Below are 57,427 nucleotides of genomic sequence, written 5' to 3' on the forward strand. Positions count from 1 at the left end.
GTGCAGCAAGCCGTGCTCGCCCTGGATGCCGTTACGAGCGCATTGAATGGTCAGGCGCCAAAGAAGATCATCGTCGTTCCACAGAGGATCGTAAACATTGTCGTCTGATAGTCTTTTCAAGTTCGCCCGCATCGCTGGCGTCGCTTCCCTTGTGGCTGTTGCCGGCCTTCTGTCCTCCTGCCAAGTTCGGCCGCTGTATGCCGTCAGCACCGGTGTGACGCAGAAGCTCTCCGAAGTCGCTTTCTCCGACGTCGGTTCGCGCGTCGGACTGCAGGTCCGCAATCAGCTGATCTTCATTGCGGGCCGGGGCGCCGGCGAAACGAAGACGCCGAAATATACCGTTGACCTCAGTGTCACCTCCGGTACGGGAGGCGTTATCTATCTGCCGTCGTCCAGTACGTCGGCCGCCGGCCGCACCACGGTGACGGCGTCCTTTACGTTGAAGGAAGCAGTCACCGGTAAGGTCCTTAAATCCGGCAGCCGCTCGGTGACGTCGCTTGTCGACTTCCCGACACAGGAATTCGCCAAGCAGCGCGCGATCCGGGATTCGGAAGATCGGGCCGCCCGCGAAGTTGCCGAGATGGTGGCTGCCGACATAGCAGCTGCACTCAGCCACTGACAAAGAGCGCGGCATGGCGGAAATCAAGTCTCACGAATTCGACGGATTTCTCCAAAATGCCGCGCGAAACTACCGCATCTTTGTCATTTATGGGCCGGATCGTGGCTTGGTATCCGAACGTGCCGCCCAAATCGCCGGCAAGACCGGCGTAGACCTGAACGACGCCTTCTCTCTCATCAAGCTCGACGTCGCGGATCTGCAGAATGATGCCGGCCGCCTGCTCGATGAAGTAAACGCCATCGGTTTGTTCGGCGGCGAGAAGCTCGTCTGGATTCGCGGTGCCGCCAACGAAAAGGCGCTCATCGATTCGCTGCAGATCCTTGCTGGCAATCCTCCAGATGCGAGCTTCGTCATTATCGAAGCCGGTGATCTCAAGAAAGGATCGGGGCTACGCAAGGTCGCGGAGCCGGCTCGCAGCATCGCCACGATCCCTTGCTATGCTGATGACATTAGGGCTCTCAACAGCCTGATCGATACTGAGCTGGCAAACGAAGGGCTGCGCATCACGCAGGCGGCTCGCCAGACACTGCTGGAGCTTCTTGGCGGCGATCGCATCGCCTCCCGCAATGAGGTTCGCAAGCTTGCCCTTTATTGCCGCGGTCAGGACATGATCGAGGAGCAGCACGTCATCGAAATTATCGGTGACGCCAGCGCGGTTTCCGCAGATGACGCGGTCGACGCCATCCTGAAGGGTGATTCGGAGGCTTTCCTGCGCGCGATGCAGAGAATTGCTTCATCCAAAACTCCGATGTTCCTCGTGCTTCAGGGCTGTTTGAGGCAGTTTCAGATGCTTGATACGATGCGAGCAGAGATGGATGAAAAGCGGATCGCTCCCGCCCAGGTCATGCAGACACATGGCCGTCATCTGCATTTCCGCCGCAAGCCCATCATCGAACAGGCGCTGAGAAGCTGGACCGCGCCGGCCATTGCCCGGGAAATGAATAGATTGCAGACAGCGATTCTCCAGACACGCCAGCGGGCTAGCCTGGAAGATACTATTGCCACTCAGACCCTATTGTCGACCACCTTGCAATCGGCTCGAAAAGGTTGATGCTTCACCGGAAATGACAGGAAAGGTTATGAGCCCATTCCTGATGGACCCGGTTTTGCCTCGGTATGCTGACTGTAATCGCCAGGGCTACCGTTTGCCTTTAGCGCCGCTCCAGCAGCCGGCAAATCTCCTCGAGCTGCTCCAGCGTCTTATAGCTGATCTTCACCTGGCCGCCATTGCCGCGATGGTTGATCGAAACGTCCAGACCGAGCGTATCGGAGAGCGTGCGCTCCAGCGCCAGCGTGTCAGAATCCTTTTCGTCCTTGCGGGCGCCTGCGGGACGGGGATCGTTCTGCGCCTTGATGTCATTCTGCGCCAACCGCTCAGCATCACGCACCGACATGCCTTTGGAGACAATGGTGCGGGCCAGCGAGGCCGGATCGGAGGTCGACACCAGGGCACGCGCATGGCCGGCAGAAAGACTGCCGCTGGCAAGCATATCGCGCACCGTATCGGGCAGCTTCAGCAGCCGTAGTGAATTGGCGACATGGCTGCGGCTTTTACCGATGATTTCGCCAAGGTCGTTTTGCGTATAGCCGTGCTCGGCAATCAGTTGCTCATAACCCAATGCCTCTTCCAGCGGGTTGAGATCGGCGCGCTGGACGTTTTCAACGATCGCAATTTCAAGGGCGGTCTTGTCGTCGACATCCCGGACAATGACCGGAATTTCGATCAGGCCGGCGAGCTGCGCGGCCCGCCATCGCCTTTCGCCGGCTATGATTTCATAGCGGTCCGCCGAAACCGTGCGTACGACAACCGGCTGGACGATGCCGTGTTGGCGGATAGAGCTGGCCAGATCATGCAGCTCGGTCTCATCGAAATAGCGACGCGGGTTTCTCGGATTACGGCTGATGAATTCGATCGGTACAAGGCGATCCGGATTGACAGCCGGCTTACCCGCATCCACCGGCGTCGGCTGGTCCATCTCACCGATGAGAGCCGCCAGTCCGCGCCCGAGACGCCGCTTCGAAAGATCATCATTCATCACCAATACTCACTCTGGAACAATACTATTTCATGCGGCAGCCTTGCGCTGCCGTTCTCTCTGGATCACTTCCGAGGCCAGTTGCAGATAGGCTTGGCTGCCCGCACACTTCAGGTCGTAGAGAATGGCTGGCTTACCGTAAGAAGGCGCCTCGGACACGCGTACGTTGCGCGGGATCAACGTATGGTAGACTTTTTCTCCTAGGTGAGTGCGGACATCGCTGACCACCTGCTGCGCCAGATTGTTGCGGGAATCGAACATCGTCAAAACGATCCCCTGAATATCCAGAGACGGATTGACTGTACGGCGCACCTGATCGACGGTTTCCAGGAGCTGGCTGAGGCCTTCCAGTGCGAAAAATTCGCACTGCAACGGCACGAGCACCGAATGAGCCGCCGCCATGGCATTCATCGTCAGCAAATTGAAAGAAGGCGGGCAATCGACGAGAATATAGGAGAAGGCGAGGGCCTCCGAGGCATTCAACGCCCGACGTAGCTTAAAGACGCGATCCGACTGCTGCGCGATCTCCATCTCGATACCGAGCAAATCCATTGTCGATGGCACAATGAAAAGATTAGGAACAGCGGTTTCCTGAACGGTATCCATGACCGAATGAGTGCCAACCAGGAGATCGTAGGAAGAGAGCTTCCGATCCCGCCGCTCGATACCGAGACCCGTGCTGGCATTGCCCTGCGGATCGAGATCGACGATCAGAACGCGCTCGCCGATCGCGGCAAGCGCAGTCGCCAAGTTGATGGCGGTCGTGGTCTTGCCGACGCCGCCCTTCTGATTTGCGATGGTAATAATCCGGTTTCGTTCGCCGATCATCTGCCGCATATCCAATGATGGTTAATTCAGGCGTCGCAGGCGATTGAGCTCCAAAATAACCGAATCTCGCTCGACGACACTTCGATGTTTTACCAGATCGAATTCCCAACGGCCACGGGCTTTCCCAAGCTCACGCTCGTAATCCCGGCCTTTATGCAGGAAAAGGCGCAGATTTTCATTGCGCTCAACCCAAGGAGCTGCGTAGTCCAGCAGCAAGTCCAGCTCCGCAAGAGCCCGCGCCGAGATCAAGTCGCAATGTCTGACATTGCCCGGCGCCTCCTCGATGCGAACCGCGTGAACCGCGCCCCGGGCTTCGCATTCCCGCAGGCAAACCCGCAGGAAAGCGGCCTTCTTCTGGTTGCTTTCGATTAAATCGACATGGCCGACGCCCGTTTCGGCCAGGAGAATCGCCGTTATCACCCCAGGAAAGCCACCGCCGCTACCGAGATCGACCCAATGGCTCGGCGTGGGATGAAGCTGAAAAATTTGAGCGCTATCGGCAATATGACGGCGCCAGAGATCGTCGATGGTCGAGGGCGCAACAAGGTTTATCGTCTTCGCCCACTTCTGGAAGAGCTCAGCGAAATGCTGAAGTCGCTCCTGTGTTTCACGTGAAACACGTACACCGTTCAATTCCATGCTTTGGACTCTCTAACCTTGTAGTATCAAGATACGAGCTTTTGCGCATCCTGAGTGCTCATCTTTCTAAGATGGGCCAGCAACAGAGAAATGGCCGCTGGCGTCATTCCGTCGATCCGCGACGCTTGAGCAATGTTCTTCGGATTCGCTGCGGCCAGTTTCTGCTTCAACTCGTTGGACAGACCAGAGAGAACGGCGAAGTCGAAGCCAGAAGGGATGGCGCGCTCTTCTTCTTTCCGAGCCTGCGTTATATCCGCAGTCTGCCGATCCATATAGACCGCATAGACCGCTTCGATCTCGACCGCTTCGGCGACGCTCCGTTCCATGGATTGCAGCTCCGGCCAAAGGCGCGACAGCGCTTCGATCGACTGACCCGGATGCGAGAGGAGTTCATACGCCGAACGCCACTGACCATCCTTGTTCAGGTGCATGCCGGCTTTTTCGGCTTCGTTCGGAGTGATCCTCAAATCTTTCAGACGAATGCGTGCTTGTTCAAGCTTCCTCACATACCGGTCGAAACGCGATGCACGATCAGCACCGACGCAACCGATGGACAGGCCAACCGGCGTCAGGCGCACATCCGCATTGTCAGCTCGCAGCGAAAGACGATACTCCGCGCGGGAAGTGAACATGCGATAAGGCTCCGCGACGCCGCGCGACGTCAAGTCGTCGATCATCACGCCAATATAGGAGTCCGTTCGGCTGAATTCGATCGCTTCGCCACCGGAGGCAAGACGCGCCGCATTTAAGCCGGCGACAAGGCCCTGTGCGCCTGCCTCTTCATATCCCGTCGTGCCGTTGATCTGTCCGGCCAGAAAGAGACCGGGAATCTTCTCCACTTCCAGGGAGAGTTTCAGTTCGCGCGGATCCACATGATCATATTCAATGGCATAGGCGTGCTGGAGAATTGTAACTCGTTCCAGGCCCGGAATGGTTTTGATGAAGTCCTCCTGGACATCCTCCGGAAGGGAGGTGGATATGCCGTTCGGATAGACGGTCGTGTCATCGAGGCCTTCCGGCTCCAGGAATATCTGATGGCCATCGCGCTCACCGAACTTCACGATCTTGTCCTCAATAGAGGGACAATAGCGTGGTCCAACGCCTTCGATCTGCCCTGAATACATCGCCGAACGTTTGAGATTCTCGGCGATGATCCTATGCGTATCCGGAGTCGTTCGCGTCACGCCGCATTCGATCTGTGGATTCACGATGGAATCAGTCATGAAGGAAAAGGGCGTGGGATCTTCATCCGCGCCTTGTCTTCCGACTGAGGCCCAGTCGATCGTCGTGCCATCGAGGCGAGCCGGGGTTCCCGTCTTCAAACGGCCGAGGGCGAGCCCATGCCGCAACAACGTGCCTGAAAGGCCTACTGAAGGCTCTTCGCCAACGCGCCCAGCTGGAATTTTCTTGTCGCCAATATGAATAAGGCCGCGAAGAAAGGTTCCTGTTGTCAAAACGACAGCGCCACACCGGATGATCCTGCCATCCTTCAACGTGACTGCAGAAACGCGCCCGTGCTCAAGAACGAGATCAAACGCATCCCCTTCTATGACATCAAGATTGTCGATCGCGCCGATTTCGGCCTGCATGGCCAGACGATAAAGCTTACGATCGGCCTGTGTGCGCGGCCCACGGACAGCGGGGCCCTTCTTGCGATTGAGCATGCGGAATTGAATACCGGCCGCATCGGCAACCCGCCCCATCAGGCCGTCGAGTGCATCGATTTCCCGCACGAGATGGCCTTTGCCAAGACCGCCGATCGCGGGGTTACAGGACATGACGCCGATCGTGTCTCGTCTATGTGTCACCAACGCGGTGCGCGCGCCCAGGCGTGCGGCCGCGGCCGCGGCCTCGCTGCCGGCATGGCCGCCACCTACAACGATCACATCATATGATTCATCGAACATCATCAAGTCCTCGGTCGTGCCGCCTGTTTGGCACACCAATTTCAGGAGTCAAGAAGGTTTCACGTGAAACGTCGGTTCGAATCCACTTCGATATCCGATCGGCATGTTTCACGTGAATCATTTGCCGATGCAGAACTCCGAGAAAATCACATCCAACAGATCTTCGACATCGACGCGTCCTGTGATCCGCCCAAGGCTCGCAGCGGCCCGTCGCAAATACTCCGCCCTGATATCGAGACCTCTGTCCTCGGAGGCGAGTGCCGCAGCGACGGCAGCTAAACTCTCACCCAGCAGCATCCGATGCCGCAAGCGGCTCGGCAATGCCAACGACAGAGATTCCGAGCGATCCTGCAGATCTTGCCGGAGAAATTGATGTAGCGCCGGCAAGCCCGCCCCCGTCTCCGAGGAGATAAGCACATCATACTCGCCGTCGCCCTGACCAGGGTGTAAGTCTGATTTCGTCCCGAGCGTGACGATCTTGCCGGAGAAACCGGGGAAATCGAGCTGCGGACCATGGCCGATTTCCGCTAACGATAGGACAAGATCGGCATCAGCGACGGTGTTAAGGGCGCGGCGTATCCCCTCGCGCTCGACAATCTCATCGGTTTCCCGCAAGCCTGCCGTATCATAAAGCTTGACAGCATATCCCTCTATATTCAGATCGATATGCAGAACGTCCCGCGTCGTTCCGGCAATGTCGGTGACGATCGCCACCTCCCGCTTCGCCAATGCATTCATGAGGCTGGACTTGCCGGCATTCGGCGGCCCGGCAATCACCACTTTCAAACCATCGCGGATAATCTCGCCAAGATCGGCGCCCTTGAGATGGTCGGACAACTCAGAATGCAGACGCTGCATGTCTGCCCATACCATATCCGATACGGAGCCAGGAACGTCATCCTCGTCTGCGAAATCCAGCTCGGCTTCGATCAGCGCCCGCGCGCGGGTCAGCCGGTCAGCCCAGCCATTATAAAGCTCCGATAATCCGCCAGCAGCGTGTTCCAACGCGAGCCGGCGCTGCATTTCCGTCTCGGCACCAATAAGATCCGCCAGGCCCTCCACCTCGACAAGATCCATTTTGCCGTTCTCAAGGGCACGGCGCGAGAATTCTCCATGCTCCGCAAGACGGCACCCATCAAAAGTGGCAAGCTCTGCCAGAAGCGCATTCACCACGGCCTTGCCGCCGTGAACATGAACCTCGACGCAATCCTCTCCGGTAAAAGAGGCTGGCCCCGGAAAAATTAAAACAAGACCACGGTCGATAGTTAAACCGTTACGAGTCCGAATCGTTTTCAGCGCGGCTTGCCGAGGAGCTGGCAGCGTTCCGGCAAGGGACCCAGCGACGGAAAAAGCGGAACGACCGCTGATGCGGATAACGGCGACGCCGGCTGGCAAGCCGCCGCTGGAGAGTGCATAAATGGTTTGGTCTGCCGTCATTGAACTGATCCGTATCCGAATCGATTTTCGTTGATACTTCGCCTAAGAAATTCTGCTCAATAAAACGAAATCGGGGCCGCTAGAAGGCGACCCCGATCATAGCATGTGCACCGTATCTCTAAAGCGATACGCTTACGGAATCCGGCTAAGGATTACGTATTCATCGAATCGAAGAAGTCCGGATTATTCTTCGTCTGCTTGAGCTTGTCGATCAGGAACTCAATCGCGTCGGTCGTACCCATCGGCGCCAGAATGCGGCGCAGGACGAAGATCTTCTGCAGATCCTGGCGCGGCACCAGCAGGTCTTCCTTACGCGTACCGGACTTGAGAATATCCATTGCCGGGAAGATGCGCTTGTCGGCCACCTTGCGGTCGAGCACGATTTCCGAGTTACCGGTACCCTTGAATTCTTCAAAGATAACTTCGTCCATACGGCTGCCGGTATCGATCAGGGCCGTCGCAATGATCGTCAGCGAGCCGCCTTCTTCGATGTTACGCGCAGCACCGAAGAAACGCTTCGGACGCTGCAGGGCGTTGGCGTCGACACCGCCGGTCAGAACCTTACCAGAGGAGGGGACCACGGTGTTATAGGCGCGGCCGAGGCGGGTAATCGAATCGAGCAGGATGACGACGTCGCGGCCATGCTCAACCAGGCGCTTGGCCTTCTCGATGACCATTTCAGCAACCTGGACGTGGCGCACCGCCGGCTCGTCGAAAGTCGACGAGATGACTTCGCCACGCACGGATCGCTGCATATCCGTCACTTCTTCCGGACGTTCGTCGATCAAGAGAACGATCAGGTAGCAGTCCGGATGATTGGCGGTGATGGAATGGGCGATGTTTTGAAGGAGAACGGTTTTACCGGTACGCGGTGGTGCGACGATCAGGCCGCGCTGGCCCTTGCCGAGCGGTGCTACGAGATCGATCACCCGGGGCGAAAGATCCTTCGACGTGGGAACGTCGAGTTCCATACGAAAACGCTCGTTCGGATAAAGCGGCGTTAGGTTATCGAAGTGAACCTTGTGACGGATCTTTTCCGGATCGTCGAAATTGATCGTGTTGACTTTCAGCAGCGCGAAGTAGCGTTCGCCTTCCTTCGGTCCGCGGATCGGTCCCTCGACCGTGTCGCCCGTCTTCAAGGAGAAGCGGCGGATCTGGGAGGGGGAAATATAGATATCGTCCGGACCGGGAAGATAGTTAGCGTTCGCGGAACGCAAGAAACCGAAACCATCTTGTAGAACTTCGACGACGCCCTCGCCGATGATTTCTACGTCTTGGCTCGCCAGCACCTTCAGGATTGCAAACATCAATTCCTGCTTGCGCATCGTGCTGGCGTTTTCCACTTCGAGCGATTCGGCAAAGGCCAGGAGATCGGTCGGGGATTTATTTTTCAGTTCCTGAAGCTTCATTTCAGCCATGAAGGGAGTTACTCATTTTTTTAGGAGGGGAAGGCAATGTTGCTCGTATTCAGAACCGCGATAGGGGCGCTCGCGGGAGACAGAATGGATACATGCCACGAAGAGAAGATGGCGGGAAAATAGCGACTCACTTTCTGAACCGCAAGGGGGGCACGCAAAATGAAAGAAATTTTACGTCGTGTCTAATATAGCCCCGCCTCACGCAAAGGGCTTGACGACCACGAGAATGACGATCGCGATCATCAGAAGCGTCGGCGCCTCGTTCATGACCCGCCAGTATCGGGCAGAATGCTTGTTCTGATCGCGGGCAAAGGCGCGCACCGCAGCGCTGAAATGGCCGTGAACGCCCGAGAGAATCAAGACAAGCCCGATCTTGGCGTGCAGCCATCCGCCTCGGAAATCATAGACGGACCAGGCAAGATAAAGCCCGAAAATCCAGGTCAAAATCATTGCCGGGTTGATGATGTAGCGCAGCAGTCGCTGTTCCATGACCTTGAACGTCTCGGATTGCTGCGAACCGGCTTCGGCGTCGGTGTGATAGACGAACAGCCGCGGCAGATAAAACATGCCGGCCATCCAGGAGATGACGGCGATGATGTGCAGCGCCTTGATCCAGAGATAGAGATCGGCCGGATGCCAGGCGAAAAGTCCGATCGCCAGAACCGCAAAAATGAGAATCATGACATAGGCGCGTCGTCCAGCCCTCTGACCCGGAGCGGCGTCCGTCTGCTTTTCCACCGTCATCAGTTCCTCCATCCCCGCACACGCTCAACAAGCCTGGCAACATTATCGGGATCCGCCTGCGGGGTAATGCCATGTCCGAGATTGAAGATCAGCGGGCCATTCCCGAGCTGCTGCAGGATATCGTCGATCCCGACGTCCAAAGCCTTGCCGCCGGCAACCACGCGCATCGGATCGAGATTGCCCTGCACCGGCCCGTCCTTCTGCAGTTCCCGAGCAAAGGCCAACGGCACCGACCAGTCGAGACCGATCGCATCGGCTCCCGTCTTCTGCCGATAGGTTTTCAGCAGGTATCCGGCCCCTTTGGCAAAAGCGATCACCCGCGCCTTTGGCCGCCGTGCCTTCACCGATGCGATCATTTTCGCAACCGGCTTGACCGCAAAAGCCTCGAATTCCTTCTCGCCGAGCACGCCGGCCCAAGAATCGAAAATCTGCACGGCATCGGCGCCGGCGTCGATCTGCGCTACGAGATAATCGGCCGAGATATCGGCAAGCAGCATCAGCAGATGTTCGAACGCTTTGGGATAGCGATAGGCAAACAGCCGGGCAGGGGCCTGATCGGGCGTACCATGGCCGGCGATCATATAGGTCGCAACGGTCCAGGGTGCGCCACAGAAGCCGAGGAGCGTCGTCTCCACCGGCAACTCCTGACGCAGCCGCCGTACCGTCTCCATGACCGGCGCCAGATGCGCCATGATGCCCTCCGGCTTCAATGCAAGGATGCTGGTCTCATCGATCGGATCCATCTCCGGCCCATGCCCTTCGGTGAAGCGGACATTCCGCTTCAATGCGTCGGGGATGACCAGGATGTCGGAAAAGAGAATGGCGGCATCGAAACCATAACGTCGTATCGGCTGCAGTGTTACCTCGACGGCGTGATCGGGCGTATAACAGAGATCAAGGAAGCTCCCTGCCTTTGCGCGAGTCTCTCGATATTCGGGAAGATAACGGCCCGCCTGCCGCATCAGCCAGAGAGGGGGAGGGGTGAGCGTTTCACCGCTCAGCACTCGCATGATCTTCCGGCGTTCATCGCTCACAGACGTCGTCCTATATAAAACCAAACATATATTGAAAGGTTTCTATTTCTTAGAGTCGGTGACTAGCAAGGATTAAAGTTCATCCAGCGCCTGTCCAATTTGTCGCGCCTTCGGCATGAATCTGCAAAGATTTTGACGCGAGCTGTCGATATGTGGAAAGAAAAGATGATCCTTCAATCTTTTGAAGAGCTTGCAAAGAGATCTGTCTCTCGCCGTTCTGTGGATAAATCGAGGATGGAAGTGGCGCTACCGATCTTGTCCACATTGCCCACAGCCGCGGCGGAAGCCGTCTCGCGAAAATTCCAAATGTGGAAAACTTGGCCGTTTTCCACTTGCCGAGGACGGGCCCCTTCTCGTACCTGTCTTTTCTCCCGAGATATCAACAGGTGATGGAAAGTAGCGTGGAAAACCGAACAAGCTTCTTTCATCTGCACCTGATTTCTGACTCAACGGGTGAGACTCTCATCTCCGCCGGCCGTGCCGCCTCGGTGCAATTCCATGCCAGCCAGCCGATCGAGCATGTCTATCCGCTGATCAGAAACCGCAAGCAGTTGCTGCCGGTTCTGGAGGCGATCGATAACAGCCCCGGCATCGTCCTTTATACGATCGTCGATCGTGAACTCGCCGATTTCATTGCCGAGCGGTGCAAGGAAATGGGCGTACCATCGGTCAACGTTCTCGAACCGGTCATGAATGTCTTCCAGACCTATCTCGGCACGGCATCGCGCCGCCGAGTCGGTGCGCAGCATGTGATGAATGCCGATTATTTCGCTCGCATCGAAGCGCTGAACTTCACCATGGATCATGACGATGGCCAGATGCCCGATGATTATGATGAAGCCGATGTCGTCATCATCGGCATCAGCCGCACCTCGAAAACGCCGACGAGCATCTACCTGGCCAATCGCGGCATCAAGACCGCCAATATCCCGATTGTCCACGGCGTGCCGTTGCCGGAGAGCTTGAGCAGGGCGACGAAGCCGTTGATCGTCGGACTGGTGGCAACGACCGACCGGATCTCGCAGGTACGCGAAAACCGTATTCTCGGCACGACACCCGGCTTCGATCGTGGCGACTACACGGATCGCGCCGCCATCTCCGAAGAGTTGAAATATGCCCGCTCACTCTGCGCGCGGCACAATTGGCCGATCATCGATGTCACGCGGCGCTCGATCGAAGAGACCGCCGCCGCCATTGTTGCCCTGCGCCCCAAGCTGCGTTAAGCGCTGCACATTATTATCTCGGAGGCAGCCTTCATGACCGCGCCCCTTATTCTTGCATCATCCAGCCCGTTCCGACGAATGCTGATGGAAAATGCCGGATTGCATTTCCAGGCCATCGCCGCCGATATCGATGAACGCGCGATCGAAGCCCCGCTCGAACGGGATGGCGCCAGTCCGGATACCGTCGCGCTCGTGCTGGCAAAGGCGAAGGCGAAGGAGGTCAGCGATCGCTTCCCCGGTTCCCTCATCATCGGTTCGGACCAGACCATGTCGCTTGGTGTCCAGGTCTTTCACAAGCCGAAAACAATGGCGGATGCGGAAAATCATCTGCGAACCCTGTCGGGCAAGACGCATCGCCTGAACAGCGCCATGGCGCTGGCGCGCAATGGCGATATCATCTGGGAGCACGTGTCTCACGCCGATCTGACCATGCGGGACCTCGCGGCTGACTTCATCCACCGGCATCTCGGGCGCGTCGGAGAGAAGGCATTGTCAAGCGTCGGCGCCTATCAACTCGAGGGAGAGGGCATCCAGCTCTTCTCGAAAATCGACGGCGATTACTTCACGATCGTTGGATTGCCGATGCTGCCGCTGCTGGAAAAACTGCGTGAGTTGGGGACGATCGATGGATGATTCACGTGAAACATCGCCCGTAAACGCTTTCGTAACGGGTTATCCGGTCAAGCATTCGCGCTCGCCGCTGATCCACGGTTATTGGCTGAAGCAGCTTGGTTTGGCTGGGACCTATCGTGCCCATGAAGTCTCTATAGAGGATTTCGCTGCCTTCGTCGCGTCTTTGAAAGCTGGCACCAGCGGCTTCGTCGGCGGCAACGTCACGATCCCTCACAAGGAAGCGGCGTTCAAGCTCGCCGATCGGCCTGATGAGCTTTCGGCAGAACTTGGCGCGTCCAACACTTTGTGGCTCGAGGACGGGCTGCTGCATGCGACGAATACCGATGGCCGCGGTTTCACGGCGAACCTCGACGAGCGCCATCCCGGCTGGGATCGCACCGATAGCGCCGTCATTCTTGGGGCAGGCGGTGCCAGCCGGGCCGTGATTCAGGCCGTGCGCGACCGCGGCTTCAAGGAAATCCACGTCGTCAACCGCACGGTCGAGCGGGCGCAGGAATTGGCGGATCGCTTTGGCGAACGGGTCCATGCTCATCCGATGGCCGCGCTCGGTGAGGTCATGCAGGGTGCCGGCCTCTTTATCAATACGACATCCCTCGGCATGGACGGCGAAGCAGCACCTCGGATTGATTTCTCGCCTCTTGCACAAGGGGCTGCCGTCACCGACATTGTCTATGTACCCTTGAAGACGCCGCTTCTGGCGCAGGCCGAGGAGCAGGGCTTTGCCATCGTCGATGGTCTTGGCATGCTGTTGCACCAGGCGGTGCCAGGTTTCGAAAAATGGTTCGGAAAGCGTCCGGCGGTTGACGATAGTTTGAGGGCGTTGATCATCGCGGATATGGAAAAACACTGATGATCAGGATCGGGCTGACGGGATCGATCGGCATGGGAAAATCCACCTCGGCGAAGCTCTTTGCCGAAGCCGGAATCCCGGTGAACGATTCCGATGCGGTCGTTCATGATCTCTATAGCGGCGAAGCGGTTCCTCTGGTCGAGGCTGCATTTCCCGGTGCGACCAGTGACGGCAAGGTCGACCGGCAGGAACTTAGCCGGAAGCTTGCAGACGATCCCTCCGGTTTCAAGCGTCTCGAAGCCATTATCCATCCGCTTGTTCGCGAGCGCGAGCGTGAGTTCCTGCAACGCCAGCGGCAGGCCGGCGCCGACATGTTGGTGCTGGATATCCCGCTTCTGTTCGAAACCGGCGCGGACAAGAGGGTCGATAAGATCGTCGTCGTCAGCTGTGATCCACAGATTCAGAGAGAGAGAGTGCTTGCCCGGCCGGGCATGACGGAGGAAAAATTCAACATGATTCTCTCCCGGCAGACGCCGGATGCGCAAAAGCGGGCGCGCGCCGATTATGTCATCGATACCGGCGGCAGTATCGATGAGGCCCGCAAGCAGGTAAGAGAGATCATCGCGGATCTGCGGCGCAAACAGCAGATTGAGAAATAGGAAAGCGGAACTTCGACATGCGCGAAATCATTTTCGACACGGAAACCACCGGCCTCGACAACAGGGCAGACCGGATCATCGAAATCGGCGGCATCGAGCTCTTCAACCATTTCCCGACCGGAAAGACGCTGCACATCTATATCAATCCGGGTGACCGCAAAGTACACCCCGATGCTCTGGCGGTGCATGGCATTACCGATGAGTTCTTGGCGGACAAGCCACCCTTCGAAACCGTCGTGGATCAGATCCTCGAATTTTTCGGCGATGCCAAGTGGATCGCACACAACGCCACCTTCGATATGGGTTTCGTCAACGCGGAATTTGCAAGACTCGGCCGTCCGCCGATCCTGCCTGACATGGTGATCGATACGCTGGCCATGGCCCGGCGCAAGCATCCGATGGGTCCGAATTCGCTCGATGCGCTCTGCCGTCGATACGGCATCGACAACTCGCACCGCACGAAACACGGAGCCCTGCTCGACTCCGAACTGCTGGCCGAAGTCTATATCGAGATGATCGGTGGCCGGCAGACGGCACTCGGGCTTGGCAGCGCCACCGGTTCGTCGATGCGCTCACGCCAGAACGATCTCGTGGAAGAAGTCGTCGTCGACATCTTCGCGCGGCCCGCTCCGCTGCCGGGCCGGCTGACCGAGGAGGAACTCGCGGCTCATGCGGCGCTGGTCGCCAAACTCGGCGCGAAGGGAATCTGGTCGAAATATAGCGCTTCCGAGTAAAAGCACTTTCCAAAACACCAAAAGAAAATGCCCGGACCTGTAATCCGGGCATTTTCTTTTCCAGAATAGGAAAGTTCAGGCTTAGTTCGGAACGGCCGAAACCTGGGCGCGGGCCTGTTCTTCGGCCATGCGCTGCGTGAACATCTGCGCGAAATCGATCGGGTCGATCATCAGCGGCGGGAAGCCGCCATTGCGCGTGACATCGGCGATTATCTGGCGTGCGAAGGGGAACAGCAGGCGCGGGCATTCGATGAAGAGCAGCGGCAGCATGTGCTCCTGCGGGAAGCCGGTGACGCGGAAGACGCCGCCATAGACCAGCTCGGTATGGAAGAGAACACGCTCGCCATCCTTGGCTTCGGCGTTCAGCGTCAGTACCACGTCAAAATCCTCGTCCGACAGCGGATTGGCGTTGACGTTCACATTGATATTGATGTCGGGAGCATTTTCCCGGGCCTGAAGCGAGCGCGGAGCACCCGGATTTTCGAAGGAAAGATCCTTGGTGTACTGAGCAAGGATGCTAAGGCTCGGGCTGGCTGCACCGTTGCCGTTGGTCTCGTTGGCCATGGGGGTGTCCTCTCACGTCTCGATGGGTGTCGCCATCTAGCATTTAGAAAAGGGGCTTACAACCCTTATGGATCCGGCGCTCCCGAGGCCGTCCCCTAGTCTTCCAGACGCTTTTGATCCGACCACGGTGACTTCCGGTTCGGCTCGCGATGGAAATCGTCTTCGTCGAGATCGACAACGTTTCCGGGTTTGTTCGGCCGGCCTTGCGGTTCGGCGCCCGGACCCTGTCCTCGCCGGAAAGCACGCGAATTGCCGACGACGACGATGCGCTTGCGCAGGACCGTCCAGGCGAGATCGCGCACTGCCGGAATGAAAAGCAGCAGGCCGATGATGTCGGAAATGAAGCCGGGCAGCATCAGGAAGAAGGCGGCGACGACAATCATGGCGCCATGCACCATCTCCCGGCCGGGATCGCCGCCATTGCGGCTTTCGGCCGAGATGCGCTGGAGAATGCCGATCCCCTGGATCCTCAAAAGAGCGGCACCGAGCAGCACGCTGAGGATGACGAGCCCCAATGTGGCCCAGACGCCGATCATCTTTCCGACGATGATGAATCCGGCAATTTCTGCCAGAGGCATCAGAGAAATGAAGACAGGAAGAAGTGATAGGCGCATGTTACGGTGGTCCTGAAAGCGGGTTTCTTCGGTTAGGCGTTGGTTTCTCCGCGTATAATAAAGAAACCGGTCCGCTATTTGAATGATAGATCGATGCGGACTATATGGGGATTGATCTTTCAATTTTAACGGTGGTTCCGATACGAGATGGGTGCAAACGACTTTGTGACGATCTTTTTCCTGGTGGCGGCGGTGCTGATCTTCTTTCAGCTGCGTAGTGTTCTTGGCCGCCGCACGGGAAATGAGAAGCCGCCGCGCGATCTCTATGGTTCCGCAGATCCGGTAAATGGCCCGACGCCGCCGGATGCCGGCAAGGTCGTGACCCTGCCGCGGCGCGACGCGGCCGAAGAGGAAGACCGTTTTGCTGCCATCGATACATTCACCCCAGCCGGCACGCCGCTGAACGATTCTCTGCGTGAAGTGAGCAAGGCCGATCCTGCCTTCAATCCGAAGGAATTCGTCAACGGCGCCCGCATGGCCTACGAAATGATCGTCATGGCCTTTGCCGAGGGCGACCGCAAGTCGCTGAAGGGTCTGCTGTCGCGCGAAGTCTACGAAGGATTCGATGCTGCCATCTCCGACCGAGAGGCCAAGGGCGAGAAAGTCAAATCGACCTTCGTCGGCATCGACAAGGCCGATATCCTCAGCGCCGAGATGAAGGGAACGGAATCTTTCATCACCATGCGCATCGTCAGCCAGATGATTTCGGCTACCTACGACAAGGCCGGCACTTTGATCGATGGCGATGCCGAAGCCGTGGCCGAGATCAGCGATCTCTGGACCTTCGCCCGCGACACGCGTTCGCGCGATCCGAACTGGAAACTCGTGGCGACCGAATCCGAACAATGACGATCCCATCGCAGGAATTCAGGCTGGAGCCGGCAACCTTCGCCGATCTGAAGGGCTGGAAGGACGATGATCCTTCCAGCCTTTTTCGCACGATGATGGACTGCCGGACCTATATTCGCGACGTGAAGCCCTATCGCACGGGCGCGGCGGGACTGACGGCCGATGATCTCCTGACACTCCTCGATGCCGCCGAAGGATGGAAACCGCGCGATGCAGCGGAGGCTAGGGCTTTTTTCGAGGAGCATTGCCGGCCTTTCTTCATTCGTCGCAATGGCGGTGCGACCGGTTTCGTGACCGCCTTCTATGAGCCGGAAATCGCAGTTTCAGCGGAGGCGGACGAAACCTATCGTTACCCCTTCTATCGCAGACCGGATGATCTGATCGATCTGGATGACGGCAATCGGCCTGCCGAGCTGGACCCTTCCTATATGTTCGGCAGGCTCCAGGGTGGCGCAATTTCCGCCTATCCCGATCGCGGCGAGATCGATCGCGGCTATCTGGATGGGAAAGGGCTGGAGATCGCCTGGGCAAAATCCAAGGTCGATGTCTTCTTCGTGCATGTGCAGGGCGCGGCGCGTCTGCGCTATGCGGATGGGCGTCTCGGCCGTATTACCTATGCCGCCAAGGTCGGCCATCCCTTCTCGGCCGTCGGGCGCCTGCTCATTGACCGCGGTGTGTTGGACCGCGCGACGATCTCCATGCAGACGATCCGCGACTGGCTCTACGCCCACCCGGATCAGGTCGACGAGGTCCTCTGGCACAATCGATCCTATATCTTCTTCCGTGAAGCCGATGTCAGCGATCCCGCTCTCGGGCCGATCGCAGCGGCGAAGGTGCCGCTGGTACCGGGCCGCTCCCTCGCGGTCGACCGGCTGATCCACACCTTCGGCTTTCCCTTCTTCATCCAGTCTGAAAGCTTGACCCATCTCGATGCCGGCAAGCCATTCGCGCGGCTGATGCTGGCGCTCGACACGGGCTCGGCGATTGTCGGGCCGGCGCGCGGCGATATCTTTACCGGTTCGGGCTATGATGCGGGAGAGCTCGCCGGCACCGTGCGCAATGACGCCGATTTTTATATACTCATTCCGAAGGCGGCGGCGCAGAGGTTCGGCTGATGGCCCCGGAACGGCAGAATAAGGATCGAAAGCTCAGCGCGGAAGACCGCATCCTGTGGGGTAAGGTCGCCAAGAGCACCCGCCCCATGCCGGGCCGAATGGCCGATATCGAGGCTTTTGAAGCAGCGCTGCGCGCGGAAGCCGAAAATGAGGAAAACAGCCGCGCCGCAAAGGCGAAGACGGCGCCTGTCCCAGCAGAAATTCAGGAAGCATCAGCGCCTGCGAAGCAGCCCAGCGGCCGGCACCATCCGCTGGAACGTCCGGTCAAGCGCAAGATCGCCAAAGGCCATCTGGCACTCGAAGCCCGCATCGACCTTCACGGCCTCATCCAGAGCGAGGCGCATTCCATGCTTCTCGATTTTCTGCTGCGGGCTCATAGCCGCGGTCTTCGCCATGTCCTGGTCATAACAGGCAAAGGCAGCTCCATGGGTAGCGAGGGTGCGCTGAAGCGTGCCGTGCCGCTCTGGTTTTCCAAGCCTGAATTCCGCTTTCTGATCTCCTCCTATGAGACGGCGGCACAACATCACGGTGGCGAGGGTGCGCTTTATATCCGTCTGTCGCGCTTGAAGGGGGAAAAGCCTTGACTCCGTTCGGCGAAGCAGTGCGCAAGCTGCGGCTGCGCAAGGGCGTCTCGCAGAAGCAGATGGCGGCCGCCCTCAATGTGACTCCGGCTTACTTATCCGCCTTAGAACACGGAAAGCGCGGTCTGCCGACCTTCGATTTGCTGCAGCGCATCGCCGGATATTTCAATATCATCTGGGACGAAGCCGAAGAACTCTTTCTGCTGGCCCGATTTTCCGATCCGCGCGTGGTTGTCGATACGTCCGGGCTTGCGCCCGAATATACGGCCTTTGTCAACCACTTGGCCGGCAGGATCCGCAGCCTTGACGCCGCGACGATCCGTGAACTGACCCGCGTTTTGGAAAATGCCGGGAAAACCGGCTGAAAACCGCCGTAATCCCCTGTTTTATACCTGATTTCGGGGCCTTCCGTTTGGAACTTCAGGGCGAAACATCCTATATACAGGCTAGGAAAAACCGCTGATTCGTTAGGGTCGGATGATTTCAGGTCGCAGCGACCGGAAATCCGAATCCGCTCTAAACTCAAAGAAGTAGAGCATGATGTCGTCCGAAAACCGCTCACACCGTTCGGCATCACGCTTTAGCGATCGGCAGGGTTCTCTAAAACACTGGAAAGACTTCAATATATGACCGACACATCCGTAACCGACAACGGCGGCAACGCCGAGTATGGCGCAGATTCCATCAAGGTCCTGAAAGGACTTGATGCGGTGCGCAAGCGTCCCGGCATGTATATCGGCGACACGGATGACGGCTCGGGCCTGCATCATATGGTCTATGAGGTCGTCGACAACGCCATTGACGAGGCCTTGGCCGGCCATGCCGATATCGTAACGGTGACGCTCAACCCTGACGGTTCCGTCACGGTCACAGACAACGGCCGCGGCATCCCGACGGATATCCACAGCGGCGAAGGTGTTTCGGCCGCTGAGGTTATCATGACCCAGCTTCACGCCGGCGGTAAGTTCGACCAGAACTCCTACAAGGTCTCCGGCGGTCTGCACGGCGTCGGCGTTTCGGTCGTCAACGCGCTGTCCGTCTGGCTGCGGCTGAAGATCCGCCGCCACGGCAAGATCCACGAAATGAGCTTCACCCATGGCGTTGCCGATGCGCCGCTGAAGGAGACGGGTGATGCCGGCGATGCCACCGGCACGGAAGTCAGCTTCATGCCGAGCTCCGAAACCTTCACCATGACAGAATTCGACTACGGCACGCTGGAACATCGCCTGCGTGAACTCGCCTTCCTCAATTCCGGTGTCCGCATCCTGCTGGCCGACAAGCGCCATTCCGACATCAAGCAGGAAGAAATGCTTTATGACGGCGGCCTGGAAGCCTTCGTTTCCTATCTCGATCGCGCCAAGAAGCCGCTGGTCGACAAGCCGGTCTCAATCCGCGGCGAAAAGGACGGCATTACGGTCGAAGTGGCGATGTGGTGGAACGATAGCTACCATGAAAACGTGCTCTGCTTCACCAACAACATCCCGCAGCGCGACGGCGGCACCCATATGGCCGGCTTCCGCGCGGCCTTGACGCGCCAAATCACCTCCTACGCCGACACCTCGGGCATTACCAAGAAGGAAAAGGTGACGCTGACGGGTGATGACTGCCGCGAAGGCCTCACGGCCGTGCTGTCGGTCAAGGTTCCCGATCCGAAGTTCTCGTCGCAGACCAAGGACAAGCTGGTTTCCTCCGAAGTTCGTCCCGTCGTCGAAAGTCTCGTCAACGAAGCGCTCAGCACCTGGCTCGAAGAACATCCGTCCGAAGCCAAGGTTCTGGTCGGCAAGGTCGTCGAGGCCGCTGCCGCCCGTGAAGCTGCCCGCAAGGCGCGCGAGCTGACCCGCCGTAAGGGCGCGCTGGATATCGCATCGCTGCCCGGCAAGCTTGCCGATTGTTCCGAGCGCGATCCCGCCAAATCCGAAGTCTTCCTCGTCGAGGGTGACTCGGCGGGTGGTTCGGCCAAGCAGGGCCGGTCGCGCGAAAACCAGGCCATCCTGCCGCTGCGCGGCAAGATCCTGAATGTCGAGCGCGCCCGCTTCGACAAGATGCTGTCGAGCCAGGAAATCGGTACGCTGATCACCGCGCTCGGCACTGGCATCGGCAAGGACGAATTCAACGCCGAGAAGCTGCGTTACCACAAGATCATCATCATGACGGACGCAGACGTCGACGGCGCGCATATTCGCACACTGCTCCTGACCTTCTTCTTCCGCCAAATGCCCGATCTCATCGAGCGCGGCCATCTCTACATCGCCCAGCCGCCGCTCTATAAGGTGACGCGCGGCAAGTCGGTGCAGTATGTCAAGGACGAGAAGGCGCTGGAAGAATATCTGATCGGCCAGGGCACGGAGGATGCTAGCTTGCGCCTCGGCAACGGCGAAGTCCGCATCGGCCAGGATCTGCGCGAGGCGATCTATGATGCGCTGCGCCTGCGCACGCTGATCGACAATCTGCATTCCCGCTACAATCGCGCTGTCGTCGAGCAGGCCGCTATTGCAGGGGCCCTCAACGCCGAAATGGTCAGCGATCCCACGCGAGCGGAAGCGCTCGCCAACGACGTTGCCAAGCGGCTCGATGTCATCGCCGAAGAAACCGAACGCGGCTGGAGCGGCGCTGTGACCGGCGAGGGTGGCCTGCGCTTTGAACGCACCGTACGCGGCGTCAAGGAAGTCGTGTTCCTCGACATGGCGCTTATCGGTTCGCAGGATGCCCGCCTCATCGACCAACTCGGCTCACGGCTGAAGGAAGTCTATGTCACACCGCCGAAGCTTGTTCGCCGCGATGGAGAGACGGAGATTTCAGGTCCCCGCCAGCTGCTGGATACGATCTTTGCCGGCGGCCGCAAGGGCCTGACGCTGCAGCGTTACAAAGGTCTTGGCGAGATGAATGCCGAGCAGCTCTGGGAAACGACGCTCGATCCGAATGTCCGTTCCCTGCTGCAAGTGAAGGTAACGGATGCGACCGATGCCGACGGCTTGTTTGCCCGGCTCATGGGTGATGAAGTCGAGCCGCGGCGCGAGTTCATTCAAGACAACGCGCTGAACGTCGCCAATCTCGACATCTGACCATTTACGTCAGATGCAAAAAGGCCCGCCGAAGGTTTCGCGGGCCTTTTTCTTTTCTATCAATTACTTGGCGATGAAGGTGCCGTTGAAGGCCAGCTCCGAGAGCGGCTTGCGCTGGCTCGGCACCTCGCGCTCGCGCAGCTTTTCCGGAAGCTGGTTCTTGTCGCCGACCTTGCCGATCGCGACCGCGGCCTCGACGCGGAAACCGTCGGGAATGCCGAGAACTTCATAGGATTTTTCGACATGGAAGCCGGTCATGCCATGGGCTTCGTAGCCGGCTAGATGCGCTTGGATCGCCAGGAAGCCCCAGGCCGCTCCGGCATCGAAGGAATGGCTGTAGCTGGGCTTCTGTTCGGCCGAGCCGAGCTCGCCACTGTGGGTGCGCGAAATGATGAAAAGCAGGGCGGATGCGGATTTCACCCAGCCCTGGTTGAAGTCGATGAGGACGCTCAGGAACCTGTCCCAATGTTCCGAGCCGCGTAGCGCATAGAGGAAGCGCCAGGGTTGCAGGTTTGAGGCGGAGGGTGCCCAGTGCGCCGCTTCCAGAATAGTCAGCAGATCGGCTTCCGGCATGGTCTCGTTGGAATAGGCGCGCGGCGACCAGCGGTCGAGAAAGAGCTTGTCGATCGGATATTGAGATTCGCGGCTGTTGCTTGATGTCATGAGGGCTTCTTTCCTTGGAGATGATCGGTCGCAGGCGGTCGAAACCGGCCGTTGGCTGGTTATAGATAGAGGATGCGAACTTAAACTCGGGCAGCCCAGCTTACGTCGAGCTCCTCGCGAAAGGCGAAGCGCTTGAGGTGATCCACGACAACGTTCTGCATGCGCTCGAGGTCTTCGGGCTTCTCGACTGTCAGCGTCATGATCAGGTTGCCGGGCTGGGCCGCCAGATCGAGGAAGCTTTCCGCACTGAACGGTACCCTGCCGGCGGTCGCATTGAATTCGACGCTGAAGCGGTGGCTCCAGTGCTTGCAGAGCTGCTGGAGATAACGGCTGGCATGGTCGGTTTTAACGTTGGAAACGGATGTCGCCACAGGATTTGTCCGATAAAGCTGATCGCAAACGCATCATTGCATACATAGAGCTATCCGCATTCGCCAGGTAGACAGTCTGTTTCAAGTTTGCGTTATTCCGGTGAAATTCTGTTCCGCTATGGTGCCCTCACGAAGGAACGCGCGCGAGTGGAGACAGAGCCTTGCTGGTAAATGGGAAATGGACTGAGGATTGGCAGCCGGTCCAGGCAAAGGATGAGAAGGGCGGCTTCGTCCGCCAGACTTCGAGCTTTCGCAATTGGGTCACGTCCGATGGCCGCGCAGGACCGACGGGCGAAGGCGGGTTCAAAGCTGAGGCTGGCCGTTATCATCTTTATGTCGCGCTGATCTGCCCCTGGGCGTCGCGGACCCTGATCGGTCGCAAACTGAAGGGGCTGGAAGAGGCCATTTCCGTTTCCATCGTCGAACCTGCCCTGTCCAAACAAGGCTGGCGGTTCGGCGAATATCCAGGCGCCACGAACGATGCCATCAACGGCGCCACCTATATGCACGAGATCTATACGAAAGCCGATCCGGCCTTCACCGGCCGCGCCACGGTGCCAGTCCTATGGGACAAGCGCACCGGTACAATCGTCAACAACGAGTCATCCGATATCCTGCGCATGCTGAATGACGGTTTCGGCGATCTCGCAAGGCATGACATCGATCTTTATCCGGCCGGAAAGCGCGACGAAATCGACGGTTTCAATGCCCGGATCTATCCCGCTCTCAACAACGGCGTCTATCGCGCAGGCTTCGCTACGACGCAGATCGCTTATGAGGAAGCCTTCAATGAAGTCTTCAATTGCCTCGATCAGGTCGAGACCGAGCTGGAAGGCAAGGATTTCCTCTTTGCTATCAATCCTACCGAAAGCGATATCAGGCTCTTCGTCACCCTCGTCCGTTTCGACCTCGCCTATCACGGCCTGTTCAAATGCAATCTCCGCCGGCTGTCGGATTACGCCAACCTCCAGTCCTTCTGCCGTCGCATGCTGGATTGGCCGGGGATTGCCGAAACCGTCAGCTTCGATCATATCAAGCGCGGCTACTACTCGATTTCGACGCTCAATCCCAGTGGCATCGTACCGCTAGGACCTGCTCTCGACGAGCTGTTCTGATACTCGACCACATATCAAAACCGGTCTAAGGTCCGCCTCGTTCGATGGAATAGGGAGGGCCGTCATGGATTGGGAAGAGTTCCGGCAGTGGTCGGAGAAGGCGGCACATTGGGGAGCCGATTACCGCGCATCGCTTCGCGACAGACCGGTCCGGGCGAAGATGGCACCGGGCGAAATATCGGCGCATATAGCTGATTCTCCACCGGACACGGGCGAAGCCATGGAGGATATCTTCAGCGATTTTGAGGATATCCTCGTGCCTGGCATGACGCACTGGCAACACCCGCGCTTCTTTGCCTATTTCCCAGCCAACGCCGCTCCTGTCTCGGTGGTTGCCGAATATCTGGTCAGCGCCATCGCCGCCCAATGCATGCTCTGGCAGACATCGCCCTCCGCGACCGAACTTGAAACGAAGGTCGTCGATTGGCTGCGACAGGCGCTCGGCCTGCCGGAAACCTTCACCGGCGTCATTCAGGATTCCGCTTCGACCGCCACGCTTGCCGCCGTCCTCGTGATGCGCGAGAGGGCGCTGGACTGGCAGGGCAACAAAAGCGGCCTTGCGACAAACAAGGCAGTGCGCATCTATTCTACAGATCAGGTCCACACTTCAATTGACCGTGCCATCTGGATTGCCGGTGTCGGGCAGGAAAATCTGGTGCGGATTCCCTCTGGTGGTCCCAACAAGGCTATGGATCCGAAAGCACTTGCCGATGCGATCGAGCGTGATCGCGCTGCCGGGCTGCTGCCGGCCGGCGTCATCGCCTGCGTCGGTGGCACCAGCGTCGGCGCCTGTGACGATGTCGCTGCTGTCGTCAAAGTGGCCCATGCGCACGGACTTTATGTGCATGTCGATGCCGCCTGGGCGGGCTCGGCGATGATCTGCCCCGAGTTCCGCACCCTGTGGCAAGGCGTCGAGCAGGCCGATTCCGTGGTCTTCAACCCGCATAAGTGGCTTGGCGCGCAATTCGATTGCTCTGTCCAGTTCGTTCGCGAGCCGGAGACGCTGGTCCGAACACTGGCGATCCAGCCCGAATATCTGCGCACGCATGGCCATGACGGCATCATCAATTACTCGGAATGGTCCGTGCCGCTTGGGCGCCGCTTTCGCGCACTAAAGCTCTGGTTCCTGTTGCGCTATCACGGCTTGGAAGGATTGCGGACGATGATCCGCAACCATGTGTCCTGGTCGCAGAATCTGGCTAAGCGTCTTGCTGCCGAGCCTGATTTCGAAATCGTCACCGAGCCCTTTCTGTCGCTGTTCTCTTTCGATCACAAGGCGCCTGCGGGTGTCGGTCAGGAAGAGCACACACAGCGACTGATTACGGCTATCAATAACGACGGCCGCATCTACCTGACGCAGACTCGTGTCGGCGGCCGGCTGGTCATTCGCTTCCAGGCCGGCCAGTTCGAGTCGACGGTTGATGATATCGCCATGGCTTTCGACGTCATCGTCGAAATCGCCAGGTCATTATCCCCGAACTAGAAAAGCTGTTTTTCCAGCGCGAAGCCCCCGAGCCATGCTAGGCTCTCGAAAATCGATTGATGACACTGGTGAATAATTCGTTCATATATGATGTTATCAATCTCGTCCTTTGAAAATGCAGGGAAGGAAAATCCATGAAATTGTTGCGTGTTGGCGAAGCCGGCAAGGAAAAGCCGGCGCTTCTGGATAGCGACGGCAAGATCCGCGATCTCTCCGCCCATGTCGCCGATATCGGCGGCGAGGCCATTTCGCCCGCAGGTCTTGCGAAGATCGCAGCCCTTGATCCGAAAAGCCTACCTGAATTGCCGGAAGGCCGTCTCGGCGCTTGCGTTGCTGGCACCGGCAAGTTCATCTGCATCGGCCTGAATTTCTCGGATCACGCCGCCGAAACCGGCGCCACCGTGCCGCCGGAGCCGATCATTTTCATGAAGGCAAGCTCGGCCATCGTCGGCCCGAACGACAACGTGCTGATCCCGCGCGGCTCTGAGAAGACCGACTGGGAAGTCGAGCTCGGCGTCGTCATCGGCAAGACGGCGAAATATGTCAGCGAAGCTGACGCGCTCGACTATGTCGCCGGTTACTGCGTTTCCCACGATGTCTCCGAACGCGCGTTCCAGACCGAGCGTTCCGGACAGTGGACCAAAGGCAAGTCCTGCGACACCTTCGGCCCGATCGGTCCCTGGCTCGTTACCAAGGATGAGATTGCCGATCCGCAGAATCTCGGCATGTGGCTGAAGGTCAACGGCAAGATGATGCAGAACGGTTCGACCAAGACGATGGTCTACGGCGTCGCTTACCTCGTTTCCTATCTCAGCCAGTTCATGTCGCTGCATCCGGGCGACATCATTTCCACCGGCACACCTCCCGGCGTCGGCATGGGCATGAAACCGCCTCAGTATCTGAAGCCTGGCGATGTCGTCGAGCTCGGCATGGAAGGCTTGGGCACGCAGCGCCAGACCTTCCTCGCCGACGCGTAAGGCCTGCGAAACTCAGGAACTTTAACCTTTCGAGATCATTGTTGATGCCGGGGAAGCGATTCTCCGGCGTTTTTTATAGATAAGAACCAATTGTAGTTATGTTGCTCTGCAGCAAAAACTGCTAGGTTGGATCATAGTAAGGATGAGGATCGCGCCCGAGAGCCGTGTCCTCCTGCTGCACAGCGCGACCGGAGGAGCGCCGCAGCGAGGCAGCGACACGCAAGGCGCGTGCGCTTCAATGATTTAAGTGATTTGCGCGGCGAAATGCCCGTATCGCAAGAGGTAAAGCCCCCATGTTTTATCAGTTTTACGAACTCAATCACGCCGCTCTCGCACCTTTTCGTGCCGCGGCGGACATGATGCGCCTGGCCTATTCCAATCCGCTTAATCCACTTTCGCATACGGCGTTCGGCCGCACCTTGACGGCCAGTCTAGAGGTTTTCGAGCGCACCACTCGGCGCTACGGCAAGCCGGAATTCGGACTTCCGGAGACGACGATCGACGACAAATCGGTCTCAGTGCATGAAAAGATTGTCTGGAAGAAGCCCTTCTGCAATCTCATCCATTTCGAGCGCAGCCTGCCCGCCGGCCACAGCGCCGATCCGCGCATCCTGATCGTCGCGCCGATGTCGGGCCACTATGCGACGCTGCTGCGCGGCACGGTGGAAGCCCTGCTGCCGGGCGCCGATGTCTATATTACCGACTGGATCGATGCCCGCATGGTGCCGATGACCGAAGGCACGTTCGATCTCGACGACTATATCGATTACGTCATCGAAATGCTGCACCATCTCGGGCCAGATACGCATGTCGTGGCCGTCTGCCAGCCCTCGGTGCCGGTCCTGGCCGCCGCTGCCGTGATGGAAGCGGCGGGCGATCGCCTGGCGCCGTCGTCGATGACGTTGATGGGTGGCCCGATCGATACCCGCATCAATCCGACCGCCGTCAACCAGCTTGCCAAGGAAAAGCCGCTGGAATGGTTTGCCGACAATGTCGTCATGAACGTGCCCTGGCCGCAGCCGGGCTTCATGCGGCCCGTCTATCCCGGCTTCCTGCAGCTTTCCGGCTTCATGTCGATGAATCTTGATCGCCATATGATCGCTCACAAGGACTTCTTCGTACACCTCGTCAAGAATGACGGCGAGCCGGCCGAGAAGCATCGCGATTTCTACGACGAATATCTGGCGGTCATGGATCTGACGGCGGAATTCTATCTGCAAACGGTCGATCAGGTCTTCATCAAGCATGCGCTTCCCAAGGGCGAGCTCATGCATCGCGGCGAACGGGTCGATCCCTCCGCCATCCGCAACATTGCGCTTCTGACTGTCGAAGGCGAGAACGACGATATTTCCGGTGTCGGCCAGACGCATGCGGCACAGACCATCTGCACCAATATCCCCGACCATATGCGCATGCACTATCTGCAGCCGGATGTCGGCCATTACGGAGTCTTCAACGGTTCGCGTTTTCGCCGCGAGATCGCGCCGCGCATTCTGGCCTTCACCCGCGAGCATGCCCGCACCGGCCGGCCGGTGGTCAAACGGGTCATCAAGGGCGGAAAATCTGCCTGAGAGACAGTAAAATCAAACGGATAGAGCGGTTCGGAGCTTCGTTGGAAGCCGAACCGCTTTTGCTGTGCAAACTATTAGCTTTTGTTGAATTATCCGCGCCGATTCAAACACTTGTCCGATTCCGCCTGGCGATCCCATTGAAGCCTCACGAAGAGGTTACCATCTCGATTCCGGCGGTACCGCAGAGATGATCGGGCCGTTTACCGCGCCGCGCGTCCTTGGAACGCGCTGAGATGCAGGTAGAGCTTTAAAAACCGCGCAGAAGCCTTTCCATCGATCGCTGTCGGTCGAGGGGCGATGCGCCGTGCGAGGATACCTGACAATGAACCAATCTGCATTGCTTCGCCCGGATTGGACTCCGGCTACTATTGCCTTGATGGTGCTTGGCTTCGTGGTCTTCTGGCCGCTGGGCTTTGCCATGCTCGCCTATATTCTCTTCGGAGAACGTTTGCGGGAATTCAAACGCGACGTGAACGAAAGGACCGATGGCATGTTTGCCGGCTGCGGCCGTCATCGCGGCCGTCACCGTCATTCCTTCTCCACCGGCAACGTCGCCTTCGACGACTGGCGCAAGGCTGAACTCGAGCGCCTCGAAGAGGAGCGCCGCAAGCTCGACGAGATGCGCGCCGAGTTCGACACCTATGTCCGCGAGCTGCGCCGTGCCAAGGATCAGGAGGAGTTCGACCGTTTCATGCGCGAGCGCAACAGCGTCAAGCGCAATGACAATGGCGGTTCGCCGACCGAATTCCAGACGCCGTGACGGAAGTTCCGTCGCGAGGTCAAAACCGGCATCAAACGATGCCGGTTTTTCTTTGCCAGAAATCCCTGCGAATCATATAAAATTGCCTCATGTTTCCGCTGCTCTCCAGATCCCGCAAATCGCAAGCCAAGCTGGCCGCGCCGGAAACGCGCACGCTCGATGTCGCCGGCCGGCTGATGCCGCTGACAATCCGTCAGCACGAGCGAGCCACGCGCATTACGCTCCGGATCGAGCCCGGCGGCAGGTCGCTGAAGATGACCATTCCACGTGGGTTGGCGGCACGCGAGGTCAATGCCTTCCTCGACCGGCACCAGGGCTGGCTGCTGACGAAGCTTGCAAAATTCTCCGTCGACACGAGTCTGCGCAGCGGCAGCGAAATCCTTCTGCGCGGCGTGCGCCACCGGATCGAGCATACCGGAACCCTGCGCGGCCTCACCGAAGCCATCGTCGTCGAGGGCGTTCCGGTGCTGCGCGTCAGCGGCCTGCCGGAACATGCCGGCCGCCGCATCGCCACTTTCCTGAAGAAGGAGGCTCGCGCCGATCTCGAAAAGCTTGTGGCTGTCCACGCCAGGGCCATCCGCGCCAGCGTCACGTCCATCACCATGAAGGATACCCGCAGCCGCTGGGGCTCCTGCTCCTCGCAAGGGAACCTGAGCTTCTCCTGGCGCATCGTCATGGCGCCGCCTTTGGTCATCGATTACCTCGCCGCCCATGAAGTCGCGCATTTGCGCGAAATGAACCACGGCCCGCGCTTCTGGGCCCTCTGCCGCAAGCTTTGCCCCGCCATGGACGAGGCCAAAGCCTGGCTGAAACGCCATGGCAGCCAGCTGCACGCGATTGATTTTGATTGAACTGCATAATGGCGCGCAAGGCATTCGCGTATAGGCAGGTTGGACCCTCATCCGTCCTCTCACAGTTCGCTTCGCTCAACTGTTCGAGTCCACCTCTCCCCGCCTCTCGACAAGCTCAGGACGGAGCGAAGGATTTGGCGCTGTCGTCCCCCTCTGCCCGTCAAAACGGGGAGAGGGCCGGGGTGAGGGGCACTTTCTATTTCATATGCGATGGCTCTGGAACACCGCAAAAATCCCGCTAACGTCGCCTTTAGGCTCGACTCTTGCGAAATTTCGTGTCACTCCGCTGCCATGAACCCCGATATCAAAATTTGTGGTCTGAAGACGCCGGAAGCGGTGGATCGTGCTCTTGAGCGCGGCGCCACCCATATCGGCTTTATCTTCTTTGAAAAGAGCCCGCGCTATATCGAGCCGGATCTCGCCGGTGAGCTTGCCGAGCGCGCACGCGGCAAGGCGAAGGTCGTTGCCGTTACGGTCAATCCGTCGAATGACGATCTCGACGAGATCATGTCGCTAGTGAAGCCGGATATGCTGCAGCTCCACGGCAATGAGAGCCCCGAACGTGTCTTGACCATCAAAGCGGTCTATAATGTCCCCGTCATGAAGGCCATGTCGGTGCGCGATGCTGACGATCTGAAGCGGGTGGAATCCTATATCGGCATCGCCGACCGCTTCCTGTTCGACGCCAAGCCGCCTGTTGGTTCGGAGCTGCCGGGTGGAAACGGCGTGTCCTTCGATTGGAGCCTGATGAACTGGGTCGACGATCGCGTGGACTATATGCTGTCGGGCGGTGTCAACAAGGACAATGTCGCCGAGGCGCTAGCCTCCACCAGGGCCAGCGGTATCGATCTTTCCTCCGCGCTGGAAAGTGCGCCTGGTGTGAAGGATCTTGGCAAGATCGACCAGTTTTTCGACGCTTTTGCAGAAGCATGTCTGCCGGAACCGGCAGCAGGGAGTAGAAAGTGAACCAGACGCCTAAACCCAATTCCTTCCGCTCCGGCCCCGACGAGGACGGCCGTTTCGGCATTTACGGCGGCCGTTTCGTAGCCGAAACGCTTATGCCGCTGATCCTGGATCTGCAGGAGGAATGGGCGAAAGCGAAGGACGATCCGGCCTTCCAGGCGGAGCTGAAGGCTCTCGGCGCCCATTATATCGGCCGCCCGAGCCCGCTTTATTTCGCCGAGCGCCTGACGGCCGAGCTTGGCGGCGCCAAGATCTATTTCAAGCGTGAGGAGCTGAACCACACCGGTTCGCACAAGATCAACAACTGCATCGGTCAGATCCTACTCGCCAAGCGCATGGGCAAGACCCGCATCATTGCCGAAACCGGCGCCGGCCAGCATGGCGTGGCATCGGCGACCGTTGCCGCCCGCTTCGGCCTGCCCTGCGTCGTCTACATGGGCGCGACCGATGTCGAGCGCCAGGCGCCGAACGTCTTCCGCATGAAGCTCTTGGGCGCCGAGGTCATTCCGGTAACGGCCGGCAGCGGCACGCTGAAGGACGCCATGAACGAAGCCCTTCGTGATTGGGTTACCAATGTCGAAGACACCTATTACCTGATCGGCACGGCCGCCGGGCCGCACCCCTATCCGGAAATGGTTCGCGATTTCCAGGCCGTGATCGGCACCGAAGCCCGCGCGCAGATCCTGGAAGCCGAAGGCCGCCTGCCGGATCTGGTCATCGCGGCCGTCGGCGGCGGCTCGAATGCCATCGGCATCTTCCATCCCTTCCTCGATGACGAGGGCGTCAAGATCGTCGGCGTCGAAGCAGGCGGCAAGGGTTTGCAGGGCGATGAGCATTGCGCCTCGATCACTGCCGGCTCGCCCGGCGTGCTGCATGGCAACCGCACCTATCTGCTGCAGGATGGCGACGGCCAGATCAAAGAAGGTCATTCGATTTCGGCTGGTCTCGACTATCCCGGCATCGGCCCGGAACATTCCTGGCTGAACGATATCGGCCGCGCCGAATATGTGCCGATCATGGACCATGAGGCGCTCGAAGCCTTCCAGATGCTGACGCGCCTCGAAGGCATCATTCCGGCGCTCGAGCCGAGCCATGCGCTCGCCGAAGTGATCAAGCGTGCCCCGAAGATGGGCAAGGACCAGATCATCCTGATGAACCTCTCCGGCCGTGGCGACAAGGACATCTTCACCGTCGGCAAGATTCTGGGAATGTGAGTTAGACGCCATGACCGCACGTATGGACAAACGCTTCGCCGCTTTGAAGGCAGAAGGCCGCCCGGCACTCGTCACCTATTTCATGGGCGGCGATCCCGACTACGAGACCTCGCTCGGCATCATGAAGGCGTTGCCGGAAGCCGGCGCCGACGTCATCGAACTCGGCATGCCCTTTTCCGACCCCATGGCTGACGGCCCGGCGATCCAGCTTGCCGGCCAGCGCGCCCTGAAGGCCGGACAGACGCTGAAGAAGACGCTGCAGCTCGCCGCCGATTTCCGTAAAGTCGATGCCGATACGCCGATCGTGATGATGGGCTATTACAATCCGATCTATATTTACGGCGTCGAGAAGTTCCTCGATGACGCGCTTGCCGCTGGGATCGACGGCCTGATTGTGGTCGACCTGCCGCCGGAAATGGATGACGAGCTCTGCATTCCGGCGATCCGCAAGGGCATCAACTTCATTCGCCTCGCAACACCGACCACCGACGATAAGCGCCTGCCGGCGGTTCTGAAGAACACGACCGGTTTCGTCTACTATGTCTCGATGAATGGCATCACCGGTTCGGCTCTACCGGATCCGTCGCTGGTTTCCGGCGCCGTCACGCGCATCAAGCAGCACACGGACCTGCCGGTCTGCGTCGGCTTCGGTGTCAAGACGGCCGAGCACGCCAAGCTGATCGGCGCTGCCGCCGATGGCGTCGTTGTCGGCACCGCGATCGTCAACCAGATCGCCACCAGTCTCACCAAGGACGGCAAGGCAACGGCCGATACCATCCAGGCCGTGGCCACCCTGGTGCGCGGTCTGTCGACAGGCACTCGTTCCGCCCGCCTTGTTGCCGCCGAATAGTTTCCCCATATAGGCCCTTCGGCAATCCGCTGCGGATTGAGGAAAAGGCCTATGGGCATTTGGTGACGACTGAGCTATCGATTAATTCGGTCGATTAGGAGTTTCGAATTGAACTGGATCACGAACTACGTCCGCCCGCGGATCAATTCCATGCTGGGCCGCCGCGAGGTTCCGGAGAATCTCTGGATCAAATGTCCGGAAACCGGCGAAATGGTCTTCCACAAGGATCTGGAAGAGAACAAGTGGGTTATCCCCGCATCCGGCTTCCATATGAAGATGCCGGCCAAGGCACGTCTTGCCGATCTCTTCGACAACGGCGAATACGAAGCCCTGCCGCAGCCGAAGGTCGCGCAGGACCCGCTGAAGTTCCGCGACTCGAAGAAATACACCGATCGCCTCAAGGATAGCCGCCTGAAGACCGAGCAGGAAGATACGATCCTCTCCGGCCTCGGCAAGGTTCGCGGCTTGAAGCTCGTCGCCATCGTGCATGAGTTCAACTTCATCGGCGGTTCGCTCGGCATGGCAGCAGGTGAAGCCATCGTAAAGGCTTTCGAGCGCGCGATTGCCGAAAAATGCCCCGTCGTGATGTTCCCGGCTTCGGGCGGCGCCCGCATGCAGGAGGGCATCCTGTCACTGATGCAGTTGCCGCGCACGACCGTTGCCGTCGATTTGCTGAAGGAATCGGGCCAACCCTATGTCGTGGTTCTGACCAATCCGACGACCGGTGGCGTCACGGCTTCCTACGCCATGCTCGGCGATATCCATCTCGCCGAACCCGGCGCCGAAATCGGCTTTGCCGGCAAGCGCGTGATCGAGCAAACGCTGCGGGAAAAGCTTCCCGAGGGCTTCCAGACCTCGGAATACCTGCTGGAGCACGGCATGGTGGACATGGTCGTCAAGCGTCACGACATTCCGGACACTTTGGCGACGCTTCTGAGGATCCTGACCAAGGCGCCGGCAAACGACGTATCGGTCAAGAGCAAGAATGGCGCGGCACTGGCGATAGCAGCGAGCGCCTGACATCATCGATTGCCGACGGGCGGAGGTGCGGGATGACGTCTATGGATCAGTCCGCAATGAGCGAGGCAGCACGCGAGATAGAGAAGCTCATGGGGTTGCACCCCAAGGGCTTTGATCTTTCTCTGGAGAGAATAACAAGGCTGCTCGAAGTCCTCGGAAATCCCCACCAGAAATTGCCGCCGGTGATCCATGTTGCCGGCACCAACGGCAAGGGCTCGGTGACGGCCTTTTGCCGCGCGCTGCTCGAAGCCGGCGGCTATAGCGTTCATGTCCATACCTCGCCCCATCTCGTCAACTGGCACGAGCGCTACCGCATCGGCGTCAAGGGCGGCCGCGGCAGGCTTGTCGACGATACCGTGTTCGCCGATGTGCTGAGGCGTATCGCCCAGGCCAATGACGGGCAGAAGATCACCGTTTTCGAAATCCTGACAGCCGCGACCTTTCTCCTCTTTGCCGAGCATCCGGCCGATGTTGCCGTCATCGAGGTCGGTCTCGGCGGTCGCTTCGATGCCACCAATGTCATTTCCGATCCCGCCGTCTCGGTCATCATGCCGATTTCGCTCGATCATCAGCCCTACCTCGGCGATCGCGTCGAGCTGATCGCGGCCGAGAAAGCGGGCATCCTCAAAGCCGGCCATCCGGTCGTCATCGGCCATCAGGACTATGATGCCGCGCTCGATGTGCTGATCTCGACGGCCGAGCGGCTTCGCTGCCCGACGGCCGTGTTCGGTCAGGATTTTTCCGCCCATGAGGAATATGGCAAGCTGGTCTATCAGGACGAGTTCGGTCTGGCCGATCTGCCGCTGCCGCGCCTGCCGGGCCGTCATCAATATGGCAATGCCGCTGCCGCCATACGGGCGGTCAAGGCCGCCGGTTTCGTCGTCACCGAAGCGATGATGGAAAAAGCGATGACATCGGTCGAGTGGCCGGGACGCCTGCAGCGGCTGACGGATGGCGAGTTGCTACCGCATGCCCCCGAGCGTGCGGAAATCTGGGTCGATGGCGGCCACAATCCCGGCGCCGGCGAAGTCATCGCGGAGGCCATGGCCAATTTCGAGGAACGTCAGCCGCGGCCTCTGTTCCTGATCATCGGCATGATCAATACCAAGGATCCAGTGGGATACTTCAAGGCCTTTGCTGGCCTTGCGGAGAAGGTCTATTGCGTGCCGATCCGCGGCAGTGAAGCGATGATCGATCCGGTCATCCTGGCCAATGCCGCCTATGATGCCGGCCTCATAGGCGAGCCCATGTCTGATGTCGTCGAGGCGCTGGATGCCATCAAGGCCGTCGCAGTGCCGAACTCGTCAGCGCCGCGCATTCTGATCGGCGGTTCGCTTTATCTGGTCGGCGATGTGCTTGCGGACAACGGCACGCCGCCGCGGTGATTTTGGTCGGGTGGTCAACCATCCGCCCTCGTGCTTCGAGACGGCCTGGGGGCCTCCTCAGCATGAGGGCTAACCTTTGCGCCCAGCCGCTCCGGGCTCATTTCTTCGTTGCCTGTGCTTTGCCACGGCGACGAGCCTGCCCCATCCTTACCCTGAGGTGCGAAGCCTCGAAGGGCGAGGATGGCTCGCTCTCTCCGCACCAACAAAAAACCCCGCCGAAGCGGGGCTCTTGTTCCATGCGATCGATACGGATCAGGATGCGCTGGAAATCCAGCTCTGCAGGGCTGTCTTGGGGGCGGCGCCAACCTTGATGTCGGCAACTTCGCCGGCCTTGAACATGGCGAGCGTCGGGATCGAGCGAACGCCAAACTGGGCGGCCAGTTCCGGGTTCTCGTCGATGTTAAGCTTGGCAACCTTGACCTTGCCTTCGAACTGCACGGCGAGTTCTTCCAGAGCCGGGGCGATCATCTTGCACGGGCCGCACCATTCGGCCCAGAAATCAACGACAACAGGCTCTGCAGACTGCAGCACTTCAGTGGCGAAGTTGGAGGTATCGACTTTAACGGTAGCCATAGGCTGCTCCTTACCAGGATTTGCGGGTTGCAAGATATGTGATGGTGCGGTGCCCATATGTCAATATGTGGTATTTCACTTTGTCTCGAGCTCCGCAAGCGCCAATGCAAGCGCCCCGTCCGACAGCATGTAGATCGAGGCATTTTCGGTATAGACCAGCATGCAGTCGATGCGCTTTCCGGAGTAAAGCGGCGCAAGGATCTCGCGATAGATGGCAAGCTGTGCCTTATGCGCGAAGGGAATGGCGTTTTCCTCGTCAGGCGGCACGCGATTCGTCTTGTAGTCGAGAATGACGACACGGTCGTCGAGCACCGCGAGTCGGTCGATACGGCCAGAGACGGCATAGGACTGACTGCCGAGCTTTAGCGTGCCCATGATCGATACTTCGGCCTGCGCATGGGTGCTGAACGTGCCCTGCAGATCCGGATGCGACAGCAGCGCCATGACAGATTTTACCAGTGCCTCGCGCTCGGCCTGCGGCCAGAAGCGCGCGGCCCGTTCGGCATAGCAGCGGGCGGCATCAGCGCGTTCCTCGGGCGCGATCTCGGGCAAGGTCTGCAGCATCCGGTGAATGAAGCGGCCTTTCTGCAGGGCGCGGTCGGATTTCGCCTTCTCGCCGAAAAGCGCCGAAGTCACCAATAGATCGTCGGCTTCCTCATCGATGACGGTGCCGACGCCGGAGGGGCTGAGAGGCCGCGGCAGGCTTCGTTGCGGTGGCAGGGGGCGGTGGAGGCTGCCAGGCAGGCCAGCGCGTTCGGAACGCTTCTCATGCCCCTTAGCGGTCTCGAATTCGAGCTGGACCTGGGCAACCCGCCAGCTCAAGCCTTGCCAATCGCCATCAGGGCCGGTGAAAGTCTTCTGCGTGCAGTGCAGCTCATCGCCACGCAGGGCGGTTGAAATCATCGCATGCCAGGTATCGGCATTCTCGCGGACGCCACGGTAGCCGCAAATGATCAGCCGGTCGGCGGCGCGGGTCATGCCGACATAGAGCAGTCGGCGATATTCCTCCTCCGCCAGCGCCTGCAGCCGCGCCGTATCGGCCTGCGTCAGCGAATTGGCGAGCGCCGAGACCGGTACCCAGACCGGCAGCGGGATCTCATCTCCTCTGGTTTCGATCAGCCGCAACTTCGGCAGATGTGTGTGGGTGAAGGCCTTGCCGCCGCCATCGACGAGAAAGACGATCGGCGCTTCCAGCCCCTTCGAGGCATGCACCGTCATGATTCGCACTTCGTTGCGGCCCTTGTCCTGCTCGCGCTTGACCGTCGGCGCTTCCAACTCCAGCGTCGAGATGAAGGATTGCAGGCCGGGCAGGCCGCTCGTCTCTTGATCGAGCGTGAAGGTCAGGAATTCGTCGAGGATATCGCTGACCTCCGTGCCGAGCCGTGCCAGAAACTTCCGTCTGCCGCCGAAGCTGCCGAGCACGCGCGCATAGAAATCGTGCACGGGCAGGCTCTTCGAGAGGGCAAGGAAAGTCTTCAGCCGTTCGACCACCTGGCTGAAACGGTCGTGGCCGTCGGTTGCAAATCTCTGCAGATGGCTCCAGACGCTTTCCTCGTCATCGCGATAGGCGGCTACAGCAAAGACATCTTCCTCGCTCAGATCGAACAATGGGCTTTTCAGGAGCGCACACAGCGAGAGATCGTCCTCCGGCAGCAACAGAAAGCGGCCGAGCGCCAGAAGATCCTGAATGGCGATATGGCTGGTCAAGACAAGACGGTCGGCGCCGGCGACGGGAATGTTGCCGCGCCGCTTCAGGGCGCGGGTCAGCGCGTTGACGAAGCTGTCGCGCTTGCGCACCAGCACCAGAATGTCGCCGGCCTCGATAAAGCGGGCCTTGCCCTTCTCGATAATTGTTTCCCGCCCGACGAGATTGCCGATCGTATGTGCCATCCGTCGTGCCAGAATGGCCGCGGGTGCGCTTTCCGGCGTCGAATCGAAAGGTGCCGTCCAGTCCTCTTCCTTGGCGGCCGGCTCTGGCGCGATTATCTCCCAGAGGTCAACGGCGCCGGGGTGGCCGATGCGGCTGGAGCGGTGCACGACAGGCTCGTTGACGGCGCTAAGCCCCCGGGCATTCTCCGCACTGGTGAAGACATGATCGACGGCGCCGAGCACATCGGCCGTCGAGCGGAAGGAGAGGGGCAGGCGGATCGACGAGAATTGCTGGCCGCTCGCCGCCACGCGCCGCCTTGTGCGGTCGCTCTCCTCCGAAAATCGTTCGGGACGGGCACCCTGGAACGAATAGATCGATTGCTTCTCGTCACCCACGGCAAAGATCGTGCGCAGCGTCGGCCGGGCGCTGTCACCGGAGAAGAAATCCTCCGCCAGCGACTGGATGACGCTCCACTGGATCGGGCTCGTATCCTGCGCCTCGTCGACGAGAATGTGATCGATGCCCTGATCCAGCTTGTAGTGGATCCACGGCCCGACATCCTTCTTGGTCAGAAGGTCGGCAGTGCGGGTGATAAGGTCTTCGAAATCGAGCTGGCTGCGCCGCTTCTTCAGCTCCTCATAGTCGCGATTCAGACGATCGGCGAGAATGAGCGCAGCATGGGTGGCCCGATACATCCGCATCAGCTTCAGCCGGTCGCGGCTGGCAACGACATGGGCGCGCGCCGCAGCCACGGCATCGGCGAGGGCAGGCGCATCGGCGAGCATTGCCTTGACGAAGAACTGGCTGTCCGATTTCGGTTCGCCCTTGGCGGTCAGCATGGCCCTCTCGAGGATCTCGGCGCGGGCAAGCGGATCTGCCTCGCGTTTGGCGAGGCGCAGCGCATAAGCAACTTCCTGAGCCTTGGCACCGCCCTTCTGGTCGGCGAGCGTGAGATAAAGCTCCAGTGTTGCGCCGGACAGATCGGGCAACGGCCAATACTGCTCGGCAATGCCCGTTTCTGTCTCTCCGGGCGTGAGGCCGAGCCGGGCAAGCAACGCGGCCTCGATGCCACCTTTGCGTTCGGCTGCTTCCGTGAAACGACGGATCGCATTGCGATTGGCAACGATATCGCCGAGCAGGGTCTCGAGCCCGGACTCGTCGCCGAGATCGAGTACATAGTCGAACGCTCGCGCCAGTTCGGCATCGCCATGCGGTGTCGTTGCCGTCAGCAGCGCACGGCGGGCATCATCAAGCAGGACCTCGGCCGCTCGATCGTCGAGAACGGAGAAATGCCCGGCGACGTTTGCCTCGAGCGGGAACTGATGCAGCATGGCTTCGCAGAAGGCATGGATGGTCTGGATCTTCAGTCCACCCGGCGTTTCCAGCGCCTTGGCAAAGAGCCGCCGCGCCTCGGCAAGCTTGAAGAGATCCGGCTCGTTGCCCTCGATATCGGCGATACGTTTCTTCAATTCTTCGTCAGGCATCGTCGCCCAGGCCGCGAGCCGGTCGAAGACACGGTTCGACATTTCGGAGGCCGCGGCCTTCGTATAGGTGAGGCAGAGGATCGCCGAGGGCCGCGCGCCGGAAAGAAGCAGACGGATGACGCGCTGCGTCAGCACGTGCGTCTTTCCGGAGCCGGCATTGGCCGAAACCCAGGCTGAGCGTTCGGGATCGGAGGCGATGGACTGCTGGATGGTCGTCCAGCTGATCCAGACGCCGGGATCGTCGCTCTCGGGCAGGATGGCGATATTTTCGGCGGGAAAGTCACTCATCGCCGCCGCCTTCCTGCTCGGTCTCGGCCGTCGACCATTCCGAAACGCGGGCGAGATGATCGTAGTCACCGCCATATTCGAACTGCTGCGCCGGGATCAGCCGCGAGGAAAAGCCTTTCTCGCCCGATTGCAGCAGCGAGACGAATTTCACCAGCTGGTCCATCGATTCCTGCGCGAGATCCATAGCCGACTTCGTTTCCGTCTTGCCGCCGCGGCTGGAATGCTCGTTGTTGACCTGGTCGACCTTGAAACGATCGCCGGGCCGCAGCCGCACATAAAGCAGGTTCTCGGGGATCAGTGCGCCGATATTGCGGAAGGCGCCTGCCTTCAGCGCATAGGCTTCCAGTGCCAGCTGCGGATCGAGCAGCGCGCGCGCTTGCGGCGGCGAGGGATTGTAGCCGGTCTTGTAATCGATGAGATCGGCGCCCTTGTCGCTCTTGATATCGATGCGGTCGGCAACGCCTGTGAGACGAATGCCGATAGGCTCGATCTCGACGCCGGCAGGCACTTCCGTCGCAGTTTTGCGAACCACCGGCCGCCGTTCCGCTTCCCAATCGAGGAAGGCGCGCGCTACCTCGCGGAAACGTGGTCGCCAGACGCTGTCGATATGGACGGGCAGCTTTTCGGCATCGAAAAGCTCCGCGATGATGTGATCCATCGCCAGTGCCGCATCGGGCGTGCCAGCCACATGCCCTTCGCGGACGAAGCGATCGATGATCTTATGGTAGAGTGTGCCCCGCTCAGCCGGGCCGGGATCGCGGTTGAACGGATCGACCGGATCGAGCCGCAGCACGCGCCGGGCATAGATCGCATAGGGATCTCGTCGCAGCCGGCCCACTTCGCTAAAGGAATAGCTCTTCGGCTGCAATTCTGCAGGCGGCTTCGGAGCCGGGCGCAGCGCCGGCGCCTGGTTTTCGCCGTCATCGATCATCGCTGCCCAATGGCGATACTGGTCGCCGCGCGCCTTCATGGCCTCTTCCAGCTCCTTGCCGCCGAGTGCGATCAGCCGCTGCAGCCAGCGGGATGCGACCGTCGGCGTCGAGCCCTGTCGCAGCGCGCGGGAATAGATCAGGTCGCGCGTTCCGTTCGCCATTTCGAAATCGTGCGCCAGCTGGCCGATGCGGCGCTCGGGTGGCTCCAGTCCGATCTCGGTTTTCATGCTGCGCGAAATGAAGGGATTGTTTGCCGTTTGCCCCGGCCAGGAACCCTCGTTCAACCCTCCAAGGATCAGCGTATCGACGCTCTGCAAGCGCGCTTCCAGCGTGCCGAAGATGAAGAGACGGGGATGGCTGAGCGCCCGCGGCTTCACCGCCTGTCCCACACCGAGCGCAGCCATGATGTCGATCCACTGCACGCCATCGGCTTCAAGCTGACCTTCGGTCTCGATAACATCCCGAAGCAGGCTGGCAAGCGTATCTCCCGCCTCGCCAGACCAGAGGCCTGCCAGGCTGCCGCGCTCGTCGACGGCTGCAGCTTCAAGGGCACGGCCCGTACGCTCGGCCCAATCCGAAAGTGTTAGGAGGCTCTCTGACGCGGGCAGGGACAGCGCCGATACCAGCGGTTCGCAGGCCGCCGTCACTCGCTGGGCTAGCGCCCGCGCATGCTCGATGGCCTCGGCCGGCAGCGCTTTGCGCCATTGCGGCGCATGGCGGTCATTTGCCTGTTCTGCCACGCGGTCGTCGAGCAGGGCTTCCAGCCTGCCGATGTCGATGTTGTCGACGCCGCCCCTGAGCGCGAGGATCTCCAGCGCATCGATGCCCGGCTGGTGTATTTCTGCTGGCAGGCCGAACAAAGCGAGGGGATGTTTGAGCAGTGAGACGACGGCAACGGGATCGCCGGGTCGAAGGGATGCTTCCAGTAGCAATTGCAGCAACGTGCCCTGTGGCGTTGCGTTCAGCGGCGTGCCGGCCGAATCGTCGGCGGTGATGCCGAAACGGGCAAGCTCGGCCGTCACGCGTCGGGCGAGATTGCGGTCGGGCGTGATCAAGGCCGCCTGGCTTTCACCGCCGTTGCGCCCCGGCTTGTCCAACGCCAGCCGCAAGGCGATGGCGATCGCGGTCGCCTCCTCGCGCTCATTAGCCGCTTCTATCAGCGCCACATCGGCGAATGCATCCGGGATCGCATCGGAAGCGAGCGTCTTGCGCCAGCTTCCCCAGCCGCTCGTCGCCTTGGCCGGCGCCAGGGCGCGCGACAGGATCTGGGCCCGCATCTGCATGGTATCAGCCGCATCCGCGACAGGTTCGACATCGCGTCGGGTGACGCGCAACCGCTTCAGGAGCAGGGAAAGACCATATTGCGGATGGCTGCGCGTCGTCGGGTCTGCCCTTTCGCCGATCGATGTTTCGGGCGCCACCAGCTGCCAATCCTCTTCCGGCATCGCAAGATCGACGCCGGGCAGCACGATCACGCCTTGCGGCAGGGCCGCGACGGCCGCGATCAGCTCCGCCGTTGCCGGCACCGAGCCGGTCGAGCCTGCAACGATGACAGGCCCGGGGTGCCGCATGGTGGAGATCCGCTGCGCTTCGGCACGCAGGATGGCATTGCGGTTGCGGGCGGGCGACGATTTGCCGAGCTCTTCGAGGCGCGCCGGCCAGAAGGCGCTGGCAATCGCCAGGAATTCCGCCGTCAGCTGCCACCAGAGCGCATGATCCTCTGCGTTGAGGCTGGCAAGCTCGCTCCATTCACGATCCTCAGTCTCAAGCGAATCGATGAGCTCGGCGAGATTGCGGGCGAGCCATATGGCATCCGCCGGGCTTGCAGGCGCCACCAGCGGCGAGTCGGAGTGAATGTCGCGCACGATCTGCGGCAGTTTGTTGCGCCATGCAAGAATCAGCCGCGCCAGTTCCAAGAGCCGCGCCGTATTGGCAAGCGGCTGTGCCAGGTCGGCCGTTTCCGGCAGGGCTTCTTCGAAATAGCCGCTGTCGTCATCGGTTTCGCCGAGCGGGCGGATGACGGGCAGAATGGCGGAACGGCCGCCGAGCAGATCGACGAATTCCGACCGCAGTACGCGCGCCGCGCGCCGCGTCGGCAGGAAGATGCTGACCTTGGCGAGCGACAGCGGGTCGCTCGGATCATGGCGGAAATGTTCGGTCAACCGCCCGTCGCAGAGAGCGGACGCAAGGGTCTTCAGGAAGGGCAGGCCCGCCGGAATCGTCAGGATGCGCTGCCGGTGCCCGCCCGTCATAGGCTCACGCAAACGCCCGGAACGTCCGGATCGCTTCCTCCGCCTCGCCGATCGCCTCCGGCGTACCGACAGTCAACCAGTGACCATCCATCATGGTACCGTAGAGCCGGCCGCGCTCAATGGCCTTGTCGAAGTAGATATTGACGTTGAAGGCATCATCAGGCGCGTCATCGAGGAAGGAGGGGTTCATCGCGATTGCACCGGCATAAACGACGCCATCGCGTCCGACATCGCGGTAGCGGGCGAGCCTTCCGTCTTGCGCCATGGCGAAGTCATTCTTGCCGTTATGGCCTGTGGTCCGTTCCAGTTCGACGCAGAGCATAGCCATGTCCATGCGCTGGTCGTCATAGAATCCGGCTAACTTTTCGAGATTGGTCGGATGGCCTGGCTTCTCGCCGATCCAGAACAGATCGGCGTTCATGACGAACACCAGATCGCGGCTCAGAAGTTTCAGGCCTTTGACGAGGCCGCCGCCATTGTTCAGCAGCGCGTCCCGTTCGTCGGAAATCAGGATTTCAAGGCCGCGATAGCTGCGCAGATGCGCCTCCATCTGGTCGGCATGGTGATGGACATTGACGACAGCCCGCTCGACACCTGCCTGCACCAATGCATCCAGCGTATAATCGATCATCGCCTTGCCGGCGATCTTCACCAGCGGCTTCGGGATGGTGTCGGTGATCGGCCGCATGCGGGTTCCAAGCCCTGCGGCCAATACCATGGCTTGCTTGATGGTCATCTCGCCTCGAACTTTCGATTCGCTATCCGTTTTCCTTAGCACAGGGGAGGAAAGCCGTCGCCGGTCTCTGGCTCTTATGCCCGGCCGATCCCAGCTTTCTCGCACCATTCGCGCAGAGGCGCGAGCGCTTCGTGCTCGAAGGCGATGGCGAGGTAGGCGAGCGTGCGCGGCATATGCTTCAGATATCCGGGCTTGCCGTCACGCTGCAAGAGCCGCACCCAGAGGCCGGCGAGCTTACAATTGCGCTGCGCCGACATGATCGCCCAGCTCTTCAGGAATTTAGCCTCGTCGAAGCCGCCCTGGGCATGGCGAAGTGCGAGATAGTCCGCCATCAGCTGGTCATGCAGATCGCGCTCGATCGTCACCCGCGCATCCTGCACCAGCGAAGCGACGTCATAGGAGGTCGGCCCGATCATCGCGTCCTGGAAATCGATGAGGCCGATACGCTTTATGCCCTGTTCATGCGCCCGCCAGATGATATTCGGCGAATGCATGTCGCGCAGCAGCAGGTTCGTTTCCGCGTCATCGAGCTGATCTATCAACTTGTCCCAGATCGTCAGATAGTCGGCCCGTTCCTCGTCGCTTGCCGGCGCGCCCCGCTTCCAGGGCAGATGCCAGTCGAGCAACAGCCGCGCTTCCATCTTCATCGCGGTCCGGTCGAAATCCGGAATGTGATGGACGTGATCGGGCGTGACTGGAATATCGCGGGGAATCGAAAGGCCGTGCAGATGCGCAAGGCAGGCGACGCTGGCACGATAGCGTTCGGCAATAGGCTTTCCCTCGGCGTCGAGCACGCCGCCGGTGCCGAGGTCCTCGATCAGAAGAATGCCCTGGTCGTAGTCGGCGGCGAAGATTTCCGGCGCAGCGAAACCGTTCTCGCGCAGGATATTGGCGACCGCAACGAAAGGATAGGCATCCCAGGCCAGATGCGCGACCTTCGGATAAGGCTTGCCGTCGAGCACGGCCGGCCCTTCCGGCAGGCGTGGCCAATCCATCAGGATCACGCGGCCGCCACCGTCCTTGGGATAGATGGACTCATAGGCACGCAGCGAGGCATCGCCCGTGAGGAAGCGCCTATGAGCACTGCGATAGCCATGCGAATCGAGAAAGGTGCGGATGGCTAGCACGCGCTCGATGCGCGCCATCTGTTTGGCCGGTGCCGTGATTGCGGCGCGCCGCCCTTCGCCCTCATGCATGAGCTTGAGGTCCACGCGCTCATTCGGCAGTTCTCCGTCGGCCATTTCCGGCCATTCGACGAGGCAGATACCGGTCTGCAGGGCCTCGTCAAAGCCGAGCTCCGTCAATTCGCTCGGATCGCCGAGGCGATAGAGGTCGAAATGCGAGACCGGGATGCGCAACTCATAGAATTGCACCAGCGTGAAGGTCGGGCTCGGCACATCCAGTTCGGCATCGTCCGCCATGGCTCGCAGCAGCGCGCGTGCGAGCGAGGATTTGCCCGCGCCAAGATCGCCCGACAGTGCCAGACAGTCACCGGCCTTCAAGGCCAGTGCCAGATCTTCGCCGAGCTGGGCTGTGGCCGTATCATCTGCGAGGAAGAGGGAAATGCTGCTGCCGGAGGCTGTCATTCTGCTGCGACGGAATGGGGCAACTCAGCCGAAGGGATCCGGCAGGTCACCATCGTCCCCTTGCCGGCCTGGCTTTCGATGGAAACCTCGCCCTCATGCAGGCTGACGAAGCTTTCGACGATGGAAAGGCCAAGGCCTGCACCGCTGCGCTTGCCGCCCTTGCCGCCGGAGGCGAAGCGGTTGAAGACCGTGTGAAGCAGCTCTTCCGGAATGCCGGGACCTCTGTCTGAGACCGAGAAGACGAAATCCATGCCCTCGCGTCCGCATTTAAGCGAGATCGTCGACCCCTCGGGCGCGAAATTGGCGGCATTGGTCAGGAGCTTCAGCAGGATCTGCTTCAGCCGCTGCTGGTCGGCGACGATGGAGCCGAGATGGGCAGGCACGGTGATCTCAAGCATCACGCCGCTTTCCTGCAGCCGGTCGGCGATCTGCATCGATACTTCATCGAGCAGATCGTTGAGCACGATCTCGGAATAGTTCAGCCGCATAATGCCGGCATCGACCGTCGCGAGGTCGAGAATGTCGTTGACCAGCGTCAGCAGTACGGAAGACGAGGTCGAGATATGGTCGATATATTCGGCCTGCCGCTCGTTCAATGCGCCGATGCCCGGCGTCTTCAGGAGGTCAGTGAAGCCGATGATGTTGGTCAGCGGTGAACGTAGCTCGTAGGAGACGTGCTGGACGAAATCGTTCTTCAGCTCGTCGGCCTTGAGCAGCGCCTCGTTCTTCTCGGTCAGGGCGCGCTCGGCGCGCACGCTGTCGGTCTTGTTGACGAAGGTCAGCATGGTCTGCGCATTCGGCAATGGAATGACGGCGTAGTCGAGCACGAGATTGGAGTAAAGCTCGAGTGTGCCCTGCGATGAAGGCCGCTCGTCGTCGAAGCTGGTGATCTGCTCGGCAAACCGCTTCCAGCCGTCCGTCCGGTCGTAGGAAGGCGCGCACGCCTCCGCCAGAGCCTGGATATGCGTTCCGGGCTTTGCCTGTGCCTCGGTGATGTTCCAGAGGATGCGGAATGCCGGGTTCGACAGTCGGATGCGGCCATCGGGGCCGAAAACGGCGACGCCTTCGGAAAGGTGGTCGATGGTTTCGCCCTGAACCTTGACCAGCGTGTTGTAACGCGTTTCGAGATCGACCTGCTCGGTCAGGTTCTCGAATACCCAGGTGGCGCCACCCTGCGGATGCGCCGTGGCGAAGACCCGGAGAATCTGGCCGTTGGGTAGGTGCCAGAGATCGGCCTGTGTATCGAGTGCGCGATAGACCGAAAGGACGTCGTCCTTCCATGTCTTCCAGTTCAGCTGCTCGGGCAGCTTCTTGGCGCTGCGCAGCCGGTCCAGAAGCTCGCTATTGTCGGGCCGCTTTTCCAGAAATGCTATGTCGAGCTCCCAAAGCTGGACGAAAGCCTGATTGTAGAATTGCAGCCGCCGCTCGCCGTCGAAAATCGCAACCGGCGTCGCCAGATGGTCGAGCGTTTCGGCGTGGCTCTTCAGCGTGCGCGCGAGCTCGGCGCGAACGGATTCCGCCTCGGACACGTCGATGGCGATACCAGCCGATCCGTTCGGAGCCCTGACATCGACGACATCGAAGAAGGTGCGGTTGCCGTGCACGACAGTGGAGATCTTGTCGTGGAAGGGCGATTCCGGCGTGGCCGCCGCACGAATGCGTTCGCGGGCCACCGTCGTCAGGAATTCGCGCCCCTCGCGGAGTGCCTCTTCTGCGGAAACCGCTTCCACCGCTTCGCTATAGGCCTGGTTGACCCAGGTGAGCTTGCCTTCGGTATCGCGTTGCCACACCGGCAGGTCGATGGCATCGAGCAGGCTCTGGAAGGTGGAAATCGAGGTCATCAGCCGGTCGCGCTCGATCTTCAGCTCGGCGAGTTCGGCACGCAGATTGTTGAGCGCGATGAAGCGGACGAAGGCGCGCCCGCCGGAAATGCGGCCCTGTGCCTCCAGGATCTCGTCGCGGTTGGTTTCGACCACCATGTCGAAGCTCTGGCCGCTGCCGCGCAGCTTGTCGATCGCCTTGTCGAGTTCGCCGGCCGACCATGATTTCAGCCAGCGGCCAAAGGCGAGGAATTCGTTGTCCTGCGGCGCGCCGGTCTCGACTGGAAGCTGGCCGAGCAGTTCGGGCCGCGCGTTCGGGCCGTCCCAGATGACGATGCGGCGGTTCTTGTCGGCAATCAGCGCCTGATATTGCGAAATGCGCTGGTTTGCGTCCGAAAGGGCCGTCCGGATCTCGCGGCTTTCGCTTTCCATGTTGCCGCGCTGTCGGACCATCCACATGGTCGAGAGGAGCGCGGCGGAAATGACGCCGATGATGACGGAGAAGACGGCCATTTCGGATGAGGTGAAGAGACGCATGCTCGCCTGCGCGGCGCTGTTGCTCTGCGCGAGAACGGGACCTGCCAGACCGGCTATGAGGCCGCCGAAAACGCTGAGCCGCAGCAAGCGGCTCAGGCGCGCCAGCCGACCTTTGCCCTGCTTCGTTCTTGCCGAAAGCCGATATGAACTACCCCGCTGCAACCGCGCCGCCACTCGGTGTAGCGCTGGTTGATGCAGGTTGTCTTCCCCTTCAAACATAAGAGGTCTGTCTCCGTCCTATAATGTGCCGCATCCTGACAAGACATCCCATTTTCATGGCTCCGGGCGGGCCCGGTTCGTCACGAATCAAGTGTAAAAACAATACTGCCTAAGGAAATCGGCGGGAAGGGAGCTGGCTAAAAAATAAGCCCCGGCACTTTGTCAATGCCAGGGCCACAAGATGTTGTGGATACTGTTTTTTATAATCAGTATCTGTAGTGGTCGGACTTGAATGGCCCCTTCGGCGTCACGCCGATATACGAAGCCTGCTCTTCGGAAAGCTCCGTCAGTTTGACGCCGAGCTTGGCAAGATGCAGGCGAGCGACCTTTTCATCGAGGTGCTTCGGCAGCACGTAGACTTCGTTCTTGTACTGGCCGGGCTTGGTGAAGAGCTCGATCTGAGCCAGCGTCTGGTTGGTGAAGGAGGCCGACATGACGAAGGAAGGGTGGCCGGTGGCGTTGCCGAGGTTCAAGAGGCGGCCTTCCGACAGCAGGATGATGCGGTTGCCCTTGGCGAACTCGACCATGTCGACCTGCGGCTTGATGTTCGTCCACTTGAGGTTCCGCAGCGCGGCAACCTGGATCTCGTTGTCGAAGTGGCCGATATTGCCGACGATCGCCATGTCCTTCATCGCGCGCATATGGTCGATGCGGATGACGTCCTTGTTGCCTGTCGTGGTGATGAAGATGTCGGCCGAGGAAACGACGTCCTCGAGCTGAACGACTTCGTAGCCGTCCATGGCGGCCTGCAGGGCGCAGATCGGGTCGACTTCCGTGACCTTGACGCGGGCGCCGGCGCCGGAGAGCGAAGCGGCAGAACCCTTGCCGACGTCGCCATAGCCGCAGACGACGGCGACCTTGCCGGCCATCATCACGTCGGTGGCGCGGCGGATACCGTCGACCAGCGATTCCTTGCAGCCGTACTTGTTGTCGAACTTCGACTTGGTGACGCTGTCGTTGACGTTGATCGCCGGGAAGGGCAACAGGCCCTTCTGGCTGAGCTGGTAGAGGCGGTTGACGCCGGTGGTGGTTTCCTCGGTCACGCCCTTGATGGCGTCACGCTGCTTGGTGAACCAGCCCGGCGTTGCCTGCAGGCGCTTCTTGATCTGTGCGAAGAGGATTTCCTCTTCTTCCGAATGCGGATGGGAGAGCACGTCCTCGCCGGCTTCGGCACGAGCGCCGAGCAGGATGTACATCGTGGCGTCGCCACCGTCGTCGAGGATCATGTTGGAGAGGCCGCCATCGGCCCACTGGAAGATCTTGTCGGTATAGGTCCAGTAGTCCTCCAGGCTCTCGCCCTTGACGGCGAAGACCGGGACGCCGGAAGCGGCGATGGCCGCGGCGGCATGGTCCTGCGTGGAGAAGATGTTGCACGATGCCCAGCGCACCTGAGCGCCGAGGGCCACCAGTGTCTCGATGAGAACGGCCGTCTGGATCGTCATGTGCAGCGAGCCGGTGATCCGCGCGCCTTTCAGCGGCTGCGCTTCGCCGAATTCGGCGCGGCAGGCCATCAAGCCGGGCATTTCGGTCTCGGCGATTGCGATTTCCTTGCGACCATAGTCGGCAAGGCCGATATCCGCGACGAGGTAGTCCTTTTCAGTGCTCATGAAGGTCTCCAGCCTGAACGATGCAATCGTGCCGTGGGCAACGCCTCGGCCGAATGCAACAAGAATTGCACGCTGACAGCGTGTGGATGATGCCGTGTAGCAGGCTTCAGGTTGGAAATCAATGATGATATAAAGAAGTCTTTATGTCTTTATATCCAGTTGGGATTGCAGGCAAGCGCCCTAGATTTCCTCGCCGAACTTGTTGGCAACCAGCTGGTCGAGCGCTTCGAGCGCTTCGGCGGCCTGATTGCCACTTGCCGTCACCAGCACGCTGCAGCCGGGGCTGGCCGCCAGCATCATCAGGCCCATGATCGAGGTGCCGCCGACCGTCGTGCCGTCTTTCGAAACGGTGATGGCGGCGTCGTAGGCTTCGACGGTCTGCACGAATTTTGCCGAGGCACGGGCGTGCAAGCCCCGCTTGTTGACGATCAGGAGTTCCCGGGAAAGCTCGGTCATGGGGGCGGTGTCTGCCTCGTTATTTGCCACTGAGCACACGGCTGGCCACGTTGATGTATTTGCGCCCGGCCTCCGAAGCTTCCACCAAGGCCCTTTCCATGTTGTTGTCGCCGCGCACGCCCGCAAGCTTGATCAGCATCGGCAGATTGACGCCAGCGATGACCTCGGTGTGGCCGCTATTCATGACGGAGATTGCGAGATTGGAAGGAGTGCCCCCGAACATATCGGTGAGAATGATGACGCCATGCCCGTCATCCGCGCCGACGACAGCCTGCAGAATGTCCTGCCGCCGCTTGTCCATGTCGTCTTCGGGACCAATGCATACCGTCTCTATGAACTTCTGCGGACCAACGACATGCTCGACAGCATGCCGAAACTCTTCAGCCAGCTTGCCATGAGTGACAAGCACAAGTCCAATCATGATATTACTGCTCCCATGGCATACGCAAACAGGTGGCCCATATCGCAATGCAGCAATGTCGTCCACCGGTGGGGGGACATCTTGGCGATGAAAAGGCGAAGTGCAAGCTTAAAATATAGGATCTGCGTGCCTGTACGGGCCTAAATGGCCGATTAGCCGAAACTCGCGCCGATTTTCGCCATTATTATGGCTAGCGGATTCGCGGAGGTTGCGGCTAGGCGGATCAAGGGCAACCGGACGGAGTCGCTAATATCGACCTGCTCGTCCTCCGGTGGCAGCCTTTCCGCCGATTCCGGGTCGACCGGGCGGATGGCAAAGTGCATTTCGCCCTCGGAAATATAAGGCATCCGAACGATACCGGTGTAGCGGATTTCCATGAGCCCCGCGATCGAGGGCGGGCATTTCGCGAGAACGGAGCCATTCTGTTCTGTGATCAGCACTCGGTCGTCTGCGATCAGGCTCGCGGCAAGCCCGAGCGGCCTGGCTGCCGTCAGGCATGAGAAGGCAAGGGTGGATTTGCCGCTGCCCGAGGGGCCGAGAAACAGAAGCCCGGTCGTACCGATGACGATTGCAGTGGCGTGGATATTGGTCGCTTCGCCGGCCATGCGAGCGCTCACGCCGTCGTCTGGGCGGGCAGCGACAGGATGAAGCGGGCGCCAAGCAGCGTCGAGCCGTCGCTGTCGACGATGTTCTCGGCGCGCAGCGACCCACCATGCGCCTCGGCAATCTGCCGGCTGATCGAGAGACCGAGGCCGGAATTCTGCCCGAAACCTTCGGATTCGGGCCGGTCGGTGTAGAAGCGTTCGAAGATGCGGTCGATATTTTCGGCCTGAATACCGGGACCATTGTCTTCGATATAGATGACGCAGCGCGTCCGCGTCCGCGTCAGCCGCACGGTGATCTTGCCGGTTTCCGCGGGGACGAAGGATCGCGCATTTTCAATGAGATTGGTGACGATCTGGCCGATGCGCAGGTCGTGACCGTCGATGGAGAAGTTCGCCCTGTTGCCCGGTTTGCGGTCGACGATATAGTCGATCTCGACAGCTTTCTTGCTGTGGCCGACCTGTCTGGAAATCTCGATCATGTCGCGCAGCAATACTTCCAGATCGAGCGACTTGGCATCCGAACGTGCAAGCTCGGCATCGAGGCGCGATGCATCGGAGATATCGCTGATCAGGCGATCAAGGCGGCGAACGTCATGCTGGATCACATCCATCAGCCGCTTCTTGGAATCGTCGCTCTTGGCGAGCGGCAGTGTCTCAACGGCGCTGCGCAGCGATGTCAGCGGGTTCTTGAGCTCATGGCTGACATCGGCGGCAAAACTCTCGATCGCATCGATACGGTCATAGAGTGCCGAGGTCATGTCGCGTAGCGCGATCGACAGATTGCCGATTTCGTCCTGGCGGGCTGAGAAATCCGGAATCTCCTCGCGCTCCTTCGCCCCGCCGCGGCGCACGCGGATGGCAGCCGCCGAAAGCCTGCGCAGCGGATTGGCGATAGTGGAGGATAAAAGCAGCGACAGCACGACGTTGACCAGCGTCGCGACGCCGAAGACGCGCATAATCGCCAGGCGCTCGGCATGGACGATCTTGTCGATATCGCCGGCCTGGGTCGACAGCAGCAGCACGCCGAGCACGGCGCGGAAGCGCTGGATCGGCACAGCGACCGAAACGATCAGCTCGCCTTTCTCCGTGGTGCGGACAACAGCGCCGCGCACGCCCGTCAGCGCGTTCATGACTTCCGGATAGATGGAACCGTCGCCACCAGGCGCTTCCTTATATACGGGCAGGTTGCCCGGCTGCAGCATCTTGTTGAGCAAGCCGCTGAACCAGTCGGACCAGCTCTGCTTCTCGTCGTCGACCGGCGGCAGGTCGTAGCGCAGCACCTGGCCGCGCGAATAAAGATGGCGGCTGTCGAGCAGCAGGTTGGCATCGGCATCGAAGATGCGGGCGCGGGTGCGCGTCGGAGAGATCAACCGCGTCAGCACCGGCGCCACTTTCTCCGGATCGATCGGGAATTCCAGATCCTCGTCGTTCGGAACCGGCGTGATGCTCTGGCCTGCCTGCAGTTCCAGCAGCTTCTGCGGATCGATGGTGATGGAGTTGGTGTCGACCGATGCCGAAGCCGAGACGGCGCCGGCGATGATCTCGCCCTGCGTCAGCAGGCTCTCAACGCGGGCATCGATCAGGCCTTCGCGGAACTGGTTGAGGTAGAGAATGCCGCCGACGAGGACGACCAACGCCGCTAGATTGAAAAACAGGATGCGCCGCGTCAGGCTCGAAAAGACGGCATTGCCGAAGATGCGGCGGATCAGAACGAAGGGATGGGTCCAGCGCCGGCGCGCGATTCGAGCGCCGCTCGGGCTTTCCGAGTCGTCTATCTCTCTGTCCTGCACCAGCTGCGCCAAGCCAACGGCCCTTTCGAAGAACGGGATCGGCGATCCCGTCCGCATGCCATTATTCCATCGTCCGCCGTATGGTCTAGTTAACTCTTATGCAGCTTCGCGGAAACGGTAGCCGACGCCATACAGCGTCTCGATCATATCAAAATCGAGGTCGACCATCTTGAATTTCTTGCGTAGCCGCTTGATGTGGCTATCGATCGTACGGTCGTCGACGTAGACCTGCTCGTCATAGGCCGCATCCATCAGCGCGTCGCGGCTCTTGACCACGCCCGGGCGCTGGGCAAGGGAATGGAGGATGAGAAACTCGGTGACGGTGAGCGTCACTGGCTCGCCCTTCCAGGTGCAAGTATGGCGTTCCTGGTCCATGACGAGCTGTCCGCGCTCCAGAGAACGGGCCTGCTGGGCAGCCCCCGGCTTCGCAACGGCATTGCCGCCGGCAGCATTTGCGGCTTCGCGGGCGGAGGCACGGCGAAGCACCGCCTTGACGCGTTCGACCAGCAGGCGCTGCGAAAACGGCTTGGTGATGAAGTCGTCAGCGCCCATCTTCAGGCCGAAAAGTTCATCGATCTCTTCGTCCTTCGAGGTGAGAAAGATCACCGGCAGGTCGGATTTCTGGCGCAGTCGGCGCAACAGCTCCATGCCGTCCATGCGCGGCATCTTGATATCGAAGATCGCCAGTTGAGGCGGCCGGGCCAGCAGCCCGTCCAGCGCCGAAGCTCCGTCCGTGTAGGTCTCTACCTTATATCCCTCTGCTTCCAAGGCAATCGAAACGGAAGTCAGGATATTGCGGTCGTCGTCAACGAGCGCGATTGTCAACATGGTGTTCGTCTCCGTCATCAGTGCGCGTCTCCCGGATTTGGAATCCAGCCCAGGCGGTCTGCCAGCTCGGTCGGCGGTAACCTGGCGCGCTTATGGGGATAAAGGTGGAACAAATTGTGGCAAAGATAAAGGGGAGGATTGTCGCGAGGAAAAACCCTTGCGCTGAGGTTGTGTGATGTGACGTCCCCCCACCCTTCATTCAAACGATTTAAAATTGAGGAAATTTATTTAAATCGATTAAATAACTGATATCATTAAATATTTCTCGCTTATGGCTCTTGTGCTTTTAAAAAGAGCCCTCTACGCTTTAGTTAGTTCTAACGGCCAAGCCCCTTTGTAGAGGAAAAAGTGATGGAGCAATTCGGCGTTCGCAATCCCGCAACCGAACTGGGATCGATCGGACTGGGAGCCGCCGCCAGTGTTCGCTATAACCTCATGGAAGCTCATCTTTATGAGGAAGCGATTCGCCGGCGCGAAGCCGATCTGACCGCCGATGGCGCGCTCAGGGCCTTGACCGGCCAGCACACCGGCCGTTCTCCGAAGGACAAGTTCGTGGTGCGCAATGCCACCACGGAAGACCAGATCTGGTGGGATAACAACAAGCCGATGTCGCCGGAGCATTTCGAGTTGCTTCATGAGGACATGCTGGCCCATGCCCGCGGCAAGGACCTGTTCGTGCAAGATCTGATCGGCGGCGCCGACGTCGACTATGCTTTGCCGACGCGCGTCATCACCGAATTCGCCTGGCACTCGCTGTTCATCCGTAATCTGCTGATCCGCCCCGATCGCGCGGCACTGGAAAGCTTCGTGCCGCAGCTGACGATCATCGACCTGCCGAGCTTCCGCGCCGATCCGGAGCGCCATGGCTGCCGCACGGAAACGGTGATCGCCTGCGATCTCGTCAACGGTATCGTCCTCATCGGCGGCACTTCCTATGCCGGCGAGATGAAGAAATCGGTCTTCACCGTCCTGAACTACCTCCTGCCGGAACGCGGCGTCATGCCGATGCATTGCTCGGCCAATGTTGGCCCCGAAGGCGATGCTGCGATCTTCTTCGGCCTGTCGGGCACGGGCAAGACGACACTCTCGGCAGATCCGACCCGCACCCTCATCGGTGACGACGAGCATGGCTGGGGCGAAAACGGCATCTTCAATTTCGAAGGCGGCTGCTACGCCAAGACCATCCGCCTGTCGCCCGAGGCCGAGCCGGAGATCTACGCCACGACGCGCCGCTTCGGCACCGTCCTGGAAAATGTCGTGCTCGACGAGCATGGCCGGCCGGATCTCGATGACGGTTCGCTGACGGAAAACACCCGCAGCGCCTATCCGCTGCATTTCATCCCGAATGCTTCGGAATCCGGCATCACCGGTCATCCCGAGACGATCATCATGCTGACGGCAGACGCTTTCGGCGTCATGCCGCCGATCGCCAGACTGACGCCGGATCAGGCGATGTACCACTTCCTATCCGGCTACACCGCCAAGGTCGCCGGTACGGAGAAGGGCGTCGTCGAGCCGGAAGCGACCTTCTCGACCTGCTTCGGCGCTCCCTTCATGCCGCGCCATCCGGCCGAATACGGCAACCTTCTCAAGGAGCTGATCGCACGCCACGGCGCCCGTTGCTGGCTGGTCAACACCGGCTGGACCGGTGGTGCCTACGGCAAGGGAAGCCGCATGCCGATCAAGGCAACCCGTGCATTGCTCGCTGCCGCCCTGAAGGGCGATCTCGACAATGTCGAATTCCGCATCGATCCGAATTTCGGCTTTGCGGTTCCGATCGCGGTCGACGGCGTCGATACCGCGATCCTCGACCCGCGCTCCACCTGGGCCAATGGCGAAGCCTATGATGCGCAGGCTAGCAAGCTGGTGCAGATGTTCGTCACCAACTTCGCGAAGTTCGAGGATCATGTGGACGGCAACGTCCGTGATGCCGCTCCGGGGATCCCGGTTGCAGCGGAGTAAGTAATCTCACCGGAGCAATGACTCACGTGAAACCCGGCGGCCAGTTCGCCGGGTTTTCATTTTATCTGTCAGTAGTTTTCAACCGCGCATCAATGTGGGATAGACAGGCGCGGAGAAAATCATGGCCAGCGAAGCGCTTTACATCAACGATCGAATCACGATTGCCGGCTGGGAACTGACGGAACAATTCGTTCTGGCGGGCGGTCCCGGCGGTCAGAACGTTAACAAGGTCGCAACCGCAGTCCAGCTTTTCTTCAACGTCCAGAATTCCCCGTCGCTGACGGACCGCGTCAAGGCGAATGCGATCAGGCTCGCCGGCCGGCGGGTTTCCAAGGATGGCGTTCTGATGATCGAGGCCAGCCGCTTCCGCAGCCAGGATCGCAATCGCGAGGACGCACGCGAACGCCTGAAGGAGCTGATCCTCGAAGCTGCCGCCCCGCCGCCACCGCCGCGCCGAAAGACCAAGCCGACGAAGGGGTCGATCGAGCGCCGATTGAAGGAGAAATCCGGGCGCTCCGAGGTCAAGAAGATGCGCGGCAAGGTCGGCGGCGACTAAGGTTTGGTTTTCGGGCTGCAGTTTTGATTTGGTTGGGTAAAATGAGGCTTTGTCAGGCAAGTTCGGCGTTGCCGTAACTCTGTGCCTGGGCCTTCATCCTAACCTTCTCCCCGCAATGCGGGGAGAAGGGACGACAGCGCTAAACAACGAAACTCTCTGCTCGTGACGAGTTGGCGTCGGACACGATGGATCCCCTCGCCCCGCTTGCGGGGAGAGGGCTGGGGTGAGGGGCCAGGCACAATAGTTCGGCAATGACCGCTCACCTGACCGGCATCATCGTAGGAAACCAAAATGCTGCTCCCCAACGGAATTCGCCATCTGCCCGGATATGTCGACCGCCCCACCCAGGAAGCCTTGGTTGAAGCGATCCGCGGCGTCGTGGCCGAGGCGCCGCTCTACACGCCGGTCATGCCGGGCACCGGCAAGGAAATGTCCGTCCGCATGACCAATTGCGGTTCGCTCGGCTGGGTGACGGACAAGCAGCGCGGCTATCGTTATCAGTCGACCCATCCGATCACTGGCCGCCCATGGCCGGCCATACCGCCACAACTGCTCGATTTCTGGCGCGATATAGCAGGCTATGAAAAACCTCCGGAGGCCTGCCTCGTCAATTTCTATGGCGACGATGCCCGCATGGGGTTGCATCAGGACCGTGACGAGCAGGATCTCAAGGCGCCTGTGCTGTCGATCTCGCTGGGGAACACTTGCCTCTTCCGGGTCGGTGGCCTCAGCCGCAATGATCGCACGCTATCCTTCAAGCTTGCGAGCGGCGATATCGTCGTTCTGGGCGGTGAGGGAAGATTGTGCTTTCACGGTGTCGACCGCATCTATCCGGCAACGTCGACATTGCTGAAGAACGGCGGACGGATCAATCTTACCCTTAGGCGCGTCCAGCCCTGATCCTCAAAGCTTCCTCAACGCCACCTGCTCGATCAGGTGATTCCTGCCCTTCTGCAGGATGAGGTCGGCACGCGGCCGCGTCGGTAGGATGTTCTGGCGCAGGTTCTTCAGGTTGATGTTCTTCCACAGCCCCTCGGCGATCGCCAGCGCCTCGTCCTCGCTGATGGAGGCGTAGCGATGGAAGAAGGAATTGGGATCGCGGAAGGCCGTCTCGCGCAGCCGCATGAAACGGGCGACATACCAATTGTGGATCAGTTCTTCGTCGGCATCGATATAGATCGAGAAGTCGAAGAAATCCGAGACCATGGGTACGATCTTGCCGTCAGCCGGCAGATGCCGCGATTGCAGCACGTTGATGCCTTCGAAGATCAGGATATCCGGGCGGTCGACCGTCTTGAATTCGTTCGGCAGCACATCATAGACGAGGTGCGAATAGGAGGGCGCCTGCACATTCGGCTGGCCGGCCTTGATTGCCGAGAGGAAACGCAGCAGCGCTGCCGTATCGTAGCTTTCCGGAAAACCCTTGCGCTGCATCAGGTTGCGGCGCTGCAGCTCGGCGTTCGGATAGAGAAAGCCGTCCGTGGTGACGAGATCGACCTTCGGGCTCGATGGCCAGCGGCCCAGCAGTTCCTTCAGGATACGGGCCGTGGTGGATTTGCCGACAGCGACCGATCCGGCGATGCCGATGACGAAGGGCGTCTTGGCGATATCGGAAAGGCTGAGGAAGCGATTGCGCTGTTCGAAGAGGATCTGCGAGGATTCCACATGCGAGGATAAAAGCCGTGACAGCGACAGATAGATGCGCCGGACTTCGTCGAGATCGATCGGGTCGCCCATGGAGCGCAGCCGCGTCACTTCATCGGCGGTCAGCGTCAGCGGCGTATCGGCCCGGAATTTCGCCCATTCTTCCGAGGAGAAGAAATAGTAGGGCGAATAGGCTTTCGCCTGGAAAATATCGAGCGTCTCGTGTGTTGGCTCGGTCTTGGTCGCTATCGTCATTGCGTTTTACCGGCTTGCCTTCTCTTGAAGGCCGGATTGGGCGGTGCGCCTTTCGAGCTCACCCATGACATTCTCTAACGGAATGCCGGCAATCTTCAATACGACCATAAGATGATATAGCAGATCGGCGGCCTCGTAGGTAAGATTGTCGCGATCGTTGGTGACCGCCGCCATCACGGCTTCGATTGCTTCTTCGCCCAATTTCTTCGCCGCTTTCGGCTGGCCAGCGGCAAAAAGCTTTGCTGTCCAGGATTCGTCCGGCGAGGCCTTGGAGCGTTCCTCAACGATTCGTTCGAG

Annotated in this window: 53 protein-coding genes (2 of these 53 only partly in view); 27 read left to right on the forward strand and 26 right to left on the reverse strand. The window is 59.9% G+C overall.

The genetic code is table 11. From position 1 onward, the window contains the following. The 3 genes in view from leuS to holA are tightly spaced (at most 13 nt apart) and all read left to right on the forward strand, a layout consistent with a single transcriptional unit that may run on beyond the window. Positions 1-108 carry the 3' portion of a leucine--tRNA ligase gene (gene leuS, locus FHT84_RS27570; protein WP_113250809.1) on the forward strand. Its footprint begins 2,523 nt before the window's first position, so only the last 108 of its 2,631 coding nucleotides appear in the window; the start codon falls outside the window, past its left edge; the stop codon is at positions 106-108. Then, positions 98-619 carry an LPS assembly lipoprotein LptE gene (gene lptE / locus FHT84_RS27575; protein ID WP_112339871.1) on the forward strand — a complete coding sequence of 174 codons (522 nt, stop codon included), beginning with the start codon at positions 98-100 and terminating at the stop codon, positions 617-619. The genes leuS and lptE overlap by 11 nt, the downstream gene beginning before the upstream one ends. 13 nt (positions 620-632) lie before the next feature. Next, the gene (gene holA, locus FHT84_RS27580; protein WP_183765229.1) at positions 633-1,670 is read left to right on the forward strand and encodes a DNA polymerase III subunit delta; all 1,038 of its coding nucleotides are present in this window, start codon (positions 633-635) and stop codon (positions 1,668-1,670) included. 100 nt (positions 1,671-1,770) lie between these two features. On the opposite strand, the gene FHT84_RS27585 is transcribed toward holA, so the two are convergent. From FHT84_RS27585 to hemE, 8 genes are all read right to left on the reverse strand, one after another. Then, the gene (locus FHT84_RS27585; RefSeq protein ID WP_113250807.1) at positions 1,771-2,655 is read right to left on the reverse strand and encodes a ParB/RepB/Spo0J family partition protein; all 885 of its coding nucleotides are present in this window, start codon (positions 2,653-2,655) and stop codon (positions 1,771-1,773) included. 30 nt (positions 2,656-2,685) lie between these two features. Then, entirely contained in the window at positions 2,686-3,483 is a 798-nt protein-coding gene (locus FHT84_RS27590) for a ParA family protein (RefSeq protein ID WP_112339874.1), read from the reverse strand. 21 nt (positions 3,484-3,504) lie between these two features. Next, positions 3,505-4,122 (reverse strand): 16S rRNA (guanine(527)-N(7))-methyltransferase RsmG, encoded by a 618-nt coding sequence (rsmG, locus tag FHT84_RS27595; protein ID WP_183765226.1) that lies wholly within the window; start codon positions 4,120-4,122, stop codon positions 3,505-3,507. Between the two features lie 26 nt (positions 4,123-4,148). Next, a complete protein-coding gene (gene mnmG, locus FHT84_RS27600; RefSeq protein WP_183765224.1) occupies positions 4,149-6,029 on the reverse strand; it encodes a tRNA uridine-5-carboxymethylaminomethyl(34) synthesis enzyme MnmG in 1,881 nt (626 codons plus the stop codon). Between the two features lie 117 nt (positions 6,030-6,146). Next, positions 6,147-7,466, reverse strand: a complete 1,320-nt coding sequence (mnmE, locus tag FHT84_RS27605; RefSeq protein WP_183765221.1) for a tRNA uridine-5-carboxymethylaminomethyl(34) synthesis GTPase MnmE — start codon at positions 7,464-7,466, stop codon at positions 6,147-6,149. Positions 7,467-7,618: 152 nt separating this feature from the next. Next, complete coding sequence (gene rho / locus FHT84_RS27610; RefSeq protein ID WP_004127423.1) at positions 7,619-8,884, reverse strand: transcription termination factor Rho; 1,266 nt, start codon at positions 8,882-8,884, stop codon at positions 7,619-7,621. Positions 8,885-9,082: 198 nt separating this feature from the next. Next, on the reverse strand, positions 9,083-9,628 hold the full coding sequence (gene hemJ / locus FHT84_RS27615) for a protoporphyrinogen oxidase HemJ (protein ID WP_183765219.1): 546 nt from the start codon (positions 9,626-9,628) through the stop codon (positions 9,083-9,085). Beyond that, positions 9,628-10,662 carry a uroporphyrinogen decarboxylase gene (gene hemE / locus FHT84_RS27620; RefSeq protein ID WP_113250804.1) on the reverse strand — a complete coding sequence of 345 codons (1,035 nt, stop codon included), beginning with the start codon at positions 10,660-10,662 and terminating at the stop codon, positions 9,628-9,630. Before hemE ends, hemJ begins: the two co-directional genes overlap by 1 nt. Before the next feature lie 401 nt (positions 10,663-11,063). Here hemE and FHT84_RS27625 point away from each other — a divergent pair, with 401 nt between their 5' ends. From FHT84_RS27625 to dnaQ, 5 genes are read left to right on the forward strand one after another with little or no spacing between them, the layout of a single operon-like run. Further along, positions 11,064-11,885 (forward strand): pyruvate, water dikinase regulatory protein, encoded by an 822-nt coding sequence (locus tag FHT84_RS27625; protein WP_112339878.1) that lies wholly within the window; start codon positions 11,064-11,066, stop codon positions 11,883-11,885. Positions 11,886-11,918: 33 nt separating this feature from the next. Beyond that, complete coding sequence (locus FHT84_RS27630; protein ID WP_112339879.1) at positions 11,919-12,518, forward strand: Maf-like protein; 600 nt, start codon at positions 11,919-11,921, stop codon at positions 12,516-12,518. Continuing rightward, a complete protein-coding gene (locus FHT84_RS27635; RefSeq protein WP_113250802.1) occupies positions 12,511-13,368 on the forward strand; it encodes a shikimate dehydrogenase in 858 nt (285 codons plus the stop codon). Before FHT84_RS27630 ends, FHT84_RS27635 begins: the two co-directional genes overlap by 8 nt. Further along, complete coding sequence (gene coaE / locus FHT84_RS27640; protein ID WP_183765216.1) at positions 13,368-13,967, forward strand: dephospho-CoA kinase; 600 nt, start codon at positions 13,368-13,370, stop codon at positions 13,965-13,967. The genes FHT84_RS27635 and coaE overlap by 1 nt, the downstream gene beginning before the upstream one ends. Before the next feature lie 17 nt (positions 13,968-13,984). Beyond that, positions 13,985-14,701, forward strand: a complete 717-nt coding sequence (gene dnaQ, locus FHT84_RS27645) for a DNA polymerase III subunit epsilon (protein WP_112339882.1) — start codon at positions 13,985-13,987, stop codon at positions 14,699-14,701. Between the two features lie 81 nt (positions 14,702-14,782). Here dnaQ and secB read toward each other — a convergent pair whose 3' ends face one another. After that, the gene (secB, locus tag FHT84_RS27650) at positions 14,783-15,265 is read right to left on the reverse strand and encodes a protein-export chaperone SecB (RefSeq protein WP_112339883.1); all 483 of its coding nucleotides are present in this window, start codon (positions 15,263-15,265) and stop codon (positions 14,783-14,785) included. Between the two features lie 95 nt (positions 15,266-15,360). Then, positions 15,361-15,879 (reverse strand): FxsA family protein, encoded by a 519-nt coding sequence (locus tag FHT84_RS27655; RefSeq protein ID WP_112339884.1) that lies wholly within the window; start codon positions 15,877-15,879, stop codon positions 15,361-15,363. A 147-nt stretch (positions 15,880-16,026) separates the two neighbouring features. Here FHT84_RS27655 and FHT84_RS27660 point away from each other — a divergent pair, with 147 nt between their 5' ends. The 5 genes from FHT84_RS27660 to gyrB all read left to right on the forward strand — a co-directional run bounded on the left by FHT84_RS27660 (position 16,027) and on the right by gyrB (position 21,486). Continuing rightward, complete coding sequence (locus tag FHT84_RS27660; RefSeq protein ID WP_112339885.1) at positions 16,027-16,728, forward strand: Tim44/TimA family putative adaptor protein; 702 nt, start codon at positions 16,027-16,029, stop codon at positions 16,726-16,728. Then, complete coding sequence (locus tag FHT84_RS27665; protein ID WP_113250801.1) at positions 16,725-17,843, forward strand: murein transglycosylase A; 1,119 nt, start codon at positions 16,725-16,727, stop codon at positions 17,841-17,843. The genes FHT84_RS27660 and FHT84_RS27665 overlap by 4 nt, the downstream gene beginning before the upstream one ends. Further along, entirely contained in the window at positions 17,843-18,427 is a 585-nt protein-coding gene (locus FHT84_RS27670) for a Smr/MutS family protein (RefSeq protein WP_113250800.1), read from the forward strand. Before FHT84_RS27665 ends, FHT84_RS27670 begins: the two co-directional genes overlap by 1 nt. Next, a complete protein-coding gene (locus FHT84_RS27675) occupies positions 18,424-18,789 on the forward strand; it encodes a helix-turn-helix domain-containing protein (protein WP_112339888.1) in 366 nt (121 codons plus the stop codon). The genes FHT84_RS27670 and FHT84_RS27675 overlap by 4 nt, the downstream gene beginning before the upstream one ends. A gap of 261 nt (positions 18,790-19,050) precedes the next feature. Beyond that, complete coding sequence (gyrB, locus tag FHT84_RS27680) at positions 19,051-21,486, forward strand: DNA topoisomerase (ATP-hydrolyzing) subunit B (protein WP_113250799.1); 2,436 nt, start codon at positions 19,051-19,053, stop codon at positions 21,484-21,486. A 63-nt stretch (positions 21,487-21,549) separates the two neighbouring features. Here gyrB and FHT84_RS27685 read toward each other — a convergent pair whose 3' ends face one another. Next, positions 21,550-22,149: a nitroreductase family protein gene (locus FHT84_RS27685; RefSeq protein WP_183765213.1), complete on the reverse strand. Its 600-nt coding sequence runs from the start codon at positions 22,147-22,149 to the stop codon at positions 21,550-21,552. 80 nt (positions 22,150-22,229) lie between these two features. Continuing rightward, positions 22,230-22,520, reverse strand: coding sequence for a DUF2218 domain-containing protein (locus tag FHT84_RS27690; RefSeq protein ID WP_112339891.1), 291 nt, complete (start codon positions 22,518-22,520; stop codon positions 22,230-22,232). Positions 22,521-22,681: 161 nt separating this feature from the next. Here FHT84_RS27690 and FHT84_RS27695 point away from each other — a divergent pair, with 161 nt between their 5' ends. The 11 genes from FHT84_RS27695 (at position 22,682) to FHT84_RS27745 (ending at position 34,709) form a co-directional block, all read left to right on the forward strand. Then, positions 22,682-23,635, forward strand: a complete 954-nt coding sequence (locus tag FHT84_RS27695) for a glutathione S-transferase family protein (RefSeq protein ID WP_113250797.1) — start codon at positions 22,682-22,684, stop codon at positions 23,633-23,635. A 64-nt stretch (positions 23,636-23,699) separates the two neighbouring features. After that, a complete protein-coding gene (locus FHT84_RS27700) occupies positions 23,700-25,118 on the forward strand; it encodes a pyridoxal-dependent decarboxylase (RefSeq protein ID WP_113250796.1) in 1,419 nt (472 codons plus the stop codon). 134 nt (positions 25,119-25,252) lie between these two features. Then, a complete protein-coding gene (locus tag FHT84_RS27705) occupies positions 25,253-26,095 on the forward strand; it encodes a fumarylacetoacetate hydrolase family protein (protein ID WP_112339894.1) in 843 nt (280 codons plus the stop codon). 293 nt (positions 26,096-26,388) lie between these two features. Beyond that, on the forward strand, positions 26,389-27,666 hold the full coding sequence (gene phaZ, locus FHT84_RS27710; protein ID WP_113250795.1) for a polyhydroxyalkanoate depolymerase: 1,278 nt from the start codon (positions 26,389-26,391) through the stop codon (positions 27,664-27,666). Between the two features lie 322 nt (positions 27,667-27,988). Then, on the forward strand, positions 27,989-28,426 hold the full coding sequence (locus FHT84_RS27715) for a DUF2852 domain-containing protein (protein WP_112339896.1): 438 nt from the start codon (positions 27,989-27,991) through the stop codon (positions 28,424-28,426). Positions 28,427-28,515: 89 nt separating this feature from the next. Next, complete coding sequence (locus tag FHT84_RS27720; RefSeq protein WP_183765210.1) at positions 28,516-29,277, forward strand: SprT family zinc-dependent metalloprotease; 762 nt, start codon at positions 28,516-28,518, stop codon at positions 29,275-29,277. A 291-nt stretch (positions 29,278-29,568) separates the two neighbouring features. Next, entirely contained in the window at positions 29,569-30,243 is a 675-nt protein-coding gene (locus tag FHT84_RS27725; RefSeq protein ID WP_112339898.1) for a phosphoribosylanthranilate isomerase, read from the forward strand. Continuing rightward, positions 30,240-31,454 (forward strand): tryptophan synthase subunit beta, encoded by a 1,215-nt coding sequence (gene trpB, locus FHT84_RS27730; protein ID WP_112339899.1) that lies wholly within the window; start codon positions 30,240-30,242, stop codon positions 31,452-31,454. The genes FHT84_RS27725 and trpB overlap by 4 nt, the downstream gene beginning before the upstream one ends. A 10-nt stretch (positions 31,455-31,464) precedes the next feature. Next, complete coding sequence (gene trpA, locus FHT84_RS27735; protein ID WP_112339900.1) at positions 31,465-32,304, forward strand: tryptophan synthase subunit alpha; 840 nt, start codon at positions 31,465-31,467, stop codon at positions 32,302-32,304. Positions 32,305-32,412: 108 nt separating this feature from the next. Next, complete coding sequence (gene accD, locus FHT84_RS27740; RefSeq protein WP_113250793.1) at positions 32,413-33,324, forward strand: acetyl-CoA carboxylase, carboxyltransferase subunit beta; 912 nt, start codon at positions 32,413-32,415, stop codon at positions 33,322-33,324. Positions 33,325-33,356: 32 nt separating this feature from the next. Further along, a complete protein-coding gene (locus FHT84_RS27745; RefSeq protein WP_246698652.1) occupies positions 33,357-34,709 on the forward strand; it encodes a folylpolyglutamate synthase/dihydrofolate synthase family protein in 1,353 nt (450 codons plus the stop codon). Positions 34,710-34,961: 252 nt separating this feature from the next. On the opposite strand, the gene trxA is transcribed toward FHT84_RS27745, so the two are convergent. From trxA to FHT84_RS27805, 12 genes are all read right to left on the reverse strand, one after another. After that, entirely contained in the window at positions 34,962-35,282 is a 321-nt protein-coding gene (gene trxA / locus FHT84_RS27750) for a thioredoxin (protein WP_112339902.1), read from the reverse strand. A gap of 75 nt (positions 35,283-35,357) precedes the next feature. Continuing rightward, a complete protein-coding gene (addA, locus tag FHT84_RS27755) occupies positions 35,358-38,924 on the reverse strand; it encodes a double-strand break repair helicase AddA (RefSeq protein ID WP_183765207.1) in 3,567 nt (1,188 codons plus the stop codon). Beyond that, the gene (addB, locus tag FHT84_RS27760; protein WP_183765204.1) at positions 38,917-42,108 is read right to left on the reverse strand and encodes a double-strand break repair protein AddB; all 3,192 of its coding nucleotides are present in this window, start codon (positions 42,106-42,108) and stop codon (positions 38,917-38,919) included. The genes addA and addB overlap by 8 nt, the downstream gene beginning before the upstream one ends. A 4-nt stretch (positions 42,109-42,112) precedes the next feature. Then, on the reverse strand, positions 42,113-42,844 hold the full coding sequence (locus FHT84_RS27765; RefSeq protein WP_113250854.1) for a nucleotidyltransferase family protein: 732 nt from the start codon (positions 42,842-42,844) through the stop codon (positions 42,113-42,115). A gap of 74 nt (positions 42,845-42,918) precedes the next feature. After that, entirely contained in the window at positions 42,919-44,430 is a 1,512-nt protein-coding gene (gene tsaE, locus FHT84_RS27770) for a tRNA (adenosine(37)-N6)-threonylcarbamoyltransferase complex ATPase subunit type 1 TsaE (RefSeq protein ID WP_183765201.1), read from the reverse strand. Next, the gene (locus FHT84_RS27775; RefSeq protein WP_183765189.1) at positions 44,427-47,006 is read right to left on the reverse strand and encodes a PAS domain-containing sensor histidine kinase; all 2,580 of its coding nucleotides are present in this window, start codon (positions 47,004-47,006) and stop codon (positions 44,427-44,429) included. The genes tsaE and FHT84_RS27775 overlap by 4 nt, the downstream gene beginning before the upstream one ends. 206 nt (positions 47,007-47,212) lie before the next feature. Next, positions 47,213-48,613, reverse strand: coding sequence for an adenosylhomocysteinase (gene ahcY, locus FHT84_RS27780; RefSeq protein ID WP_113250788.1), 1,401 nt, complete (start codon positions 48,611-48,613; stop codon positions 47,213-47,215). Positions 48,614-48,793: 180 nt separating this feature from the next. Next, positions 48,794-49,069, reverse strand: coding sequence for an HPr family phosphocarrier protein (locus FHT84_RS27785; RefSeq protein WP_112339910.1), 276 nt, complete (start codon positions 49,067-49,069; stop codon positions 48,794-48,796). A 19-nt stretch (positions 49,070-49,088) separates the two neighbouring features. Beyond that, the gene (locus FHT84_RS27790) at positions 49,089-49,490 is read right to left on the reverse strand and encodes a PTS sugar transporter subunit IIA (RefSeq protein WP_075853315.1); all 402 of its coding nucleotides are present in this window, start codon (positions 49,488-49,490) and stop codon (positions 49,089-49,091) included. Positions 49,491-49,642: 152 nt separating this feature from the next. Further along, a complete protein-coding gene (locus tag FHT84_RS27795; protein WP_183765187.1) occupies positions 49,643-50,095 on the reverse strand; it encodes an HPr kinase/phosphorylase in 453 nt (150 codons plus the stop codon). An 8-nt stretch (positions 50,096-50,103) separates the two neighbouring features. Further along, positions 50,104-51,897: a sensor histidine kinase gene (locus tag FHT84_RS27800; protein WP_183765301.1), complete on the reverse strand. Its 1,794-nt coding sequence runs from the start codon at positions 51,895-51,897 to the stop codon at positions 50,104-50,106. Positions 51,898-51,981: 84 nt separating this feature from the next. Continuing rightward, the gene (locus tag FHT84_RS27805) at positions 51,982-52,713 is read right to left on the reverse strand and encodes a response regulator transcription factor (RefSeq protein WP_210209400.1); all 732 of its coding nucleotides are present in this window, start codon (positions 52,711-52,713) and stop codon (positions 51,982-51,984) included. A 351-nt stretch (positions 52,714-53,064) separates the two neighbouring features. Here FHT84_RS27805 and FHT84_RS27810 point away from each other — a divergent pair, with 351 nt between their 5' ends. The 3 genes from FHT84_RS27810 (at position 53,065) to FHT84_RS27820 (ending at position 56,131) form a co-directional block, all read left to right on the forward strand. Beyond that, positions 53,065-54,675 (forward strand): phosphoenolpyruvate carboxykinase, encoded by a 1,611-nt coding sequence (locus tag FHT84_RS27810; RefSeq protein WP_183765184.1) that lies wholly within the window; start codon positions 53,065-53,067, stop codon positions 54,673-54,675. Positions 54,676-54,796: 121 nt separating this feature from the next. Then, positions 54,797-55,231 carry an alternative ribosome rescue aminoacyl-tRNA hydrolase ArfB gene (gene arfB / locus FHT84_RS27815; protein WP_106999661.1) on the forward strand — a complete coding sequence of 145 codons (435 nt, stop codon included), beginning with the start codon at positions 54,797-54,799 and terminating at the stop codon, positions 55,229-55,231. A 291-nt stretch (positions 55,232-55,522) separates the two neighbouring features. Next, positions 55,523-56,131 (forward strand): alpha-ketoglutarate-dependent dioxygenase AlkB, encoded by a 609-nt coding sequence (locus tag FHT84_RS27820; protein ID WP_183765181.1) that lies wholly within the window; start codon positions 55,523-55,525, stop codon positions 56,129-56,131. 3 nt (positions 56,132-56,134) lie between these two features. Here the strand turns inward: FHT84_RS27820 and coaA are convergent, their stop codons facing one another. Further along, complete coding sequence (gene coaA, locus FHT84_RS27825; RefSeq protein ID WP_113250782.1) at positions 56,135-57,130, reverse strand: type I pantothenate kinase; 996 nt, start codon at positions 57,128-57,130, stop codon at positions 56,135-56,137. 6 nt (positions 57,131-57,136) lie between these two features. Continuing rightward, on the reverse strand, positions 57,137-57,427 hold the 3' portion of the coding sequence (locus FHT84_RS27830; protein WP_113250781.1) for a phosphoribosyl-ATP diphosphatase. 24 nt of this gene lie beyond the right edge of the window; the window shows 291 of its 315 coding nt (coding positions 25-315); the start codon falls outside the window, past its right edge; it ends in the stop codon at positions 57,137-57,139.

This window comes from Rhizobium sp. BK289, from assembly GCF_014193575.1.
In the GTDB taxonomy this organism is placed as follows: Bacteria; Pseudomonadota; Alphaproteobacteria; order Rhizobiales; family Rhizobiaceae; genus Rhizobium; species Rhizobium tropici_C.

What these genes read in the sequence shown, in the direction of transcription:
- holA (WP_183765229.1), top strand. Translation starts at nt 633, where the DNA reads ATGGCGGAAATCAAGTCTCACGAATTCGACGGATTTCTCCAAAATGCC.
- FHT84_RS27585 (WP_113250807.1), bottom strand. Translation starts at nt 2,655, where the DNA reads ATGAATGATGATCTTTCGAAGCGGCGTCTCGGGCGCGGACTGGCGGCT.
- FHT84_RS27590 (WP_112339874.1), bottom strand. Translation starts at nt 3,483, where the DNA reads ATGATCGGCGAACGAAACCGGATTATTACCATCGCAAATCAGAAGGGC.
- rsmG (WP_183765226.1), bottom strand. Translation starts at nt 4,122, where the DNA reads ATGGAATTGAACGGTGTACGTGTTTCACGTGAAACACAGGAGCGACTT.
- mnmG (WP_183765224.1), bottom strand. Translation starts at nt 6,029, where the DNA reads ATGTTCGATGAATCATATGATGTGATCGTTGTAGGTGGCGGCCATGCC.
- mnmE (WP_183765221.1), bottom strand. Translation starts at nt 7,466, where the DNA reads ATGACGGCAGACCAAACCATTTATGCACTCTCCAGCGGCGGCTTGCCA.
- rho (WP_004127423.1), bottom strand. Translation starts at nt 8,884, where the DNA reads ATGGCTGAAATGAAGCTTCAGGAACTGAAAAATAAATCCCCGACCGAT.
- hemJ (WP_183765219.1), bottom strand. Translation starts at nt 9,628, where the DNA reads ATGACGGTGGAAAAGCAGACGGACGCCGCTCCGGGTCAGAGGGCTGGA.
- FHT84_RS27630 (WP_112339879.1), top strand. Translation starts at nt 11,919, where the DNA reads ATGACCGCGCCCCTTATTCTTGCATCATCCAGCCCGTTCCGACGAATG.
- FHT84_RS27635 (WP_113250802.1), top strand. Translation starts at nt 12,511, where the DNA reads ATGGATGATTCACGTGAAACATCGCCCGTAAACGCTTTCGTAACGGGT.
- coaE (WP_183765216.1), top strand. Translation starts at nt 13,368, where the DNA reads ATGATCAGGATCGGGCTGACGGGATCGATCGGCATGGGAAAATCCACC.
- dnaQ (WP_112339882.1), top strand. Translation starts at nt 13,985, where the DNA reads ATGCGCGAAATCATTTTCGACACGGAAACCACCGGCCTCGACAACAGG.
- secB (WP_112339883.1), bottom strand. Translation starts at nt 15,265, where the DNA reads ATGGCCAACGAGACCAACGGCAACGGTGCAGCCAGCCCGAGCCTTAGC.
- FHT84_RS27655 (WP_112339884.1), bottom strand. Translation starts at nt 15,879, where the DNA reads ATGCGCCTATCACTTCTTCCTGTCTTCATTTCTCTGATGCCTCTGGCA.
- FHT84_RS27660 (WP_112339885.1), top strand. Translation starts at nt 16,027, where the DNA reads ATGGGTGCAAACGACTTTGTGACGATCTTTTTCCTGGTGGCGGCGGTG.
- FHT84_RS27665 (WP_113250801.1), top strand. Translation starts at nt 16,725, where the DNA reads ATGACGATCCCATCGCAGGAATTCAGGCTGGAGCCGGCAACCTTCGCC.
- FHT84_RS27670 (WP_113250800.1), top strand. Translation starts at nt 17,843, where the DNA reads ATGGCCCCGGAACGGCAGAATAAGGATCGAAAGCTCAGCGCGGAAGAC.
- gyrB (WP_113250799.1), top strand. Translation starts at nt 19,051, where the DNA reads ATGACCGACACATCCGTAACCGACAACGGCGGCAACGCCGAGTATGGC.
- FHT84_RS27685 (WP_183765213.1), bottom strand. Translation starts at nt 22,149, where the DNA reads ATGACATCAAGCAACAGCCGCGAATCTCAATATCCGATCGACAAGCTC.
- FHT84_RS27700 (WP_113250796.1), top strand. Translation starts at nt 23,700, where the DNA reads ATGGATTGGGAAGAGTTCCGGCAGTGGTCGGAGAAGGCGGCACATTGG.
- FHT84_RS27705 (WP_112339894.1), top strand. Translation starts at nt 25,253, where the DNA reads ATGAAATTGTTGCGTGTTGGCGAAGCCGGCAAGGAAAAGCCGGCGCTT.
- phaZ (WP_113250795.1), top strand. Translation starts at nt 26,389, where the DNA reads ATGTTTTATCAGTTTTACGAACTCAATCACGCCGCTCTCGCACCTTTT.
- FHT84_RS27715 (WP_112339896.1), top strand. Translation starts at nt 27,989, where the DNA reads ATGAACCAATCTGCATTGCTTCGCCCGGATTGGACTCCGGCTACTATT.
- FHT84_RS27720 (WP_183765210.1), top strand. Translation starts at nt 28,516, where the DNA reads ATGTTTCCGCTGCTCTCCAGATCCCGCAAATCGCAAGCCAAGCTGGCC.
- FHT84_RS27725 (WP_112339898.1), top strand. Translation starts at nt 29,569, where the DNA reads ATGAACCCCGATATCAAAATTTGTGGTCTGAAGACGCCGGAAGCGGTG.
- trpA (WP_112339900.1), top strand. Translation starts at nt 31,465, where the DNA reads ATGACCGCACGTATGGACAAACGCTTCGCCGCTTTGAAGGCAGAAGGC.
- FHT84_RS27745 (WP_246698652.1), top strand. Translation starts at nt 33,357, where the DNA reads ATGACGTCTATGGATCAGTCCGCAATGAGCGAGGCAGCACGCGAGATA.
- trxA (WP_112339902.1), bottom strand. Translation starts at nt 35,282, where the DNA reads ATGGCTACCGTTAAAGTCGATACCTCCAACTTCGCCACTGAAGTGCTG.
- addA (WP_183765207.1), bottom strand. Translation starts at nt 38,924, where the DNA reads ATGAGTGACTTTCCCGCCGAAAATATCGCCATCCTGCCCGAGAGCGAC.
- addB (WP_183765204.1), bottom strand. Translation starts at nt 42,108, where the DNA reads ATGACGGGCGGGCACCGGCAGCGCATCCTGACGATTCCGGCGGGCCTG.
- FHT84_RS27765 (WP_113250854.1), bottom strand. Translation starts at nt 42,844, where the DNA reads ATGACCATCAAGCAAGCCATGGTATTGGCCGCAGGGCTTGGAACCCGC.
- tsaE (WP_183765201.1), bottom strand. Translation starts at nt 44,430, where the DNA reads ATGACAGCCTCCGGCAGCAGCATTTCCCTCTTCCTCGCAGATGATACG.
- FHT84_RS27775 (WP_183765189.1), bottom strand. Translation starts at nt 47,006, where the DNA reads ATGTTTGAAGGGGAAGACAACCTGCATCAACCAGCGCTACACCGAGTG.
- ahcY (WP_113250788.1), bottom strand. Translation starts at nt 48,613, where the DNA reads ATGAGCACTGAAAAGGACTACCTCGTCGCGGATATCGGCCTTGCCGAC.
- FHT84_RS27785 (WP_112339910.1), bottom strand. Translation starts at nt 49,069, where the DNA reads ATGACCGAGCTTTCCCGGGAACTCCTGATCGTCAACAAGCGGGGCTTG.
- FHT84_RS27790 (WP_075853315.1), bottom strand. Translation starts at nt 49,490, where the DNA reads ATGATTGGACTTGTGCTTGTCACTCATGGCAAGCTGGCTGAAGAGTTT.
- FHT84_RS27795 (WP_183765187.1), bottom strand. Translation starts at nt 50,095, where the DNA reads ATGGCCGGCGAAGCGACCAATATCCACGCCACTGCAATCGTCATCGGT.
- FHT84_RS27805 (WP_210209400.1), bottom strand. Translation starts at nt 52,713, where the DNA reads ATGTTGACAATCGCGCTCGTTGACGACGACCGCAATATCCTGACTTCC.
- FHT84_RS27810 (WP_183765184.1), top strand. Translation starts at nt 53,065, where the DNA reads ATGGAGCAATTCGGCGTTCGCAATCCCGCAACCGAACTGGGATCGATC.
- arfB (WP_106999661.1), top strand. Translation starts at nt 54,797, where the DNA reads ATGGCCAGCGAAGCGCTTTACATCAACGATCGAATCACGATTGCCGGC.
- FHT84_RS27820 (WP_183765181.1), top strand. Translation starts at nt 55,523, where the DNA reads ATGCTGCTCCCCAACGGAATTCGCCATCTGCCCGGATATGTCGACCGC.
- coaA (WP_113250782.1), bottom strand. Translation starts at nt 57,130, where the DNA reads ATGACGATAGCGACCAAGACCGAGCCAACACACGAGACGCTCGATATT.